The sequence below is a fragment of the Paenibacillus sp. GCM10027627 genome (assembly GCF_042675505.1).
In the GTDB taxonomy this organism is placed as follows: domain Bacteria; phylum Bacillota; class Bacilli; order Paenibacillales; family Paenibacillaceae; genus Pristimantibacillus.
In genome coordinates, this window is the sequence record NZ_JBHTHB010000011.1 from 6,578 (window position 1) to 64,248 (window position 57,671).

The 57,671-nt window shown below is 44.5% G+C and carries 60 protein-coding genes (1 of these 60 cut by a window edge); 7 read left to right on the forward strand and 53 right to left on the reverse strand.

Annotated features, from left to right (window positions below):
* The first annotated feature begins 628 nt into the window (after positions 1–628).
* From ACFQZE_RS23535 to ACFQZE_RS23550, 4 genes are all read left to right on the forward strand, one after another.
* The gene (locus ACFQZE_RS23535; protein ID WP_379361740.1) at positions 629–1,582 is read left to right on the forward strand and encodes an S-layer homology domain-containing protein; all 954 of its coding nucleotides are present in this window, start codon (positions 629–631) and stop codon (positions 1,580–1,582) included.
* A gap of 189 nt (positions 1,583–1,771) precedes the next feature.
* The gene (locus tag ACFQZE_RS23540) at positions 1,772–2,014 is read left to right on the forward strand and encodes a hypothetical protein (RefSeq protein WP_379361742.1); all 243 of its coding nucleotides are present in this window, start codon (positions 1,772–1,774) and stop codon (positions 2,012–2,014) included.
* A 339-nt stretch (positions 2,015–2,353) separates the two neighbouring features.
* Entirely contained in the window at positions 2,354–3,616 is a 1,263-nt protein-coding gene (locus ACFQZE_RS23545) for an S-layer homology domain-containing protein (RefSeq protein ID WP_379361744.1), read from the forward strand.
* 21 nt (positions 3,617–3,637) lie between these two features.
* Positions 3,638–9,031: an Athe_2463 domain-containing protein gene (locus ACFQZE_RS23550; RefSeq protein WP_379361746.1), complete on the forward strand. Its 5,394-nt coding sequence runs from the start codon at positions 3,638–3,640 to the stop codon at positions 9,029–9,031.
* Positions 9,032–10,631: 1,600 nt separating this feature from the next.
* Here the strand turns inward: ACFQZE_RS23550 and ACFQZE_RS23555 are convergent.
* Positions 10,632–10,871 (reverse strand): hypothetical protein, encoded by a 240-nt coding sequence (locus ACFQZE_RS23555; protein WP_379361748.1) that lies wholly within the window; start codon positions 10,869–10,871, stop codon positions 10,632–10,634.
* Positions 10,872–12,185: 1,314 nt separating this feature from the next.
* On the opposite strand from ACFQZE_RS23555, the gene ACFQZE_RS23560 reads away from it, so the two are divergent.
* Entirely contained in the window at positions 12,186–12,413 is a 228-nt protein-coding gene (locus ACFQZE_RS23560) for a helix-turn-helix transcriptional regulator (protein ID WP_379361750.1), read from the forward strand.
* A gap of 15 nt (positions 12,414–12,428) precedes the next feature.
* Here the strand turns inward: ACFQZE_RS23560 and ACFQZE_RS23565 are convergent, their stop codons facing one another.
* The 25 genes from ACFQZE_RS23565 to ACFQZE_RS23685 all read right to left on the reverse strand — a co-directional run bounded on the left by ACFQZE_RS23565 (position 12,429) and on the right by ACFQZE_RS23685 (position 32,219).
* Positions 12,429–12,914, reverse strand: a complete 486-nt coding sequence (locus ACFQZE_RS23565) for a hypothetical protein (RefSeq protein ID WP_379361752.1) — start codon at positions 12,912–12,914, stop codon at positions 12,429–12,431.
* On the reverse strand, positions 12,838–13,548 hold the full coding sequence (locus ACFQZE_RS23570; RefSeq protein WP_379361754.1) for a hypothetical protein: 711 nt from the start codon (positions 13,546–13,548) through the stop codon (positions 12,838–12,840). Before ACFQZE_RS23570 ends, ACFQZE_RS23565 begins: the two co-directional genes overlap by 77 nt.
* An 8-nt stretch (positions 13,549–13,556) precedes the next feature.
* The gene (locus ACFQZE_RS23575; protein WP_379361756.1) at positions 13,557–14,189 is read right to left on the reverse strand and encodes a hypothetical protein; all 633 of its coding nucleotides are present in this window, start codon (positions 14,187–14,189) and stop codon (positions 13,557–13,559) included.
* A 70-nt stretch (positions 14,190–14,259) separates the two neighbouring features.
* On the reverse strand, positions 14,260–15,900 hold the full coding sequence (locus ACFQZE_RS23580; protein ID WP_379361758.1) for an amidoligase family protein: 1,641 nt from the start codon (positions 15,898–15,900) through the stop codon (positions 14,260–14,262).
* 211 nt (positions 15,901–16,111) lie between these two features.
* Entirely contained in the window at positions 16,112–16,267 is a 156-nt protein-coding gene (locus ACFQZE_RS23585; RefSeq protein WP_379361760.1) for a hypothetical protein, read from the reverse strand.
* 15 nt (positions 16,268–16,282) lie between these two features.
* Positions 16,283–17,149, reverse strand: a complete 867-nt coding sequence (locus ACFQZE_RS23590; protein WP_379361762.1) for an ATP-dependent DNA ligase — start codon at positions 17,147–17,149, stop codon at positions 16,283–16,285.
* Between the two features lie 1,205 nt (positions 17,150–18,354).
* Positions 18,355–18,498 carry a hypothetical protein gene (locus tag ACFQZE_RS23595; protein WP_379361764.1) on the reverse strand — a complete coding sequence of 48 codons (144 nt, stop codon included), beginning with the start codon at positions 18,496–18,498 and terminating at the stop codon, positions 18,355–18,357.
* 80 nt (positions 18,499–18,578) lie between these two features.
* Positions 18,579–19,589, reverse strand: a complete 1,011-nt coding sequence (locus ACFQZE_RS23600; RefSeq protein WP_379361766.1) for a type II toxin-antitoxin system antitoxin SocA domain-containing protein — start codon at positions 19,587–19,589, stop codon at positions 18,579–18,581.
* Positions 19,590–19,689: 100 nt separating this feature from the next.
* Entirely contained in the window at positions 19,690–20,046 is a 357-nt protein-coding gene (locus tag ACFQZE_RS23605) for a hypothetical protein (RefSeq protein WP_379361768.1), read from the reverse strand.
* A 127-nt stretch (positions 20,047–20,173) separates the two neighbouring features.
* The gene (locus ACFQZE_RS23610; protein ID WP_379361770.1) at positions 20,174–20,605 is read right to left on the reverse strand and encodes a hypothetical protein; all 432 of its coding nucleotides are present in this window, start codon (positions 20,603–20,605) and stop codon (positions 20,174–20,176) included.
* A 25-nt stretch (positions 20,606–20,630) separates the two neighbouring features.
* On the reverse strand, positions 20,631–21,014 hold the full coding sequence (locus ACFQZE_RS23615; protein ID WP_379361772.1) for a hypothetical protein: 384 nt from the start codon (positions 21,012–21,014) through the stop codon (positions 20,631–20,633).
* A gap of 397 nt (positions 21,015–21,411) precedes the next feature.
* Positions 21,412–21,576 (reverse strand): hypothetical protein, encoded by a 165-nt coding sequence (locus ACFQZE_RS23620; RefSeq protein ID WP_379361774.1) that lies wholly within the window; start codon positions 21,574–21,576, stop codon positions 21,412–21,414.
* Between the two features lie 100 nt (positions 21,577–21,676).
* On the reverse strand, positions 21,677–22,000 hold the full coding sequence (locus ACFQZE_RS23625) for a hypothetical protein (RefSeq protein WP_379361776.1): 324 nt from the start codon (positions 21,998–22,000) through the stop codon (positions 21,677–21,679).
* Positions 22,001–22,038: 38 nt separating this feature from the next.
* Positions 22,039–22,464 carry a DUF6618 family protein gene (locus tag ACFQZE_RS23630; protein ID WP_379361778.1) on the reverse strand — a complete coding sequence of 142 codons (426 nt, stop codon included), beginning with the start codon at positions 22,462–22,464 and terminating at the stop codon, positions 22,039–22,041.
* Between the two features lie 23 nt (positions 22,465–22,487).
* Positions 22,488–22,970: a DUF2538 family protein gene (locus ACFQZE_RS23635; protein WP_379361780.1), complete on the reverse strand. Its 483-nt coding sequence runs from the start codon at positions 22,968–22,970 to the stop codon at positions 22,488–22,490.
* Between the two features lie 87 nt (positions 22,971–23,057).
* Positions 23,058–23,237, reverse strand: coding sequence for a hypothetical protein (locus tag ACFQZE_RS23640; RefSeq protein WP_379361782.1), 180 nt, complete (start codon positions 23,235–23,237; stop codon positions 23,058–23,060).
* The gene (locus ACFQZE_RS23645; protein WP_379361784.1) at positions 23,218–23,544 is read right to left on the reverse strand and encodes a hypothetical protein; all 327 of its coding nucleotides are present in this window, start codon (positions 23,542–23,544) and stop codon (positions 23,218–23,220) included. The genes ACFQZE_RS23640 and ACFQZE_RS23645 overlap by 20 nt, the downstream gene beginning before the upstream one ends.
* A gap of 86 nt (positions 23,545–23,630) precedes the next feature.
* On the reverse strand, positions 23,631–24,743 hold the full coding sequence (locus ACFQZE_RS23650; protein WP_379361786.1) for a tyrosine-type recombinase/integrase: 1,113 nt from the start codon (positions 24,741–24,743) through the stop codon (positions 23,631–23,633).
* Positions 24,744–26,608: 1,865 nt separating this feature from the next.
* Positions 26,609–26,803 carry a hypothetical protein gene (locus ACFQZE_RS23655; protein WP_379361788.1) on the reverse strand — a complete coding sequence of 65 codons (195 nt, stop codon included), beginning with the start codon at positions 26,801–26,803 and terminating at the stop codon, positions 26,609–26,611.
* A 230-nt stretch (positions 26,804–27,033) separates the two neighbouring features.
* Positions 27,034–27,507, reverse strand: coding sequence for a hypothetical protein (locus ACFQZE_RS23660; RefSeq protein WP_379361790.1), 474 nt, complete (start codon positions 27,505–27,507; stop codon positions 27,034–27,036).
* A gap of 155 nt (positions 27,508–27,662) precedes the next feature.
* Positions 27,663–28,073, reverse strand: a complete 411-nt coding sequence (locus ACFQZE_RS23665; RefSeq protein WP_379361792.1) for a sigma-70 family RNA polymerase sigma factor — start codon at positions 28,071–28,073, stop codon at positions 27,663–27,665.
* A 115-nt stretch (positions 28,074–28,188) separates the two neighbouring features.
* Positions 28,189–28,512 carry a hypothetical protein gene (locus ACFQZE_RS23670; RefSeq protein WP_379361794.1) on the reverse strand — a complete coding sequence of 108 codons (324 nt, stop codon included), beginning with the start codon at positions 28,510–28,512 and terminating at the stop codon, positions 28,189–28,191.
* Positions 28,513–29,063: 551 nt separating this feature from the next.
* On the reverse strand, positions 29,064–29,816 hold the full coding sequence (locus ACFQZE_RS23675; protein ID WP_379361796.1) for a stalk domain-containing protein: 753 nt from the start codon (positions 29,814–29,816) through the stop codon (positions 29,064–29,066).
* A gap of 939 nt (positions 29,817–30,755) precedes the next feature.
* Positions 30,756–31,415: a PBECR4 domain-containing protein gene (locus ACFQZE_RS23680; protein WP_379361798.1), complete on the reverse strand. Its 660-nt coding sequence runs from the start codon at positions 31,413–31,415 to the stop codon at positions 30,756–30,758.
* 663 nt (positions 31,416–32,078) lie between these two features.
* Positions 32,079–32,219 carry a hypothetical protein gene (locus ACFQZE_RS23685; RefSeq protein ID WP_379361800.1) on the reverse strand — a complete coding sequence of 47 codons (141 nt, stop codon included), beginning with the start codon at positions 32,217–32,219 and terminating at the stop codon, positions 32,079–32,081.
* 264 nt (positions 32,220–32,483) lie between these two features.
* On the opposite strand from ACFQZE_RS23685, the gene ACFQZE_RS23690 reads away from it, so the two are divergent.
* Positions 32,484–33,479 (forward strand): HNH endonuclease signature motif containing protein, encoded by a 996-nt coding sequence (locus tag ACFQZE_RS23690; protein WP_379361802.1) that lies wholly within the window; start codon positions 32,484–32,486, stop codon positions 33,477–33,479.
* Positions 33,480–33,500: 21 nt separating this feature from the next.
* Positions 33,501–34,025, forward strand: coding sequence for an SMI1/KNR4 family protein (locus ACFQZE_RS23695; RefSeq protein WP_379361804.1), 525 nt, complete (start codon positions 33,501–33,503; stop codon positions 34,023–34,025).
* A gap of 1,413 nt (positions 34,026–35,438) precedes the next feature.
* Here the strand turns inward: ACFQZE_RS23695 and ACFQZE_RS23700 are convergent.
* The 27 genes from ACFQZE_RS23700 to ACFQZE_RS23830 all read right to left on the reverse strand — a co-directional run.
* Positions 35,439–36,227 (reverse strand): MORN repeat-containing protein, encoded by a 789-nt coding sequence (locus ACFQZE_RS23700; protein ID WP_379361806.1) that lies wholly within the window; start codon positions 36,225–36,227, stop codon positions 35,439–35,441.
* 97 nt (positions 36,228–36,324) lie between these two features.
* Entirely contained in the window at positions 36,325–37,224 is a 900-nt protein-coding gene (locus ACFQZE_RS23705; protein ID WP_379361808.1) for a hypothetical protein, read from the reverse strand.
* 42 nt (positions 37,225–37,266) lie between these two features.
* The gene (locus ACFQZE_RS23710) at positions 37,267–37,482 is read right to left on the reverse strand and encodes a hypothetical protein (protein WP_379361810.1); all 216 of its coding nucleotides are present in this window, start codon (positions 37,480–37,482) and stop codon (positions 37,267–37,269) included.
* Positions 37,475–37,660: a hypothetical protein gene (locus ACFQZE_RS23715; protein WP_379361812.1), complete on the reverse strand. Its 186-nt coding sequence runs from the start codon at positions 37,658–37,660 to the stop codon at positions 37,475–37,477. Before ACFQZE_RS23715 ends, ACFQZE_RS23710 begins: the two co-directional genes overlap by 8 nt.
* A 212-nt stretch (positions 37,661–37,872) precedes the next feature.
* On the reverse strand, positions 37,873–38,355 hold the full coding sequence (locus ACFQZE_RS23720) for a gamma-glutamylcyclotransferase family protein (protein ID WP_379361814.1): 483 nt from the start codon (positions 38,353–38,355) through the stop codon (positions 37,873–37,875).
* Entirely contained in the window at positions 38,352–39,098 is a 747-nt protein-coding gene (locus ACFQZE_RS23725; RefSeq protein ID WP_379361816.1) for a hypothetical protein, read from the reverse strand. Before ACFQZE_RS23725 ends, ACFQZE_RS23720 begins: the two co-directional genes overlap by 4 nt.
* A gap of 283 nt (positions 39,099–39,381) precedes the next feature.
* Positions 39,382–40,458: a hypothetical protein gene (locus tag ACFQZE_RS23730; RefSeq protein WP_379361818.1), complete on the reverse strand. Its 1,077-nt coding sequence runs from the start codon at positions 40,456–40,458 to the stop codon at positions 39,382–39,384.
* 62 nt (positions 40,459–40,520) lie between these two features.
* Positions 40,521–40,961, reverse strand: coding sequence for a hypothetical protein (locus ACFQZE_RS23735; protein WP_379361820.1), 441 nt, complete (start codon positions 40,959–40,961; stop codon positions 40,521–40,523).
* Between the two features lie 58 nt (positions 40,962–41,019).
* Entirely contained in the window at positions 41,020–41,379 is a 360-nt protein-coding gene (locus ACFQZE_RS23740) for a hypothetical protein (RefSeq protein ID WP_379361822.1), read from the reverse strand.
* 53 nt (positions 41,380–41,432) lie between these two features.
* Entirely contained in the window at positions 41,433–41,759 is a 327-nt protein-coding gene (locus tag ACFQZE_RS23745; protein ID WP_379361824.1) for a hypothetical protein, read from the reverse strand.
* 248 nt (positions 41,760–42,007) lie between these two features.
* On the reverse strand, positions 42,008–42,361 hold the full coding sequence (locus tag ACFQZE_RS23750; protein WP_379361826.1) for a hypothetical protein: 354 nt from the start codon (positions 42,359–42,361) through the stop codon (positions 42,008–42,010).
* 840 nt (positions 42,362–43,201) lie between these two features.
* On the reverse strand, positions 43,202–44,008 hold the full coding sequence (locus tag ACFQZE_RS23755) for a replication-relaxation family protein (protein WP_379361828.1): 807 nt from the start codon (positions 44,006–44,008) through the stop codon (positions 43,202–43,204).
* A 21-nt stretch (positions 44,009–44,029) separates the two neighbouring features.
* Positions 44,030–46,780, reverse strand: a complete 2,751-nt coding sequence (locus ACFQZE_RS23760; RefSeq protein ID WP_379361830.1) for a type IV secretory system conjugative DNA transfer family protein — start codon at positions 46,778–46,780, stop codon at positions 44,030–44,032.
* The gene (locus tag ACFQZE_RS23765) at positions 46,777–47,433 is read right to left on the reverse strand and encodes a hypothetical protein (RefSeq protein ID WP_379361832.1); all 657 of its coding nucleotides are present in this window, start codon (positions 47,431–47,433) and stop codon (positions 46,777–46,779) included. The genes ACFQZE_RS23760 and ACFQZE_RS23765 overlap by 4 nt, the downstream gene beginning before the upstream one ends.
* 2 nt (positions 47,434–47,435) lie before the next feature.
* Complete coding sequence (locus tag ACFQZE_RS23770) at positions 47,436–48,773, reverse strand: M23 family metallopeptidase (protein WP_379361834.1); 1,338 nt, start codon at positions 48,771–48,773, stop codon at positions 47,436–47,438.
* Positions 48,773–49,774, reverse strand: coding sequence for a hypothetical protein (locus ACFQZE_RS23775; protein WP_379361836.1), 1,002 nt, complete (start codon positions 49,772–49,774; stop codon positions 48,773–48,775). The genes ACFQZE_RS23770 and ACFQZE_RS23775 overlap by 1 nt, the downstream gene beginning before the upstream one ends.
* Positions 49,771–50,157 (reverse strand): hypothetical protein, encoded by a 387-nt coding sequence (locus tag ACFQZE_RS23780; RefSeq protein WP_379361838.1) that lies wholly within the window; start codon positions 50,155–50,157, stop codon positions 49,771–49,773. The genes ACFQZE_RS23775 and ACFQZE_RS23780 overlap by 4 nt, the downstream gene beginning before the upstream one ends.
* Before the next feature lies 1 nt (position 50,158).
* Positions 50,159–50,617 carry a hypothetical protein gene (locus ACFQZE_RS23785; RefSeq protein WP_379361840.1) on the reverse strand — a complete coding sequence of 153 codons (459 nt, stop codon included), beginning with the start codon at positions 50,615–50,617 and terminating at the stop codon, positions 50,159–50,161.
* A 19-nt stretch (positions 50,618–50,636) separates the two neighbouring features.
* Positions 50,637–50,849, reverse strand: a complete 213-nt coding sequence (locus ACFQZE_RS23790; protein ID WP_379361842.1) for a hypothetical protein — start codon at positions 50,847–50,849, stop codon at positions 50,637–50,639.
* A 128-nt stretch (positions 50,850–50,977) separates the two neighbouring features.
* Positions 50,978–51,223, reverse strand: a complete 246-nt coding sequence (locus tag ACFQZE_RS23795) for a hypothetical protein (RefSeq protein WP_379361844.1) — start codon at positions 51,221–51,223, stop codon at positions 50,978–50,980.
* 48 nt (positions 51,224–51,271) lie between these two features.
* A complete protein-coding gene (locus ACFQZE_RS23800) occupies positions 51,272–51,490 on the reverse strand; it encodes a hypothetical protein (protein WP_379361846.1) in 219 nt (72 codons plus the stop codon).
* A gap of 90 nt (positions 51,491–51,580) precedes the next feature.
* On the reverse strand, positions 51,581–52,474 hold the full coding sequence (locus ACFQZE_RS23805) for a hypothetical protein (protein ID WP_379361848.1): 894 nt from the start codon (positions 52,472–52,474) through the stop codon (positions 51,581–51,583).
* A gap of 11 nt (positions 52,475–52,485) precedes the next feature.
* Positions 52,486–53,349: a type II secretion system F family protein gene (locus ACFQZE_RS23810; RefSeq protein WP_379361850.1), complete on the reverse strand. Its 864-nt coding sequence runs from the start codon at positions 53,347–53,349 to the stop codon at positions 52,486–52,488.
* Positions 53,346–54,830 carry an ATPase, T2SS/T4P/T4SS family gene (locus ACFQZE_RS23815; RefSeq protein WP_379361852.1) on the reverse strand — a complete coding sequence of 495 codons (1,485 nt, stop codon included), beginning with the start codon at positions 54,828–54,830 and terminating at the stop codon, positions 53,346–53,348. Before ACFQZE_RS23815 ends, ACFQZE_RS23810 begins: the two co-directional genes overlap by 4 nt.
* A gap of 21 nt (positions 54,831–54,851) precedes the next feature.
* The gene (locus tag ACFQZE_RS23820) at positions 54,852–55,556 is read right to left on the reverse strand and encodes an SAF domain-containing protein (RefSeq protein WP_379361854.1); all 705 of its coding nucleotides are present in this window, start codon (positions 55,554–55,556) and stop codon (positions 54,852–54,854) included.
* A gap of 5 nt (positions 55,557–55,561) precedes the next feature.
* Complete coding sequence (locus ACFQZE_RS23825) at positions 55,562–56,803, reverse strand: CpaE/TadZ family protein (RefSeq protein WP_379361856.1); 1,242 nt, start codon at positions 56,801–56,803, stop codon at positions 55,562–55,564.
* Positions 56,800–57,671, reverse strand: the 3' portion of a protein-coding gene (locus tag ACFQZE_RS23830; protein WP_379361858.1) for a CpaE/TadZ family protein. 358 nt of this gene lie beyond the right edge of the window; 872 of the gene's 1,230 nt are visible here — the last part of the coding sequence; its start codon lies beyond the right edge, outside the window; the stop codon is at positions 56,800–56,802. Before ACFQZE_RS23830 ends, ACFQZE_RS23825 begins: the two co-directional genes overlap by 4 nt.

A 57,671-nucleotide genomic window follows, 5' to 3' on the forward strand; every position in this document is an offset into this window, starting at 1 on the left:
GGGCGACAGAGCCGGCGCAGCTGCCCAGGGCGATCAGGCGGGGCGACAGAGCCGGCGCAGCTGCCCAGGGCGATCAGGCGGGGCGACAGAGCCGGCGCAGCTGCCCAGGGCGATCAGGCGGGGCGACAGAGCCGGCGCAAAATGAGCGAAGCGAATGCATTGGGTGCCGTCGATGGAATACGTGCGAAAATGCTGGTACTTATTCCGAGTGGGGTATCTCGGATAAGGACCGGCTATTTGAGCCGTATGGAGTCGAGAAAGATGAGTATTGAAAATACGAGTACTTTCTAAGGCACCAAGTCGATCTCTCTTTTAGCTATACTATTGGTTTTATTAGTATAGTGATGTTGGTTTTTAAGGTGGTTATATACGCAGTTTTTTGTATCTTATTTACCATGTTATTTATTGCAATATAGAATAGGATTTTCGGCCCAAAAAATAAACTATTTTATGTATATTATAGTATTCAAATCATGGACAATAGTACCTATTTTGGTATATAATATATGTGTGATTTACCATGTTATTTGTTGCTTATTTACAGTCATCAAAGAGGGGAGCATAGCGCTTTTACTAGTCTAAAAAAAAGAGGAACCTACTCTAATTTCAACTTGAAAGGATGTTCTATATGAACCGTAGAATTTTCTCCTTGCTGTTGGTGATCAGCATGATTACGAGCTTAATCCCTATTACTACAGCAGCAGCCAAAGAAAAGGTCAAAATCAAAAAAACCTTTGAACTAACGAAAGCCACCGATTACATCTCCTTTACGATTGAAGGCTTCGACGGGGATTTCACGTCAGTCATGATTATGCCAGGAGGTAATAAAATTCCGAGCTCGAAGAGCAATAAAATCGTCAACGGAAAAAAGACCTATTGGTCAAACAACTATGTAGTCAAACCAGCACCAAAAGGGAAATACGTGTTTGAGATTACAGCTCCTAAGTCTTCTTATTACAACCTCGTAGTAGACATCCCACTATTCAGCGATATTGCTACTCATTGGGCTAAAGACGTCATAACTGATTATGTTCAAAAAGGAATTATTAACGGATATGGAAACGGCCGTTTCGGACCCAATGACAATGTTACGGGCCAGGCCCTGATTAAGATGGCTGTGCTTTCCCTAACAGAGGAACTTCCGAATGGAATGAGCCAGTGGAAAAAAGAATTTCGTTGGAAAGTAAAAGACGAGGAGATTAGTACTGAGATGGGTTGGCATGAATATAAGTTTGTAGCCAAATCCGGAGAGCATTGGTCCAAACCTTATACAGCTGCCGCAATGGATATTGGAATAAGCAAGAACTGGAATGATAGTCAACTTGGAAAATCATTTAAACGCAAAGATGTAGCACTCCTAGTGTCGAACGTAATGGAGCTCGTCACTTCAGCGGAGACACCAAATCCTACTACATTTAACGATCTGTCCAAATTAGATACCCAGTACAAGACAGCAATTGGACTCGTTAGCAAACACGCCATTTTTAACGGCTATCCGGATGGATCCTTCAAACCTGAAGCTACTGTGACCCGTGCCGAAACTGTGAAAATATTATCAAGACTTGACGGCTACCTAAAATGATCCGATACCCTGCATCTTTATCTCATTACATTGAACCATTTCTGGAGCCCGACCAGCACGATCGAGCAGCCTACAGCTGATGCTCACTGGCAATGACTCCTGGAGCGCAGCTGGCGCGATCGAGCAGCTGCTGCGCAGCGCCGGGCGCGATCCGGAAGAGCTGATGGCCGATATCGCCACCTTCAGCTGGTGCTCACCGACAATGACTCCTGGAGCGCAGCCGTCACGATCGAGCAGCTGGTGCTCACCGACAATGACTCCTGGAGCGCAGCCGTCACGATCGAGCAGCTGCTGCGCAGCGTCGGGCGCGATCCGGAAGAGCTGATGGCCGACAGCGCCACCTTCAGCTGGTGCTCACCGACAATGACTCCTGGAGCGCAGGTCACGATCGAGCAGCTGCTGCGCAGCACCGGGCGGATCCGGAAGAGCTGATGGCCGACAGCACCACCTTCAGCTGGTGCTCACCGACAATGACTCCTGGAGCGCAACCGGCACGATCGAGCAGCTGCTGCGCTGCGTCGGGCGCGATCCGGAAGGGCAGATGGCCGACAACGCCACCTTCAACTGCAGCTCGCTAACCGGCAATGACTCTTGGAGCGCAGCCGGCACGATCGAGCAGCTGCTGCGCTGCATCGGGCGGATCCGGAAGAGCTGATGGCCGACAGCGCCACCTTCAGCTGCAGCTCGATTGCCGGCAATGACTCCTGGAGCGCAGCCGGCGCGATCGAGCAGCTTGATAAATAATTAACTACAAATCAAGGAGGAAGAGAAATGAAAAAACAATTTTACCGCTTTATTATCGCAACGATCATAGTTAGCCTAACAATCCAATTAGGAACATTCAGTGCCTCCGCTGCCAATACAGAGTTACCGTTTAACGATATTTCGAATCATTGGGCTAAGGATAACATCCTCAAAGCCTACAAAAATGGATTGGTAGATGGTTTCCCAGACGGTACGTTCCGCCCGGACGACATCGTTAAAGCAGATCAGTTCATTGTTATGATGCTAAGAGCACACAGCATCACCAAGAACGGAAAAACGGAATTTGACCCAGCTTGGTATAAAGAGCTGAAAGATCAACAACCTGCATTCCTGAACAAAATTATGGTCGCTGTTTACCAGCACAATTTTAATTTTGAGCCAGCTGCAACCGGCTACTGGGCAAAGCCTTATATTGATTTTATCTATGATACTCCGTTTATCCAGAGCTTTGATTCAGTTTTTCCAAAGAAATACGATTTGTATAAAAAGCAAATTAAACGCGAGCAAGCGGCTTACTTACTGGGTCTTTGGTTTGACACGTTTGATACATCCTATCAAAGTCTCTACAAAAACTTTGTATTGAGCAAAGCAGGCATTAAAGACATTAACACGTTTGGCTCAAACGAGGGAGGTTACCTGGGTCCTATTCTTATTTCTGGGCTGATGAATGGCTATCCGAATAAATATTTCTACCCTAAACGGTATGTAACTAGAGCGGAAGCTTTAACAATGGTACTCCGTTTAAGAGATGACAGCTTACGAAAACCTTTCAAACCGAGTCTCGCTGGCCAGCACTATATTGAGCAAGGTGGGCAAATTTACTTGTTTAGTGACAAGTTCAAGCATGACACCTATAAAAAATACCTTGAACTAGCTAAATTGCATGTGAAATCAGGGTATGTCGCTCAAGATTCAGCTCATTTGGTGGCTGTTTATAAGAGCAAAGACGATTATGAAAAATATATTTTCATGACCAAAATGGGAAGATTCGACGATAGGCCCGATGATGAAGTCACAGCGTTCGTTGGAGTCGGTACCGATAAAACGATCGGCATTAACTTCCCCGAATTGTCGAAATTTACGAATAGCAAGCCTTACTTAAACTCCCTGTATGAAGTCCTGGCCGGTAAGGGAAAGGGACCAGAGCTAAAAATCAAAATCGATGAGCTTATCAGTAAGAACTCTCCAGAAACTGAATTCAGAGTAAACAACAAGAAATTTAGATTTTTCACATCCGGAAATCGAGTTTTTGTCTCGCTCTCCTACTAAAATTAAAGAAGGTGAACTTGAATGCGTAAGCGCAATAAGAAATTGGCTTTGCTTTTACTGATTACTTATCTCCTTTCCTTTACAGAGTTTATACCATTTGAGTGGTTCAAAATGGAGTCTGTAGATGCAGCTCCATCAGCCGTGAATGGTTTTCCGAATACTTGTAAATACGACCCTAACATAGATGGTCCAATTCCTTCGCATGTTAAGCCGTGTTCTACCAATGGATTTAAATTCAATTCGAATTACTACTACAAAACGTGGGTACTAAGCAGCGAACCGTATAAAACCAGTCCTCAACGCAAACTCGTTGTATATGGTAACGTAGATTCAGTTGGGGACATTCAAGATTTTAAGAAGGGATGGCAGCCGGGGGGACCAGGATCTGAAATTTTTACTGAAGGCCATTTCTATGCGTTTAGCCCAAATGATGGTGGCATGACCTTTGGAGAATATCGCTACTTAGGGTTCACTCAAGACGGAAACCTGTTCTCCAATATTCATTTCATTAACGACGCCAATTCAGGCAATAAGCTATCGTCCAAGCATTGGGTCTACACGCCATGGTCAGATCTACCATCCTGGTATAAAAGAAAACCTACTACACCGGGAGCAATTTATAAGAACGACTCAAACGTAACTAGCGATAAATTTCGAAATATTCGTGATTATTTGAACGAGGCTCTAGGTTTTAAGATTACTCAAGGCGTCAAATATGCTGATCGTTATAAGGTGTTATCTGGCACTGAGAATCAGGATCCTCGCCTATACATGTCCATTGAACAAGCTCCTACGACAAGGGAAAAGGGCTCCGGAACCATGTACCATTACAGCTGGGAGACACATTCCCTTTGGTATCATACTTACACATTACCGAAAATGGATGATACGCCAAAAATACCTGTTCCCGTCGCTTGTGTTGCCCAACCGGTTGACAATAAACCCATCAAGATCGGGAAAAGCAATACAGTGAGTGTCCAGGTTAAAGTAGTTGGTACCTTGCAGGATGAACTTTTCTATGGCGATCCATATGATATGTTCTCCATGTATTCGCGCGATGATGTTAAAAGCTGGCGTTTGGATATGCAAGATAAAGCAACCGGCACATACAAGCAGCTCTCGTCACAAAATGCGAAAGATGGCGTCATCGTTAAAGATAACAAGGCTTCTGCGATCTTCACAGTGAATGTTGATCTCAACAAGCTTGATAAATCTAACGACAAAATGTGGAAGTTCAAAACGAATGCTGGTGCATTTGCGACTTATTATAATCACACGTCTAGTAAACCAGCCATTTCGTCTCAATATTGCAACTTGGAAATTAACGTGGAACCTACCAAAAAGTCCCCGATGCTAAGCGACTTTGGCGTAGTGGAAACCATCCAATTTGAAAAAAAATCTTCTTTCGTTAAAGAGATGGTTGGCTATCAGGATTTTTCCTATGGTAAGGAAGTCGATTACTACGAGTTCGAGATTATTTCCGAGTCTGATGGAACAAAGCAGACCAAGAAATATAACCCGGCTATACCCGAAGTAAAGGCTCCTAAAACCGGATATCTCGATCAGGCATCAGTTAACAACTTTCTGTATGGTTTCATGGCATCCAAATTCATTGGGGAAGAAGTAACCAGCACAACAGCCATACAAAAGACATTTATTATTAAGCAAACAATCGTCGATAAGGATTCAACCGTCAATAACAAGTCGGAACGGGTGCGCAACGTAACCATCCTCCATACTCCGGTAGCAGGCTGCAAACCCGATGATCCGTCTCTAATGACGCCAAAACAATTTATTTCACCTAAAGCGGATTGGCCTCTTGATTGGTATGATGTCGTGCCGTTCCCAGTCAGCGATGCGCCGCCGGACTTAGTTCCAGCAAAGAGCTGCGAGACCCCAGCAGATTATAGTGAATTCAAAAAAGAAGTGTATATCGATGGTAAGCGTATCAGTGCAGATGCCTTCTATGGTGGGCAATACGTGTTTGGAGAAGAGCTAGCTGGCCTCCGTGAAGTAACTGCCACTTTCACTGCTCCGGACGGCTCTGTGTCGCACAAGACCATGTACGTGGTCGTACACCCAACAAAACCGAATGTGGCCATCAAGCTAGAAGGTCTTTACAAGCAGAATCGCACAATGTCGGCCATTGACCGTTCGGCCGAAACTAACGATCCTTGGGTTGAAGAACGTGCTCCGCTAGAAATTACGTCTTTCAGCTTTGTTAAAGCCAATGATCCCAACTTAAAATGCAGAACGGGATACTGCGAAAACAATCTCTCCGAAAAGATGTTTCTATACAAGAAACCGGGGAATTATCAGTTTAGCATATCGGCAAAACGGGTCATTAATTACCCTGGTGGCTCAATAACGCGGTATTCGGATCCCTATGTTGTTGATTATCAGATCCTTCCCGATCACAAGCCGGCTATCTCCGCTCATGTATACACCCCGCAAGGCAGCAGGCTGGACGAGCTGCAGCTGAGCTACGATGTGGAAAGTACCGATGGAGATTTCATTTCAGAGAAGCAGCTGAAAGTCTATTATAATTCCAATAACGATGGAACTTTTGACAAGCTCGTGTATGAAACGAAGGACGATATTACAGCTCTTCCTAAATTCACACAGCTCGGACAATACGAGATTGTAATAGATGCCAAAGAAGGTACGGACCAAGACCGGCTAATGGAGTTTATAACCCCGGCAGACGATCAAAAGCATCAAAAAAAATCGTACTTTTTTATCGATAACTATGCGCCGACAAGCGATTTATACATCGATGTTCCGAATGAAAAAGCCGATATGGACGTTTATTTTATGCTGGACCAACATCTAAAACAGGGATCAACAGATTACGTCCGTAACAACAAAGTTACCCTGACCAATAACTTTAATACAGCGAATATGTTGGCCAACATTGGAATATGGGATATGCGGACCTATATGGATCCTCAATCTGCAAGCACCAGTCGAGGCACTGGCACATCATATCCGCCTAGCAGTATTTCATATAGTTCGAATGGCTATTCTGGCACTCTATCAAGAACAAATGTATCAAATACCCCATATCAGCAGGACGATGGTAGGTATGTAAAAGTCACTGACTCTATGACCGCTACGGACAGCTGTAGCCATACGAAAAGCTATTCATATGATAAAAAGGGCAATTACTCCATAACCTATGATAGTGGAGCCTGTCCTTCATCAAAGGGTTATAGTAGTGGGGGCTATTCTGGCACTCTTTCTCGTACTGGGGAAACAGGTAGTGGCTGTCCGAGTAGTGGCACACCTGGAAGCTCCTGTACTGGCAGCTGGACTGCATATTACGCTGGTACCGTAACAAGAACCAGAGACGTGTGGGAGTCTGACTGGAACACGTATGACAGCTACACAGGCTATTATGCAGGTACGATTCACAAGCCAATACGGCAGCCATACGATACATCCTACATGAGAGCTGTCCCAACGAAATACGTGGTCTACATCTCAGATTCCACTATTTCTGAGCTGCCTGATCTACAAAATGTAATGCAAAAGCATAATGCACATCTAATTCTCGTTGGAACCAACGAAATGAAGGCGCAGATAAAACACGATAAATTTATTATAAATGATGGAGATATTGGGCAAGTGGTCGATCAGGTCATTTCCTATATCTCAGAAAGCAACCCAGCTAATCCTAAGTTACTGCGGCTAGTGGGCGAAAGTATTGAAACGGTAACGGCCACATTCGACGCAGAAGGGGATCCTATTCCAGATAGCAACAACCAGCTCCAAATCACCCAGGATCCGAATTATTACGATAATTCGATGGGGTTTGATTCCTGGGGTGGTAAATCGTTAATCTCGGAAATGTCAGCTGCAAACTGGCGCCCTTATGAGTCGATCGTTACGCTTAATAAGCCCGGAAAGTATCAGTTTATCCGCCGTACCAAAGACTTACCAACGACGGATCCGAATTTTGACATGTATGGCTACTACTCCAATGAGTCCGCCATCGATGTTTTTGTCCACCGGCGACCGATAGCAGATGTCACACTGGATTTTGACTATATTCCTGCCTCTAACACGTACAAATCGACATGGGTGGACTTGAGTTATGACCTGGATCATAACATTACGCGCGCGGCAACGGATCGCGGAATCCAGCAGAGAAGTATTAAACTCACAAACAAGGGTACAAGCGAAGTGTTTACGCGGATACCAGCTGAGTTGCCTCCTGGAACATACGTGCTCGATTATATGGCGCAAGATATCGAAGGGGCTTGGTCTTTACCAATACAAAAAACGTATGTATTGCCGGATACTGTCCCTGTTCAATTCAAATCCAATTTACAGACGCAGTACAATGGGTTTTCTTTGAATAGCGTACCTGCAAGCGAAAATCTTGTGGCAAATCAGCTTTGGACGCGTTACCCATATTCAGTATCCTTACAAATGACAATGGGTAGCGTCCTATCCAGATCCATCCCATACTACACGGGGACCAAGACTGGAAACGACATCAACTGGAAAAATGAGACCTTTACGATTCCGAACACGACACCTGACGGCTTGTATACCTTCCGGATTCGCGCAAATGGATCCGTAGCAGGTTCCTATGCAGAAAATACTTACAGTGTCCGTGTTGAGACGCCAATTAATTTATATGGCCAAATCAACACACTATCGGCTTCGAAGAACGTCACGTCATTAGTGAGAGGAGACACCTACGAGCTCTATGCCGGCACAACCAAGTATCCGGATGCGAGCGTGAATAACAACGCCACACAGGTTACCATGTTTAAGGGAACGCCTTATCAGCAGATCGTAACTCTAGCTTCCACAACTAACAATACAAATGGTTACGGATCTAAAACATGGAACAAAACGTTTACAGTTGGGAATATTCCTGAAGGAACGTACACATTTGAGTGGCAATCCAGGACACCGAATGGTAATATTGAAACCGTTAGAAAGACAATCGAAGTTGTTAACCAGAACTTTCAGGTCATCGACGTCGTGCCGGATATTGAGTATTATGTGCCAGACATCGATAAACCGGATCAAAAGTATTTCATTGTTGGTAAGGAAGGCGTCGCCTCGTATGATGTCAATGTACGCGTCAGTAAGCCTATAGGTGGCGGAAGCAATAACGTCACTGTACGGCTTAAAGTAGAAGGGTACAATAAAACAGTCGTCTTGGAGAAAGTCGTCAATGTAGGATTCAACGTGACGACAGTTACCTTTGAAGATATCCCTAACATTACAGAAGACGAACTACGAGCCTACCAAACCGATAAGGGGAAAATGCGATATTCCACCCTACGCTTTACAGCTGAACTTATTTCCGGGGTCTCGGAAACCACTTTAACGGATAACATCAAGAAAAATACAACTTTCACCGGCGAAAAAATTAACTCTCAATTAATTGATTAAACCCTAAAATCCCTGGTCAACGTGATCAGGGATTTTTCATTGTGATTTAAACTCGAAGATGACCCTCGCCAACGATTAAGCTGGCAACCGGCGCAATCGATCAGCAGCTGCGCAGCGCCGGGCGCGATCCGGAAGAGCTGATGGCCAACCGCGCGACCTTCAGCTGCAGCTCGATCGCCGGCAATGGCTCCTGGAGCGCAGACGTCGCGATCGATCAGCTGCTGCGCAGCGCCGGGCGGATCCGGAAGAGCAACTGGCCGACAGCGCCACCTTCAGCTGCAGCTCGCTAACCGGCAATGACTCCTGGAGCGCAGACGTCGCGATTGAGCAGCTGCTGCACACCGCCGGACGGATCTGGAATAGCTGTTGCCGATGTCACCGCTGGCTGCCGTCAGCTGCAGCTCGCTAACCGGCAATGACTCCTGGAGCGCAGACGTCGCGATCGATCAGCTGCTGCGCAGCGCCGGGCGCAGTCCGGAAGAGCTGATGGCCAACAGCACCATCTTCAGCTGAAACACGATCGCCGGATCTCATTCCTGGAGCGTAGCCGGCACGATCGATCAGCTGCAGCACGCTAACCAGCAATGATTCCTGTGGCACAACCAGTGTGATCGGGAGAAACTACTTTGCACCAATCAAAAGATTTCAAAAGAAAAAAATCCCCCCCAGACCCCCCCTGTGAATAGTGCTTTCTACTTCTTTCGATCTTCGATCCCCCTTAACCCCTGCCGCGCCTTCGGCTTGCCACAACGTGCTCGGATGGATCGGATACACCCCAATCCGACCATCCTCCGCCGTTTCTCTTTTATCTCTACTTTGGCTATTTGAGTTACCCGTTTCACTCCTTTGGGGGCGGAGTCCCCTCAGAACCACTCTTTCATTCTTACTCTTATCTCTTTTCCACTTGTGGATAACTCCTTCCTCCTGCCACTATCCCCAGCCTCTTAAAGCGGTTGCCTTGCTACGCAAGCCTTCGGGATTATAGCATCCTCCCCACTCCCGCCCCTTCATTTGTGGCTGCTTAACGATTTTTGAAGGATTATCTGCGAAATATCTTGACACGACCCACAGGACCCCTATCATGGAGCGTTCGGCAGCCACAGCCCCCATAAAAGAGATGCGAAATAATAGAAATAATCGCTGTCTCAATTATGGAAGCTATGGTCATGGATCGGCCGTCACTCATAGGGGAACGGCTCCCTCAGGCGCCAATTAAGGCGCGACCATCGGTATCTCTACCGAAACTGCTATTCGACGTGTCCAGGTCGTGCTTTACCACGTATAGTCAAACTAACTCTAGCAGTCAGCCTACGTCTCTCGACGTACACGGACGGTTGTTCGGTCGTTGGAGTCACAACGCCGAAGTCTGGAAAGGGGCGGATTACAGATAGACTTTTACCCAGCAACGGAGGACACCTGCAGCCATCTTGTCACTGGACACCTGTACCGTCTTGCGAACGGCTCGGCCAGTGGGACACTACGCAGGGGGTGGGACGACTTACCATCACCATCAAGGCCAGGATTGGCCAGTTTGTTTTACGTCGTTTTGGGTGCCATTGCCTCCCTGATCGGGGCGGCGGCCGATATGAAGTTAACGTCCTCATTTGCCAGCTGGAGCAAAGACTCCAGCATTACACTTCGTACAAAGAATTTTTCTCTCGCCTAGCTTTTCTGCTAAACGAACCCTATTTGAACAAGATGTACATCGATAGATGTACATGCCCAAAATCGTACCTACCGCTTTCTTTGCTTCTTGCGCTTTCTCCCTAATCCGTTTCTTCCGGTCTTTCTTTTGCTTGCGTGTCTGTCGTTCGATGTTCATGGAAACGCCTGTTTTCATAGCATCCCTCCTGTTTTTGGCCACAAAAACGAGACCCGCAAAGAATCAAATTAATGATCTTCGGAGCCAATACGATCTGAGCCTATGTTTAAAAATCGATTTACTTGTACAAGATAGATAATGTAAGGCATTTCGGCATTCTTTATCTATCAAATACATAGAAGTGTTTTGTGCTTCATATATATAGTCAAACCGATCTTTTTGAAGAGCCGGTTGGAGTATAAGCTGCTGGTCTTTTCTATGTCTCAGTGCTAGTTCCATTCTTCAAATCTCCCTTGTCATGAGATGAATCTGTTTTTAGACAATAAGAAACTAGAGCCCATTCCCTCAAATTTTTTCGAAATTTAAAAGGGGCTTTTCATATGTTTCATTCAATTCATAAGCCATTTATGATTTAACGGCTGCCTGTTGGGCAGGCCCAAAAACCCATGAGATACGTCGAAAGATGTAGATAGTTTTGCCCGAAATACCCAAGATTGTATACAATTTTTTGCGAGAATCCAAGTTTTAATGTCGATACGTGTCGAATTACAACTAGTTTTGTCGAATAAAACTTCTAATCTCTTGAAAATCTCGTTAATGCCTGCTATACTGTATACAATCGAAAGACAAAATTAAAGACGACCTCCATCGTCCATTTTCGAAAAAATGGATGAGGAAGTTTGGATTCTTTTATTGCCGAGTCGGATTACCAGTCCAGATCGTCGGCGTCCCATTCACGGGTTACCAGCCCGCGGTATGGTGGATTACAATGTTACAACTCCAAATTTTTAAACTATCCTCAGACACCACTCTGAGGTTTTTTTCTATGTAAAACGCGTAATCGGTTACCAAGCCGCTCACACGATATTACCTCAACTAAAAAGGGCAGCTACAGTAGCTAGACATGCGATTAATATCGCACATCCTGCCTGCACCTGCCCATTGTATACAGATTCCGCAGGGGAAGCCGTAGTTACCCAAATTTACCTAGGTTTTTACTACGAATCCCAGCTTCCCCCTCTTGATAACCCGTTGGCCATCAAGTATACTAAAAGCAGGTGCAGGACAAGTACTAATGGAATCCACTTTATCTCCAAGGGCCCGAATCCGAGGATGAAGTGGATTTCGCATTTCTTGTGACTATTATAGCAAGGGTTGCTAGAGACTAGCAATCCTTTTTTTGTTTTTATCCACATCTGGATAAGTAAAAGGTGTTTTAAATTTACATTATGTTGCCTATTGTATACATACTATGGATTGCAATAGATTGTTAGCTAGATAAAATCTCTCTACTTTTGATACGCTATTTCCTATAAAGAGAGGTTGATAGCGTTGAGAAAATTACTTGAACCACAACCATTGCGGGTGCTTAGAAAGATTAAAGGATCAAGCCAGGAACAATTAGCCCATGCAGCCGGCATCACGTTGCTGTATTATCGCAAGGTTGAAAAAGGACCCGCTAACGGCGGAAGTATGCCAACCATTATAATTGCAAAGAAAATTGCCAAAGCGCTTGGCGTCACTGTTTACGACATCCTGGAATGGGAAGATGAGATGTGAGACGTACTTCTTCGCTTACAAATCAAATTTAGGAGCTCCATACTTCTCTCTCAAAGCCTCCTTATGAATTAGCCACTGGCGCCCTTTCTGCTTAATAAGCCCTCGTTCCATTTCAGTATCAAACTTCCGATCACGTTTGATCATAACTAAGAGCGTATTTGTTTTAAGGTCATATGCCTCTTCAGCTTCCTGAAGGGTTATATATTCCTCTAGTGACTTGCTTAATACTCTGATTTGAAGACGGCCTAATTTCTCCAACTCTCCTAAAATGTTCTGCAGCTGCTGCAATGCCAGGCTGGCCATTTCAATATCATTTAATTCTTTGGTTAAGTCCGCCAGTTCTTTTACTTCGCTCCGGAAATGAAATTCCACTTCAGCTAACACTGTGCCAGTGGGTTTCACCGGGGTAAGGAACGCTCGTTTCTCATGAATAAACTTCTTCAGTTTCTCGAGAGCTTTGGTTACTGTAGACTCTCTCCCCTTTATCTGAACCGTGATCACCCGTAGCTTCTCCTTTCGATCGCGGCCGAATCACACATACCCTCCACACAATTCGTTCAGGCACACTATAAACCCGACCAAAGTATTCTTCTTGCTTCCGAATAAACTTCGTTTTGGACACAAGAAATAGATAGGCTGGAGTCATTACCCCTTCATACTCTACAAAATCGGCTATTGATTGAATCTTGGCTCGCTGCTTGGCGCCTATGTCCGCATAGGTGTTACCGATAAAAACCGGATTCTCTCCCCACACATCACTATTAAGCATGGCCACATCATCATTCATGAGCCGGATGCTCGCCTTCAGGGACTTACGTTCCTTCAGCTTCTTGGTGTTCACATGCAGCTTGTAAACATTGTGACTACTAATCGGTTCCTTCCGTACTAACAACCGCGCTAAATTCACATGGATCGGCATGACAAAATAATGATTTAGTCCAAGCTCTTCCGACTTTTTGCGATAATACTCCATAGTTGCCATTGCAGATGCGAGGTAAACCAGGGAGGTTAAAGCTAATACTAATGAAAGCACTGCCTTCCCACACACTAATAAAATAAAAGCAACGAAGACGATTGAGACTCCCAGACCCGAAATTTCATCAGAACTGAACCAAGACCACCATTTATTCTTCATAGGCATACCTACCTGCGAGTCGGACTTGTTCGGTAATATTTGTATTCTTCCGTCCTATCCTCGATTTTCACATAATGAGGCTTCCAAATTGGTTCCTGCAGCTTCTCCGGGTCTACTTTAATGTAATCTGCGAGCTCGCCGGCACTTGGACTTACCGGGAAGGGTCCTCGCAGATCCGTTTCAGCTGTGATGTCATCCGCTTGTACACTGAAAGTCGGGATCCGCTCATAAAGGTTCAGATAACCACATTTTACAAGCGAGGCCATTGTGGTCCACTCATCCCAAAAATCCAATAGGACCGGTTCATTCTCGTTATAGAACTCTATCGATCCTTCCTCCTCAATTTCATCCGGATGGCGCGAGATCCGATTATCGAAAAAAGGACCGGATCCGGAATAGACTCGTGCATGAACACTTTCCGCAGCCAAAGTCTGCCCTGCGACGTCTCTTAACAAGCGGCCAAGCATAATAATTTGTGTTGTGCGATCGTCACAATCACTATAAGCTGGATCACAGAGGAGATCGAATAAACCGATTGGCGTGTCCGATTCTCCTATTTGGCCAGAATAGAGTTGAAAGTAATAGGGTCGCTGCGCTGTACCGTTTTTTTCAATCCAGTTTCTTGTATCAATAAATTTCATGGCTGCTTCCTTTCTTTTAAAATGACATTTTCCACATAATAACATTGACTTTTTAAAAAGTCAATGTTATTTAGCTTCTTCCTCGCTCGAATAACCAGGCGGCCGCTAAGCGGTCTCTATCGTTCCCAAGCACGTCCGCGAACTTACGGAAGTGATCAACTTCCATGTCAGGAGAACATTCGTCAGAGTGTCTGAGGTGATCATCGGTTCGCAGTAGACCAGGAGTCAATTCGTTCTGCGGGCTTTCATTTCGAATAACAGCAGCCTGGTGTACAACTGCATTCGCCACTTGTATCTGAGCTTGCCATTGACGGTGATCAAGCGTCGAGTTCGGGTATCTCATTTCTAATGCTGGACGGCTACGGATACTATCGATATTTGTAGCATTGAACATGATATAACGGTTGCGATCCGATAATTTCCTTCTAGCATTTGCTGCGGAATCAGTACCTTTTATATATGCACTTGTATTGGGTAGTGGACGAGCAAAATAGATTCCACGATGTTTTCCAGGTTGCCCCGTTTGACGGTATAAATCTGCATTCGCGCCCCCTAAGCGATAGAGGGTCTTTTCATATGCTGTTCCGATACGAGACAAACGTTGCCATGAATAGGTGCGATGGTCTAATGGAGCGATACCTACATGTATGTGACCGCCGCAGGACTCATTCACTTTACAACCCAGATCTTTCAATCGTGTACACGCTCGTTCGATTTGCTGCCATGTTTCAGGGCGATCATAGAGCACAGGAGAGACTAATTCTAAGCCACTTGGTTGAATCGAGGAGTCATTCTCAAGTCTCCAATATCCCGGACCTGTTCGAGACCCACCTGCATGATATCCATAATATGTGGGTTGATCAAGCAATCCTTCTTCGTAAAGAGCTCTTGCAACCGTCTCCTTAGATACTCCCCTGGGAATCGAGAACTCTACTTCCATACCAAAGCTATTTCCTGTATTTCCGAGTACATTTTCATATTGATAATCCCATTCTTGTTTAGAACGTCTGGACAAGTCTTCCCAAGCTTCGTCATCTTCATGGACCATTACACCATCAAAACCTCTTGTGCGGCGCCATTGATCCAGGACAGACTCTCTTTCCTCTTCGATCAACCAGTCTGAATTTGCAAACGATCGTAATACTTCCTCATGTCTGGACTGATCTACAATGGACTGAATTACCGGGTTAATCTGCGGTTCCTGTGGTAACGCCACTTCTATATCTCTGCGAGCTGCAGTAAACGCGTCCATATGTCTGCAATTTCCGCCGGACTGTCTCAACCGGTGCGTAAAATGAGGACATGTACAAGATCCTGATGTTACTTCATATGTATGACCAGAAGCTGAAGTGACCCGAGCATGATGCTCATCACTGAATTCAACCTGGCACTCCTCTGCCTGACCGCGTGCCTGCGACCAAACATTCGATACGGTTTGATCCGCAGGTGCTTGCGCATCACTCCCTTGCCCTTGTCCATTTTGAGCTCCACGGCGCGAAACTCGTTGTCGGTATGCCTCCTGAGCAGCCAAGGTAGCATGTATTTGTAATCGATTGGCATCTAACTGAGCGCCAATTGAGGCTGCATAAGCCAATGCTTGTTCAAAGATAACGCCAAACCGCTTTGCACACACTGGCCCCATAGATACTGCAACTGAGTTAGGATTCGTGAGTTTTCTATTACACACACGACACGATGTAAATGTCGGCATTTTTGCACTCCTTTCGAACTACTTCATAGTTCAATTCTACCATCTAAGAGAATAGTTTCATATTGATTCCACAACATTCTTGTTAAATATCCGTTCAGTGTATAGTTTTCGGCAGGCACCGTCTCGACGTCGTTTAACCGTTATTCCAGATCCTCCCGACGTGCGCATCAGCTCCACTATGTTTGGCCACGGCGGCTACGATCCAGGACTCTCAGTGCTTGCAATTGAGCAGCAGCTGAAGGCAGCGAGCGACCACGACGTCGGACAGCTGTGCTTTCAGTTCGCCAGGCGTTGCGCAACTGCTCATCTCCCGTGACCACACATGGCCATTTTTAATAGCGGAATAAAAAAAGGCTGGAAGCAACATGCTTCCGGCCTCTTACTACATATGCACGCTCTCCAGAACAGGAAGGCGCATCAACCCTGATTTATAATAACCTCTGTGTTTAATGCTGCAGCTGATTATCGGTTCAACATTAACTACTTGCTTGTTTTCGTTAATAATCAATCGATGTAACATCGGCCAAACCAATTTTCGATGCTGGGCAGTAACGCCGAGCTCAAGCGAGCCAAGAGGCGTTAATTTCCCACCATCTACCTTGCCGATAAGCCATTGATTAGTCAGCTTTGAATAACCTGTAATCCTTATATCATGAGCAATATCGTAATTAATGACCTTCTGAACGTCCCATGAGCGAATACCTTTTACACCTGGCTCACAAGGGAGCTTACGACTCAAATATTTGCCCTTTCGGTTTTTTAGTACTAAGCCCTCAAGTCCAGCAGATTTAATTATATCGAATAGTTGAATAGCACTTCCCTCAAAACAGCGAGCGCGAGAATACACATCGTTCTCTTGCAGTTCTGTCTCAAGCAATTCTAGCCGCTGCTCCAACGGCAGACCCATTACATTCTCACCGCGGTAATAGAGAATATCAAATGCACAGACCTGCAAACGGTGCTTTACTCTTTTGGAATTAAAGCGAGCAAGGCAAGCCTCGAAATCAGGATGGCCTTTCTCGTCCGTTACAATCAACTCAGAATCTATTATGGTCCCTTTACTAATCGGCGGATCGTGGAGCTCTGGAAATCGACCAGTAACGTCAAGATTTTTCGTATATAAGTGTAGTTTGTTCATATTAGAAACAAGTAAACGAATTCCGTCCAACTTTAGCTGCACAACATAATTCGGATCATCAAAGGGAGCGTTATTTTTTGCATACTGCAATAGCATCGGAGGAAAAAACATAAGCATCACCCGAGCATATCGTAACATAGTAGGGGTTCAATTTGATAATGGGACTTGATGGGTGAATCTCCATCCGTGAGCTGGTCGTAAATGCGAAGCAACTCCTCAATCGATTGGTCATGCCGACTTCGAACCAGGACCGGTGCTGATGATTGAGCAGCAGCTATTCGATTGATTGGCCGACCCGGCTGCGCTTCAGGAACGTCTCGTTCCGGCGATCGAGCTGCAGCTGAAGGCTGCTACCGCGATGACGTCGGTTGCAACTCTTCCGGATCCGGACGCCGGTGCGCAACAACTGCCGATTGATTGGCCGACCCGGCTGCGCTCTAGGAACGTCTCGTGCTGGCGATCGAGCTGCAGCTGAAGGCTGCTACCGCGATGACGTCGGTTGCAGCTCTTCCGAATCCGGACGCCGGTGCGCAACAACTGCCGATTGATTGGCCGACCCGGCTGCGCTCCAGGAACGTCTCGTCGATCGTGCTGCAGCTGAAGGCTGCTACCGCGATAATGTGCATCCACTCTTCCGGATCCGCTCACCGGTGCGCAGCAGCTGCCGATTGATTGGCCGGCCCGGCTGCGCTCCAGGAACGTCTCGTGCCGGCGATCGAGCTGCAGCTGAAGGCTGCTACCGCGATGATGTGCATCCACTCTTCCGGATCCGCTCACCGGTGCGCAGCAGCTGCTCGATTGATTGGCCGACCCGGCTGCGCCTCAGGAACGTCTCGTGCCGGCGATCGAGCTGCAGCTGAAGGCTGCTCCCGCGATGACGTCGGCCATCAGCTCTTCCGGATCCGGACGCCGGTACGCAACAACTGCCGATTGATTGGCCGACCTGGTTGAACGTCACATGCCGGCGATCGTGCTGCAGCTGAAGGCAGCTCCCGCGATGACGCTGGCTGCAGCTCTTCCGGATCCGCTCGCCGGTGCGCAGCAGCTGCTCGATTGATTGGCCGACCGACTGCGCTCCAGGAGCGTCACGTGCCGGCAATCGTGCTGCAGCTCTTCCGGATCCGCACGCGCCGATGAGCAGCTGCTGCTCGATTGATTGGCCGACCCGGCTGCGCTTCAGGAACGTCACATGCCAGCGATCGTGCTGCAGCTGACGGCAGCTCCCGCGATGATGTCGGCTGCAGCTCTTCCGGATCCGCTCGCCGGTGCACAGCAGCTGCTCGATTGATTGGCCAACCGGCTGCGCTCCAGGAGCGTCACGTGCCGGCAATCGTGCTGCAGCTGACAGCAGCTCTCGCGATGATGTCGGCTGCAGCTCTTCCGGATCCGTCCACCAGTGAGCAGCGCAGCTGTACATTTGACTGTCCGCGCTGGTTGTTACATAGTAGCTCTGCGATCATATGGCCATGCTCAGAACGCATATTAATTCCAAAAACACAAAAGACCCACCGTATTTACGATGGGTCTCTTTCTGTTGAAATCAGATTTCTCTCATACTCATTGCATAGTTGTAATCGATCGGAAACTCATTTGCCGTCTCGATCCATGCACGTTCTTCATGTGAGTAATCGCTTATTTTTCGAGATCCATAAGACTCGAATACACGATCAATCTTCTCCAATGTCGCAAGTTCATCTTGATCCAAAACGGTTGGATCAAATTCTTGTGTTGACCTTACTTCCATTCGAACCCAACCTTCCTCATGCTGCTCATCAATTTTAATTGTATCCATATGTTGAAGATGAGCCAACAGAATTCCGTGGTCCTTGGGAACTGGTCCAAATTGCAAACGTTGATACACCGCCCCGCTAATCGAAACTGTTTGTTTTCTGTAATGATAAAAATCAGAAAACCACAGCAATTTCATCAGCTTCGTTTTATTTACCCCATCCCTTGCGAAATACAAAATCATATTAACAAATTTCTCAAAATCAAATTCCCGAAAGCCAGACAATGAAGTATGTGAAAAAGGTTTGTACAACTTTTCTATAATATCCTCATCGGGAATAATGGATTCCTTATCAATGAAAGAATTCATTATCAACTCAGTTTTTTTCAATTCACGTGGCGATAAATTATGTTTGTTTTGGTTATAATAATCAACGATCTTTCTGGGATTATTTTTAAGCTCTCGGTAAATAGCCAGATTTTCCGAGCTCATTGGAGCTCCAGATTCTGACTCATATCGACCTACACTTGCGTATCCAATATTTAATAATTTTGCAAACGGTCTTTTACCAAGTCCCGGATACTGAGATCTTATTTCTCGGATTTCTTCAACAGTCAATCCACCATAAAGCTCTTGGTAAGTCGTATGGATTTTACTCATATTCCCGTCAATTACTTGCTCATCAAAAACTTCAGCCCCACAAATCTCACAGGTTGCACTTAGTATCTCCACATCGAAAGTTTTACCATGAAGGGTGTAACTTTCAACTTTGTGTTGGAGAATAGTTCCTTGTTCTCGATTGCATTCATCACAGTATTTCATTTATATCACTTCCTTAAAGGAGTTTGTATGTAGAGTGCATAAGAGGAGCAGGGAGCTGATCGCTCCTCCTATGTACAAAATATTCATAGTAGAATATGTACTAATTTATAGCTGATGTATTTGTAGGATGAAACGATAGGCACACACATACGTCGCCATTGTCAGACTGTTTAAGCTTCATTTTAATGTAGGCCGTAGTTCCATTTGGCATAGCTTTTAGAAAAAAGAAGACCTTTTCACCAGAGCCGTCTTCGTCGTATTCAGGTGGTTTATTGGAATGAATTATCTGTAGGCTCATGATCGTATTCCATACATCTCTCGTACTTGATAACCCGAGATCAATTAAATCCTGTTCAAGATTTCGAGTTTTCCTTCGAACCAAGTGCCGCTGATTAGCTTGGATGCGCATTTTTGCTTTAATTAAAAACGATTCAATTTCTTTGGTATCATCGTCCACCTTTGCACCTCCTTCCCCTGTATTTAGTATACCACAAACACCCCGTATGTGATACCACTTATTTTAAAAGTGGTATCACATACGGGGTGTTTGATTAATTTATTCATAATTCATACACCATTGGGCTTTACCGCCACCTGTTCTTGTCTAAAGGCCGCCAAGTCGGTGAATGATAAGCGTGCTTATTTTCATCCCATTTCATTTCAACTTCCAGGATTTCATCGTCCATACTGGTTGTATGCGTCGAAAATAGGTGTCGCTCCACCCAGCGGATCTGGCTCTCCAGCACTTCTGCCTTGCCCCAGTGCTTTTCATAAAATATTGTATCGAAGAACGAAATTCGTATCTTCGTTGCAATATGCTCAATGAAATTCTGTACGCCCGGTGTATCTTCTTTTGCGGTGACGATAACAGTGACAAGTTTATTTTCAACCATATCCACTGGCTGGCCAGCTCTGATCTCTACGTCACAATAGTAAATCCTAACTTCATCTTTTTCATTCTTGCTTATATGTGCGCCCACATATGGGAATTGAAAACGATAAATACCCGATTTCATAGGTTATTTTCTCCTGTCTCTATAATTATAAGTTTTTATACTGATCGATAGCTAACATCATATCATGTAATGATGGAGAAATCTTACGGTATTTCGGTCCCTCATAAGTCATCATCCTGTCTTCCTTCCATGGTGGTGGTAGTGATTTTACGACTTCTAGGAGCTCGTGAAAATCTCCAGAAGCAATAATTCTTTCTCCATCCTCCAGCGTAGCCAACAGAGTACTAGGATTTAGCTGATATAAGCCTCCGATATATACCCCTCTAACCACAAATAGAGAGTACTCTCCTTCATGCGCAGCATCTAATCCGTATTTAAGCGGATAAAGAATATACCTTCTATCCGGACCTGGAAGGTTCAGCTTAATCATGTCGCTATATGGATGACTAAGGACTACATCTATTGTCATACCGGAACCTTCCTTTCCGATTATATATCATAATAATGATCGTTTCAGCCAGCGTTGATAGCTGAAATCCACGCCTATGAAAAGATACCCATTGCCTTGTAACAGCATCTTTATAGAAATAAACACCTGCAGGATGATGGTACATGTACATTAAACCAATTACAGTGTCATCAAAATTTTTATTCTTCCTCGAACAATACTTATCAATAGGAACAAATCTCAAATCCCTTTCATCTTCGCCGTGGACACAAAAACCAGCCTTCTCTAATTCGCTTTTCAATTACAGCACCTCACTTTTGTTCGATCGCGTTTTGCAATAATGCAGCTCTCTTTCTAGCATTAATAACATATTTATTATTATGTAACTTCTTTTGTGGCAGTCAAATGAACAAACTAGCTATTCATCCCTTTCGTCCGATAACTCAAGATATTCTTTGAAGTACTTTTCAAATACTCCGTCTCCATAGGCTGCATTCATTCGATGCCGCAGGAATATGATTAAACCTCTCTTATCAAGATCGTTAAAACCTTCGAATAAATCCAACATTTTTTTCAATTCCATTTGCAGCGATCACTCCCTGATTATGTTATTTACCTTTAGAGCCATCTCGCGGCTTTCCAGGAACGACCGGCGCTGTCGAGACGCATCTATCCGCAGCTTCTTAAACAATTAATAAGGGCTTTTCATCAGCGTTAGGATACAAATAATCTACAATAGAGACTCCATCACACCCAACACAAACTTCATCCTTATAAAACTCACCAGCTACCCATGCTACAAATTCTTCGCGACTGCTGCCACAATCATCGCAACTCTCACTGGTCGATAAGGACAAAACCGTATACTTTCCACATGTCCACTCCAATGCACCACGTTCCCGCATGGCCTGTATAGCCTTTTCGATACAGCCATCACATATAGTTCGACTGTCATCAAACTCAGCATCCGTGTCATCCCAGTAGCCGCACGTCTTACACGTTGGCATACGCTCACCCCCCATTTAATGTTGTTTCGGGTTTAGACTTATTCATGCTTAATGACATTATCTTCGTCATCCAGCAAATCATTTTGAAAATCCTCGACCGAGCTAGTAAATCCAGCGGCCTTCAGCGTAGCGAAAATTTCTTCGTTATTATCAACCTCTTGTATTTCATTGGCTTCCGCGAATACCCGTAAAGCTTCAGCAACTGAATGCCCATCAATTTCGTTTTCCATGGCAGCTCCAATCTTCTCTGCATTGTAGAGTCGGTTGCGCAAATCCCCAATAATCACGCCCGCATTCCAATCCGGCAAACATACAAACCACTGTCCAAATACAGCAGCACCAAAGTAAATTGAAATGCCTGAACCCTTCGCACTAATATTCAAATAGTAATGACTTCCGTATTTCTTAGAATTGCGAATCTCGCCTTGCCATTGCTGTTTGCCGTTCCCACAATTAAATATCATCCTGATTCTCCCCTTTTAAGAAATTAAACTTCGATAACGAACCGATCACGACGAATTTCTAATGACTGCACGAATATCTTGTAGACCTCATCACCAGCGTTTCCAATCAATTGCATTAAACCAAAATGATGATTACTGCCAGTAAAGAGTTCTACAGCAGCTCGCGCAAGCGATCTATACGCGCTGGAAAGCTCTGACACAATTTCAGATTCTTCGTGATAACCATTTGGATCGTTATCATCCTCCCCTACCCATTCCCCCCAATACCATTCCACAGGACCGGTCGTCTTGTTCCAATCAATTCGTCCGAAAATTTCTGGATGAGAAACAATATAGCACGCTGCAGCGTATTCCTGATTCCGCGTCGCCTTAAACTTCCCCAGCAGCTTAACAAAATTTTCTCCATGTTCTTGAGATGAAAACCACACATTTCCTAAAGTCATGCCGTACTCTTTAGGCTGATTTGCTCTATCCTTGTTTGTCCGATTGGTATTTGTAAAATCCATCTTTCAACCATCTCCTTTGTAATATAGCTTGTTACGGGCTTCAGATTATGTTCCAACAGGTTTTGATAATCTATTTGCAAATGATATTCAACTAATCTCATCCCATGCTTTTATTAGATTTTCTATACCTGCAAGCTTTTCAGATTCTGTCAAATGCTTCGCTTTTACAAGACTTTCTGTTAAGCCAATAAAAATAGCCATCCGATACCGGCGCTCATCTTCCAAAAGAATTTCAGATTTAAAATACTCAACCGTTCCAACCTTCATCTTTTCGCACCTCACTTTGCTTTTCCCTCTCTAAATCTCTTTGTTGAAGTGCAGCTTTTAATTTACCTCGGTATGCAGGTTTAACCCTTAGTTTTTCATTGTTCGTAAAAACAAGCACCCCATTATTAAAGCTAAAGAATTTTATATTATTTACATTAACTGTCCGTTCATCATCAATCTTCACAAAATGCCCGGTGCTTTCGACAAATGCAGCTATGTCTTCAGGACCTTTAAATAAAACTAAATCACCGTTTTCATTTTTGTAGCCTATTACTTCCCCGCCCAAGCTAACAAGCTCCTTGTCCATCTTTTGCGCACGCTCCCTTTATATGATGTCATTGATGTACAGAATCATCTTTTCAATCACTCGCATTTGTTAATTGATAAATGTAATTAACCCCTGAACTCATCATCTTCCCCTCGATGGTTACGGGGCAGAAAATCTTCCCTGAGCTCATCCGGTAAATTTGTGTAGGTTGACAAGTACCGGTCATTGGAATGCGAGAGCTCCTGTTGTAAGAGCAGCACGTTACCTCCACTTCGAAGAGAAAGGTAAACCCCATACGTATGTCTAAATCGATGTGGCGTCAACGGGCCAATCTTTCTCGACGGATCTGTTTGCTCAGCATCATGCATCCTACCAATCTTTTGAACAACCTTGTTAATTCGACTCACGTTCATACGATCATCACCGTCATCACCCAGGCCGTTAAGAAACAAGGCACGAGATTCTGATGTCGCATCGAGCGGACGTTCAAACTCTAGGTAATCAGCTAGAGCTTCGCGAGCATCCTTATCAATGATAATTTTATTTGTTTCAGTAAGCCCTTTTCCTGTAATTCGATTAATCCGAAATCTTCTGGCAGCTCGCAGGGCATCGGGATCATTGGGCTCTACTTGGTCAATATCAATGTTGACCATCATCTCTCTCCGAATGCCACTGGCCAAAAACAGATAAACAATCGCACGGTTTCTCTTCGGCCTAGCGTTTTTGCGTAAAGGTGGACATGGTTCGTTAGCCCATTTTCGCCCCTTCATCATATAGAACCGTTCGAGCCTGTCCAAAAGGTTAATTAACGAACGCAATTGCGGATCGGTTAAAGCTCGAATGTCTGGTGCCGGCAGCTGTATATCCTTTAGCCCTTTCCCTTTGGCCGGATCTTCTGGCAGCAAATGAGGTACACGCTTTCGGATCCATCCCAAATATAAGGAGAGATGTGCTTTATGGTTATTGACTGTAGATGCCGCGAAACCTTTCCCATTTTTATATAAGTGATCCCTCCATTCGCGGACAATTCGTTTCGTCACTCCACTAATACGGTCATGGCCAAGTTCTTTTTCCATATAAGCAATGAATCGTCTAATTTGTGTTTCAATTTTCTTCTCTACATTTTTGGTTCTGAAGCCTCTGATCTCGTCCTCAAAAAATTGCTCAATCCAATGTGTGAGTGAATCGGACCCGGCCTCATAAGCAACCAAAACCTTCTGTTCCCCTTTTTTAGCCACTTAGCGACCCTCCTAACCTGCTGTTTATATATCTATTTTATCATAAAAGGGTAACAGAAGGTATCTTCTGTTCCCTTTTTTCACTCAAAAAAAATTTGGGTTTGGGTATGAGATGTGTAGCCATAAGAACATACACCATTACCGGACAAGAACATACTACAATAACTCGATTTATTAAATACTTCTGTTTCTATAGAAGCATGTTCTTGTCGCTGCACATGAGAGTCTATCCATATGGAGCGACAAGAACATACTACAATATCTTACACGTCTTACACGTTAGCAGGCTTTTATCGGTCATTGTTTTTCGTTCCTTCGCAATATGTATCAACTACGAACACTTGATATTCAGTGTGTTGTACTGTCGTACTGCGACACTAATTATTTCGCATCGCCGCAATCTCCACACCAATCTTTACCGTTAATCGGCACAGGATTCCAGTGCTTTTTCCTACACCAATAGCACGTTGCTTTAGCATCTTCGCTGTTCGGCCCAAAACCTTCATCCGACAACTTACTAGCACAACTGTCACAAACCTCATAAGTTTCTGTCTCATGCTCATTGGTCACACTTGTATCAGCTTCACGTTCCTTGCAAATCTCACAAAGCATTTTCACCCTCCGTTCTATTTCACTCAGATGCTTCAACATCTTCTGATGCGTCAAAACGACCATGTTCCCGATATGCTTCTTCTGCCTCGATTTCTGCTTCTACTTCCGCTAAATATCCCCATGGATTAAAAATTCTCATGCACGCTCCCTATTCATTTTGATACTTCGATCTGATTCTTCCAATTGTAACTTTCATTATTGTTTTCATTCCAAAGCTCAATGAGCCTAAGAATATTCTCTCGCCCTTCCTCATTAAATCCGACGTATAACGACGGAACCCATCCACCCCGATCATGTGGGTCATCCTTTTCTTCCGGACGTAACTTCTCTCGACAATCAGTACAATAACTGCAATTATCAATTCCAAGATAATGTACAGTTTCAAATGGTTTGAACAATCTGTAGCAGTTCCCACAATCTTTGCGACCAGCAATTCTCCTAAGCATTACAAGGACTCTCCTTTACAATTTAAAGTTACTATGCACGTTCATTATTCATTATGTATGTTTGTTGCATCAGGTTTTAATACTTTATTGATGTATGTTCTTGTCGCTACACGGAGTGGCGCCCGCTGCATACCTCCATGCTGTAGATACCCTGGTAGTCCACACTGTAAACGATATCGTTAATATTATTTTGCTTCGGCTAGTATGCTCAACCAGGCCCACTGCCAATATATACTCCATTGCGTTATCCAGCTTATCCAATATCCATTTAATCATATCAAGTCCCCCTCTCTGTCCGTTCTTGCTGGCCACCAGTGATGCTGCCGCTTTTCCTCCGAAGTTGCTTATGACCTTTTATCACGCTCGTCAAAGACTCGGCTACGGATATCGGAGCAAATATCAGGACCGGAATTAAGAAGTACTTATTTTCTGTCACTAAGGCGACGACCACGAATATTAACACTATCATCCTTGAGATAAAACCAGCAATTCGGAATGCTTTCATAGTGAAACTCCCCCACTTTTTTTGGAATTCTTTCTTTTAAGGGACCAATCGTTAATATAGAAAAGAGCAGTCACTAATATCCATATTATCAAAAACCGGGTCCAGAAATTGAATGTGAACACTTCGGGGATTACTTCTTCAAAACTGGATCTTACTGTCGATAGCATACCAGTCATAACAGTCTCAGAAAGTGGATGAGTTGAGAGTATCCAAGAAATCACAGTCATTATCAGAATAAGTATAGCCAAATGTAGCAACAGGAATATTTTCTTCATGTAATGTTAGTTCCTCCTTTAAACAAATCATTCCACTGGATCAATACTTTTTTTATCTCCTAACCCAAATGCTTTGAGTTTATACAGGACAAACCAAATTAAAAGGTAAGTTACATAAAACGAAACCATTAGCCAGCGAAACCAACCATCTTCTGTAAACCAAGCCCAAATCGCGCCAAACAGAACGATTAAATGACCGAATTGAAAAAATAAACGTTCCACAACCATCATCCCCTTTGATGTATCCTTTATTTCTCTGTTCATTTTAGTTCATTAACTCAGCTTTATGTTTACCTATAATTTCCGTAATTCTGCGTTCAGGCCCATGCAACGACACGCGCTGCAGATCCGGATTCGATTGACGCAGCTGCAGCTCCCGACAACCAAGACAACGGCGCGCAGTAGCTACATCAATAAGCAAGAGGATCATTCTTCAAGCAACCCTTTGCCTATCAGTTCCCTTCCGTAATACTTGAAAGTGGTGTGTTCCACTTCTTACAGTCATAAATGAACTCTTTGCCGTTCCACTCGATAGTTCCCTGGTCAAAGGCATATCCAAACTCCTCTGACTGATCAATGAGTAAGTACCATACGACTTTTGATTCTAATTCTTTCTTTAGATAAGCTTTCGCCACTCTACTTTCCAGACCATCAAATACCTTAACTTTTTTGCCTATTTGGTATACTTCCTCGTCTCCCAAAGCAATTCTCGCATCCCCAATAGTTCTGTAAAGTTCAATCAACTCCGAAAACAAGGAATTAAATTTCTTGTTATTCGCATAAGGAATACCAAACGACTCTTCCATTTGCGTCATAATCGCTGCCAGCTGCAGGTCGTGTTCCTCGTCTGTAAGTTTTGGATCCTTGAGCACCCTTTCGAATTCAACTATAAAAGGGAGCAGTCTTGTGTCTCTTTTCTTATCCATTATACTCTCTCCTCATGTTTTTCCTGGGTAGCTCGCTTTTGAAGAGCTCCCACGTGATTGTTCAAGTCCTCCCAGCATCCCTTACAAACATCGAATAGATATCTGGAGGAAACAAATCTCACAATTCATGATTATTTTATTCAACTCAAGTCCCTCTACTTAGTTTTAATCTCATTGATAGCTCTCCATAAATTCTTAATCGCGGGGACATTCATCAAATGTATGGCTTTATGCAAATCAGCTTCGCTGGAGCTTATTATTTCATAAACCATTTCCTCTCGAGTCGGAACGCTCCTTTTATTCCTTTTGGGCTGAGTAACATGATAACGAATAGTGGATAAAACCGATTTAGTTGGCCCTGTTAATATTTGTTGAACACGACTACCGGTTAAACCAACAACTTCTCCGATTTCACGGTAATTCATCCCCTCTTTAAATAGCTGAACACATTGCAAATTTTGGCCTGTTAAAACTTTTTGGAGATCCACCCCTAGACGATCTGCATCATTTAGAAGCTTTATTAAGTTGTTTTTTTGTAACGATCTTAGTGAGTCCCTCTGTTCCAATCTAACTTCCCTCCAATCAAAAAAACTACCCCATAGATATCCGATTGAAAAGAAAGCAATTGCAATTAACCCTCAACGCTTCCAATTAAATCTACTTCTCTTCCTCGCCATATGTTTAGCTATAATTTCTGTTTGAACAGTTTTCATTGGTACAAATTAATGCAACATCAAACTTATTTTTAATGTCGTTTTCAAGATATTCTGCCTTTTCTAACTCACTTCCACAATCGAGACATCGATTTGCTGCAAATAGTTTCTCTTTATACAAATCAATTTTTGATTCGTACCATAAGGGTTTACCATTTAATTCTGCATCAGGTTCTGGCAATGGATGTGGGCTTTGTCCTTTTTCTCGTTGACGTTTCAATTTTCCACTTATAGCAGCTCGACTGACACCGAGCATTCTAGCAACCTGGGACTGGTTAACAAGTCTATCCATATTCACCCTTCTCTCCTCTATATAGCATATTATAGGGTAGGGGGTTAACACTTGTAAACCCCCTACCCGCGCGCGCAGCAGCTGTCGATCGAGCCAGCTTCTTTCCAGGAATCAGAGCCGGCGATCGTCCTGCGGCTACAGGTGGCGCACCGTTAGCTGTGGAGCGACAAGAACATGCTTCTATAGAAGCATGTTCTTGTCGCTACACATTGGGCCATCAGCTCTCCCGGATTCGCCCGGTGTTACGCAGCAGCTGCTACGCGCCCGCTGTGTTCCAGGATTCAGTGCCGGCGAGCAGGTGGCGCCGTTAGCCATCAGCTCTTCCGTCCAGATTCACCAGGCGTTCGCAGCAGCTCTATCGCTTCTGCTGCACCAACCTAGAATTCTTAGTCATGGCAAGGACAGTCATACAAAAAGAAAAGACCCCCGACGATGAGCCGAAGGTCTAAAGCAATAGATTATCATCCTTATGACGCTTACCGGCGTGCATTAGGACAAGGAACTCCAGGTATTGCATTACTGGAGGCTCCTCAACAACCTAACAACTAAATTTATGTCAATTTCATTTCGAGTAAGCTTATATTAGGGTTTTCACTGGTGTCACCAGCAGGTCTTACAAATTCGATCTTTAATTGCAAACCTTTGTCGAGATTCACGCTTACTAATTTAGGAAGCTCGCCTTTCTTAATGGTTATTTCCTGGCTTAGCTTGTCGTCTACATAGAACTTCACTTCATATCCTTTGTCTATATCATCCAGACGATAATTTTCGTCGAATGCTACAAAGCCTTCAAGCTTGGAATACTGCCCGTCTAGATTGTAAAACAGCTTTCCGATACCATCCGAATCAGGAGTTACCGTTATTCCTTTGCTGTACTGCTTGCCTCCAGATTTCATTACAAAGTTTTTTTCATAATAATAGGCTCCCGATTTACTCATACCCTCATCATTACTATTATTGATTTTGAAAGCGTGTATCTCATCGGTCATATATGGTATAGAATCAGTCAAATAGTTACCCTTTACGTTTTTCCCTATTATTACAGTTCCTGTGGCGCTATCGTAATCTACTTTTTTCCCCAGAGTCTCTCCAATATAACGCAGCGGTACATATGTACTTCCTTCGAATACAAATGGCATCTTGTCGGAGGACGGCGTCTTATCAATTCCATCAACTAGTATCCTTTTTACGACTCCGTAAGTTACTCCTATATTTTTCTTGATGCTTTCAGCAAATATGGAACTACCTTGAGCCAATAAAACTCCAGCAACAATGCCTACTACAATTCCCTTCTTCATTCTCATACGCCCAGCCCCTTATATGCATTATCTTCCATGTATTTTATTTCAGTCTATTAGATGAGTCAATAATGCGGCCCGCCATGAACAAGCCGGTGAGCTCCCTTTAGATTATCCGCCGCGCAGTGTGGATCCCTGACGTCGCGAATAACACGATTTACAACGCGTCCGCCAGCTTTGCTCTCTTACAGCGACTAGATGCCCTTTACCACACGTCACACATGGAATCCTGATGCGATCAAGAATCCAATCCAGCATATTACGATCAAATTTGTATTTGTTGTCTTTATCCGACGGATCCGGATTTTCCAACTTCACAGTGTCTATAAGGCACGACTCGCACAGCTGCCTGCCTCCATACTCTCGAAGTTGCACACGCCCAGAAAATCCCCAATCAATTCCCTCAACCTTACTACAACAGGCACAAATTTTATTAGAACGAATAAGATCGATGCGCTCTTTCTCTTTCTGACAAAACCGCTCATGCACTGACGTATAGTATCCGACTGCCTTCATATGATTAGCACAGCTGTAACAATTCAAATCCCGAATTGGTCCTGAAGGAACCTCAAAAATGAAGCCGCCTCCCCCAGTCTTCCTATCTTCCTCCCAGTGCGCAATACGATCTATGCTTACTTTATTCGGAAACTGACAGCTCGGACAAACATGAGTCTGGATAATCTCACAACAATCACTACAATCACACGGCATATTCCAATCATGCTTAGCCATAATAACCCCCCTCTAGTACTTAATCATCCGATCGTCAGCCGGCACTTTGGCCACACACTAGGAACGGCCGCTGCGGCCTCGACCTGCAGATCCGGTTCCCGACAGCGCAGCAGCTCCTCCATCAGATCCACTAGCGGCCAATAGCGCTCCACTTACAAGAAAAAAGCCAAGACCAAAAGGATATCCCTACTGGACTTGGTTTTTTAGAATTGATTATGTAGATATATGTGCATGTGTTTGCGGTGTAGGCTTTCGGCGGTCAATTACTTCGGTGTTAACGACATTCAACGGTTTCTGACCTTTGAGAAACTTGGTGCCGTCACTACTTTGGTTCACACGCTCTGTGAAGAAAGTACGGGGAAAGTGCCGTCCTGCAACCTTGTCTTCATCAATTCCAAGGTGAACATACACATCAGCGGTTGAGTTATATGCAAGCAATTTACATTGAATTTTACTGCCCTGCGGTGCTGCTACAAAATCTAGCATGATTTTAGGTGAATTTACGATGCTTGGTATTAAGTAGAAAAAGACGAGCTTGTCCTTAATGAGTGAAAAATGTTTTTTTGTCTTGGAGTTTCGAAGACCCTTTAAAGTTATTGTGCCATTTTGAATATTTTTGTATCCTTCTGCGCCAAAATACTTATAACGGTCTTTTACCGCTACAAAGTTAACAGCGAGCTTTTGTATGCCGACCAGATGGCAAAATTCCTCTTTCTTGAAGTCGAGGCTGATTTTCTGACCATCCTCTAATTCAAATACAAAGGTAAATGGCTCAAGGTGTATCTCGTAAAACTGCCGAAGGAGCTCCAACGATATCTGGTCGATGTTGGGCTTATCAGTTAGTGCTGCGAGTGCCTTTACGGTAAGTACCACGTCTCCTACTCTCCTCGACCCGACAAATAAAACGCCTCTGAGCATGAAACTCAGAGGCGGTGTTTGAATGATAAAGCGACAAAATCGGTTTCCGTTTCTTAATGGTGATAATTCACCACTCTCCAGATTAACTGGAGTTTAACGTCCACACGGCATGGAACTGAGGGTCGCTATCCCCAGTGACTTTTAGGGTCCTCGTTTATTCTTACCCAATTATACCGCGAAATATGCACTCTTTCAAGCAATTTATTGCAATTTATTGCTGTCAGCTCTCCAAAACGATCCCTTAATTATATTCGGATCATTACTTCCAAGTACTCATCTTTGAAGCTTCACCCTCAACCTGCAGATACCGATCCGCCCGGCGCAGCAGCTCTATGATCGCCAGAAAAGCTGGGACATGCCATGAACGCCTATGGGGGTTTCAACTATAGATTCGAATTCAGCCGGCACAGCTACATCTCCTCGATCGCCGGCACGATGGCCACGTTCCTGATTCCGACATAGTCATCATCTGTGGTTCCTCCAGAATCACCAATTGTTCCGGACGCCGATGATCAGTTCCCGGTGCTGGCACAGACGTCAACTTCCGATCTTCCGGATGGCCAGCAGACCGGGCGCCCGCGTTCACACTCCTGGTCCCTGCACGGCAGCCGATCAGCCTCATCTCTTCCAGATGGCCGGCGCCTGCTGCTCTGAATGTCCATCCAGATAAATCCGGACGCCCGCGATCGCAATTCCCGGTTCCCGCGCGGCAGCCAGTGCCTCCAGCCTCCAGCAATGGCATTCCTTGCTGCTCGACACACCTCAATTTAGGCTCTTCCAAATTGGCCAGTACGCAGCAGCCTTCATCGCATGCCGTATAGCAGGATTACTGTTTCTGGCTTGCCGATCGCAAAACTGGTGTCTAGGGCTATAAGAACTAGGTATTTTTATAAGATTCCAAATAGTCCACCCACCCTATTCTAATCATCTGAATAATGAATTAAGCTATATCAGAATTAGAAATTTATGGTATTGAAAATGAATATCTCATTGTTTCAAACCAAAAAGATCGGAGTGAAAAAAATGTTGAAGTTACGTAATTTAATGATTGTTTTATCTATTGTAGTAGCATTGAGTTTATTGCAAGGAATAGCAATTGCTCAGCCAATCACAAACCCGGGTCAACAAGAATTAGAATTTAAGCTAGACAGCTTAGTTAAGCAAAATATCATCACTGAACAAGCAGCAAAAGAACTATCGCAACCATCCACGGTCATTAATGCAAAATTACAAAAGTATAACGATTACCAAGTATTAGGATCAGAAGTAGGCATTTATGCGATTGATCGACAATCAAATGAAGCAAAACAAATCGCTTCAACAGAGAACAACCTGAGTGTTACGCCAGCATCGGTTAATTATAATCTCACTTATCGCGTGGATATTTTTCACTTGATTGCTGATGTTGCAATTAATCTGCCGAAATTTGTAACACTAAGCACTGTAACAAAAGTGAGTGGAAATGGCTCTAAGCCAACCAGTTATACCATCTCCACTAACCATGGAACAAACTACCTTCGGCAAGGTCTTTTTGTTACTGGAAGTAGCACTACTAAAAATGTAAAATTGAATGAAACCGTAGTGTTGGAAAGCCCCATCTCTCAAACTAAATACTGGCGGTCTGAATCAAATATCAAGGCAAATTTCTCCGTTGGGCATGTAATTGCAGCATCAAAGACAAGCGAAGTATGGCTCGCTAATAAAAAAGGTGTCCGTTATCCAACTGGCTATACAGACCAACAATCAAAAATTGTACTATGGGAGCCACCAACCAACCTAACTGCCAACCCTCGGACGCCAGGCAATTATCGTAGTGCATTTATTGCACACTACGAGTCTACTTGGGGTGCTCCTCTTAACTTTACGTGGGACGATGTACAAATCCATCACATGAAGCCAGTAAAATACAATGGCCCAGATTCTGTCTCAAACTTAATTCCTCTTTGGAGACCGGGTTCACAACCTCAGAATGGAATTAAAAATCATTCTGAACTGACGACATGGTGGGCAAATTATTAAAATTTGTTGGAGTTGATTATAATGGAAAATCGTATTTCTCAACTCGTCGGCTTCTTACAACAAAATGCTTCAGAGACTAATCCCCACAGGAGCCTAATTCCAGATATGCCCTCCCCTACTTTGATATGTGTGTGGAATGATCCAGTTTCCGAGCAATTACTTGATGATTTTTTTAAGGATAACAATTGGCTCATGCCCGAAGACTACAAAGAGTTTCTTCTCAAATGCAATGGGGGTATTTTGTTCAAACAGCCTAAGTTTGGCGGAGGAACAGAATTATTAAGCCTGGAGAAAATTAAAGCAATCTCCAAAACTTATTGTGAGCAAATTCCATCTCATTGTTTTCCTATCGCTTGGACAGACCATCGGATCGGTGCCATTCTTATAGACTCAAATAAAATAAGAAGTAATGAAGCTCCATATCTATACTTTCTTGATGCAATGGATCATATTGAAGATGCCATTCCCATCCCGTTAACATTTACAGAGTTTATAGAGCGAATTATTATTTGCCAGGGCGCTGAGTTTTGGCACTGGAAAAGTTAATATGGTATTAAACATTGAGGCTGCCTTGGGTAGTCTCTTTCCAATTTTCCACTCCTGCTACAAAAAACAGCCATTTCGAAGTAATTGAATTGAGCAGCTGCTACGCATAGCCGGACGGATCCGGAAGAGCAACTGGTCATCACCGCAGGCGCTGCCTGCAGCTGCAGCTCGATCGCCGGCACAAGACGTTCCTGGAATGCAGCCGGGTCGGCCAATCATTGACCAGCTGCTGCGCACTACCGGACGGATCCGGAAGAGCTGCTGGCCGGTCGTCATCGCGGGCGTTGCCTTCAGCTGCAGCTCAATCACCGGCACGTGACGTTCCTGGAGTGCAGCCGGACCGACCATCGATCGAGCAGCTGCAGACACTGCCGGACGGATCCGGAAGAGCTGCTGGTCGTCACCGCGGGCGCCGCCTTCAGCTGCAGCTCGATCGCCGGCACGTGACGTTCCTGGAGTGCAGCCGGACCGGCCATGATCGAGCAGCTGCTGCACTCTGCCGGACGATCCGGAAGAACTGCTGCTCGTCACCGCAGGCGCCGCCTTCTCGATCGCCGGCACGCGACGTTCCTGGAGCGTAGCCGGGTCGGCCAATCATTGACCAACTGCTGCGCACTGCCGGACGGATCGAGAAGAGCTGCTGGTCGTCACCGCGGGCGCTGCCTTCAGCTGCAGCTCAATCAACTGCACGTGACGTTCCTGGAGTGCAGCCGGATCGGCCATCGATCGAGCAGCTGCTGCACACTGCCGGACGGATCCGGAAGAGCTCCTGCTCGTCACCGCGGGCGCCGCCTTTAGCTGCAGCTCGATCGCTGACACAAGACGTTCCTGGAGCGTAGCCGGGTCGGCCAATCATTGACCAACTGCTGCACACTGCCGGATGGATCGAGAAGAGCTGCTGGTCGTCACCGCGGGCGCTGCCTTCAGCTGCAGCTCAATCAACTGCACGTGACGTTCCTGGAGTGCAGCCGGATCGGCCATCGATCGAGCAGCTGCTGCACACTGCCGGACGGATCCGGAAGAGCTCCTGCTCGTCACCGCGGGCGCCGCCTTCAGCTGCAGCTCGATCGCTGACACAAGACGTTCCTGGAGCGTAGCCGGGTCGGCCAATCATTGACCAACTGCTGCACACTGCCGGATGGATCCGGAAGAGCTGCTGCTCGTCACCGCGGGCGCCGCCTTCAGCTGCAGCTCAATCACCGGCACGTGACGTTCCTGGAGCGCATCCGGCATGACCACGTTCAAGGAGCTGCTGGACGAAGTCGCCGCTGGCACCGCCTTTAACTGCCAGTGCGAGAGTTTCCCCCCCACCGGCTGATGATTTTTAACTCACGAATGCCGCTGAAACACACATATAAAAAAGACTGCAGCGCTTTAAGCACCACAGTCTCTTCTCGTTATATATAATTGTTATCACTTTGACGGTTGGCCATTTACAAACAAACCTTCAAAGATTACCGCTCCGTTTTTTGAAATATGACTCCCAACTCCATTGGCTAGGCCATTTCTAAAATCTCCAATGAGCTGACTGCCATCAGTAAACCACATTGTTCCTCTACCTGATGGCTGCCCGTTTACGAATAAACCTTCGTAAATCACTTGTCCTCTGTCTATTTGTTGTCCAACTCCATTGGCCAGACCGTTTCTAAACTCTCCAATGATCTTACTACCATCAGCAAACGACATTGTTCCTTTACCCGATGGCTGTCCATTTACAAAACTACCTTCATATATCGGTTTGCCGCCATTTTCAGTCTTCAGTATCCCTATACCATTAGCAAGGCCATAACTAAAACTACCTTTAAGTATACTACCGTCGGAAAGGCGCATCATACCTTCTCCTGATGGTTGACCATTTACGAACGATCCCTCATAAATCAACTCTTCACTTTTAGAAATTAACTTCCCATCACCGTTTGCCAGTCCATCTCTAAAAAATCCGATAATAAAACTGCCATCAGCAAACCACATAACGCCCTCACCAGCTGGTTGCCCATTCACAAATGTTCCCTGATAGATTTTCTTTCCATCTTTAGATTTCAATTCACCGTTTCCGTTAGCGACACCATTGATAAAATCCCCTGTTATAAAGCTACCATCCGGGAATGTTTTTTTGGCTACCCCAGTGTATCCTTCAGCACTAACCAAAAATGGCATAACTACAAGTAAAGATACTATTAATAGAATGGCTTTTTTAAACATCCGATCTCTCTCCTCTGTTAGTTTGAATAGCTAGACTGGATCTATTGTATCATTTTTCTAAAAGAAACATTTCTATAACGAGTGACCATTCACAATATTAAGCTTTTACACGAACCAAGTGACCTTCCCTTATATAAATAGTGGAGTCACGGTTAGAACAAACCGAAATAGGCTCACCTTTTCCGAATGACCATTCATAACGACCTGAGATCCAACCGTCACCAAACTTCACTTCGATATATGACCCAGCGTGTATCGGCTTGTTTGAAACGTAATGCCGAAGACTTCCATCCCGCTCAACCAGGTGGATGTAATCTTCAATCATTCCGCCCTTTTTAGGTTCCGGGGTCATAGGATCCTTTTCTCCTACCCACTTTCTTACCTCCATTGTATAACCCGGTATAGGCTCCAACCAGTCGGCATCTGAGTAATATCTACCAGTCTGTGCGCCGAATTCTTCAGGGGTAAATAAAATTCTCAAATTATTAAAATAAGGTACTCGAACAATTTCTTCACCCACTTCAGGGTAACGTCGATCTATCAGATCCCCCCAAATTTCAGAAATAAATTCGTCGTTGTTTTTTAGCTCGAATCGAGGCAGTGCCGCCAGGTATTCAGATCTTCTAGCACCAATGGATTCGATATCTTCTATTAATCGTCTCGATGACGGATCATGATATAAAACATACAATCCAAAATGGTACAAATAAGCGTCAATATCTCCAGACATGAGCTTGTCTATGATATATTTCAACGCCTTGAGACGTTCGGCTTTTGTATTATCCGGCAAATAGACTTTATATTTCATTTTCAAATTTTGAAAGAATGTACTAGGGTAATAATGCACTGCTCGGGTTCCATCTAAATGGCTTCCCCAATTCCGTACAATTAATGGCCAAACAGCGCCAGCTTTCCCCTGCATACCATCGTCCATAATAGTGCTGAAAAAGATACCTAGACTCGCTAATTGCTCATCAATACTGATTGTTTTCGTCATATCCTCATTCTCCTTTATGAATAGTAATAGGGGAGCAAACCTTTACTCTACTTTCATTGCACTAAACGATTTTAGCAAATCTGCTAGCTGTTCCTCCGTTATGCTTGTGTACTGCGTAATCTCTTTAACGGTGAGTTTCCCTTCCTGTACAGCTAGCAATATATCCTTTAACTTAGTTGCTAGAATCGTTTTCCGATTCATGCGATTTAAACGTTCAATTTCAGCAGCATGATCTTCTGGAGTAATGATTTTACTCACCTACTCCCAATGAAGATGACGCCTGCTTAGCCCCATATTTACACACGTCTTCTAGTATAAGCTGGATCATCATCATCATCGCCAAGTCATCATTTATTAAAGTTGGTATGGCCGTTTTTAGGCGAAAAGCCTGATTCTCAATATAACCTTTCTCGACAATTCCTAATTCCATAGCCATCCTCTACTCCCTTCTATTCTCTATACTCTTTTCCAAATCCTTTACTTGATCACTTAACACCGTCAATTGCGCCGATACATGCCTCAGTATGCTGCTATTTCCTGAACGTCCATTAATGATCATCTTACGATATAGACTATCGGCGCTCCCGGATAAAGCCTGAATACGCCTTTCCAGCGATCGTAATTGTTCCATTTCTTGCTTACTTAGATTCACCAAAAGTCCTCCTCTGAAATTGATTCATATGCTTGAATCAGCTTGTATGTCGGTATATTCAATTCAGCGTACCCCTTTTGGATCTTGGCCAAATAATGTTCCGCAGGCAGCTCCGGCGGAAAAGATGGTTTTAAAATATATGTCAATGCCTTAATCTGTTCATGGTCATAAGTAAAAACCTTGATTTCATGGCGTTTGTATATGAATGGATGCCCCTCATAACGGTCTAACTGGGCCAAATCATGTGGTGTTATTCGATAAATCGCGCCCTCGACAAACTCTCCTTGACTCGGGACGATAGTAGCCACTCCAGATCGCCCATTACTTTTAAAACTCAAGACGTAGTGTGGTAGATAGGCTCTATTTAAAATGGAAGATCCGGGGCATCTGCTTTTCATTTGTGCTTGGTCTAAGTTCGAACCATATGCAAAATAATAAAGGGGATCTGCATTTAATTTCTTATTGTTAGCTTTAATCACTCCTCAGTGGTTTCCATTACCTCACGAAGCTCCTGGATCACACGATTAGATCCCAAGCTTCTGAACGCTTGAATAGGAACAGCAACGGCTTTATCAAAGTCGCTTAGGTCATAGCGGACAAGTCCCTGAAAAAAAATTTTGTTGGCGCCAATCCTGTTTAACCAGCGGTACGTATCTACGTTATATTTGTGTCCTTGCATTAATTTAAGGTCTTTCAACGAATATAGTTTATCCGGTACTTTGCCAAGTCGCCCTACTTCAGGCTCTGACTCGCCATACAACGCAGCTGCAGCCAGATTTAAGCTAGCTCGTTTCTCCTTCCTATCGGTCGGCACCTTGGACAATATATCCTCCCAATCCAGGAAACCAAATTTTATTTCGACTTGGAGATTTTGAATAAAGCTCTCCACATCACTACGCAAGAATAAAATACGCTTATTAATTAACCGTAGCTGCTCTTCTTCTATAATGATCAAACCCTCGTTAATGGCCCGGCGTATAAATTTGCGTCCAGTTGTGGAAACGATGATAAATTTGCAATAGTTTCTGATATACGTTTCGATGGTGAGACTATGGCAGCTGAAGAATACCGCGAGCTCTTCAACGCTAACATCAAATCCGCCTTCCATGTATGCCTGGTATGTCTCAGCGATTTGAATCCAGTTCTTATCTTGACCCTCGACCATAACCAAGTTCTCGAACTTTTGCTGGAGAACTTCTTTCTTCACTTTTTTGTCAGACACAGCACTGATCCCCTTCAAAATTATATTAAATATATTATAAATAAATATAACATATAATTCGGGGAACGGGCGCCTTTACTTTTTCACATCCCCGTGTTCTATCCTCCTCCGTTCTACCTCATACATTAAGATGTGCTGTAGATGGATTCGTTGCAGCCTCAGGGCTGGAATATCATCAGGGCTATCCACACAAACAGCCCTGACAAATCGTCTGAGGATGTCCAATCCCTTCAGGAAACAAGTGGGCATCGCTTCATCCCTCCTTTATTTCGAAGCCCTAAGACTAGGCTATATTCAGCTTTGGCTTCAATATGCGGGAACCGCCAGACAAGTACAAATATTTACGCCCGATTCGGTTTATGCTGTACGATTTACCGCCCCATAAAACAGCATCCCCATAATAGTAATCTTCTGCCGATCGATTGAAAGGCACTTCTACAATGGGTAGCTGACCTCCATCTTGGATATATTCTTTGCCGATCCGCAACAACTCGTTAATTTCATAATCCTTTAATTGGTATGGGGAAAGCCTTTCCGTCAACTGGCCTGCACGATCCCGATAGTCGTTTTGATTTTTGGCATATCCAAAAAGTTGATAGGCCGTTTCTCGGAATAGACTCCAGTGATCGTACCCTCTATATTTATGAATTGCAGCAGCATGTACATGAGCCACAAGATGGCGTAGACTAACATCAACCTCCAACCGTTGCCTTAGCCAAAGACTCCGGTCTCGTTTCGCCTGCTGCTCACGTTTAGACATTTCTTCACGGACCGCATTACATAGTCGGACCATAAAAGGCCGGACATCCTCCAGGTAAGATGATCCATTTTGAATCTTATATAACTCGTGCAATTCCAGCCTTTCTTCTGCTGTCACATATTCTTCGAGAAGCCTTTTCATCTTGTCACTCGCATGTGATTTCATGCTTTGCCCTAGTCCGTAACGCGCCATAGCAAGCTCAAAGATTTCTTCAACTCGTTTACTCGCAGCTGCCTTGTCCTGCGCTGCGTAGTACTGATCTTCTTCCTCGTAGGCTGCCTTTAGGAGCTCTAGGTAATCAATCATGGCCGATAAAGTATCATTTGATGGTATATATCCAATGGCCGCCTTCACCCTTCTCTTCCAGTAGCGTGATTCATCATAATAGGCGTATCCGTATTTGGATTCCCTACATTTAATTCTAGTGTCAGGTCCTGGATTGAAGGTTACACGTGCTTCATATTCTGGCCTTCCGTGGCGCAATGTACGATATAGTCCAGAAATGCACCACCCCCCCTTTGTATCCGTCCATTCACCATTTTTGTTAACCAGCTCATACGCATTTCGTCTAGGTTGATTTTTCGGTTGTATGGTCAACATAACCAGCTCCAATCAAGTTTTATGATTTGTTTCTAAATAAACTCTTTAACATTTCCAATCTCTTAGTTTGCTTTCCGCTTCGCCCCTTGGGCGATTCGACTGGGAGCAACCTCTGCCTCATCAGGCGGACAAATGTCTTGATTTGACCTATGCATCGCATACATCATGCCCCAAAAATCAGGTAGGATTTCAATAGGAGAAGCTTTTAATAAATTCGCTTCATTCAGTGCAATTATCGTTAAATTGCCGCCATATAGAATAGTGATCGATAAATCCGTGTGGTAACAAATCCAGGTACAGGTAGTTTCGCTTCCCGTATAATTTAGCTGCTTTAATACCTCCCCTAAGAAAACATCGTTGTACAGCGATCCACGTAGATTTACGGTTTTATGAATAGGCGCCATGTCCAAAAGATGAATCACATTTCCGATTCGCTGAGCGGCTACAGCAATGCTGCAAGCCTCGATCAATTTTATATTCATGATTGATTGCTCTTCTATCACGGTTTCATCCCCCTTAGTTCTGGAGCTCCTAGTCACTAAACCAGGAGCCCATTTCTAATTAAATGAAGAAAACTTTTTTACATTTAGAATTCGTACACTCAAAACGCTTTACGTCATATTCGCCTTCATATTGACGCCCATCCCATTCCCCATGCTCCACAAAAGCACTTCCTATTTGTTCGGCTGGGAATACACAGGCTGGACAAGCCGGATCACTCTTTTCGTCTGTAATGCTCCAACTCTCTTCCATCGAATAGGCTTTAATAAAATTAGCCATAATCTCATGTTGCTCCGGGCTTAACTCGACCCAGATTTCTACTTTATTATCAGGCAGAATGTTTGTCCGGAACGGGATGTTCTCTATCACCAGCTTTGAAGCAATATTCCCTAAGTTGAATCTCGGTCCCGTTATTCTCATGATAGTCGCTCCTGTTCGCCTATAATTCTATGTTATAATTATTTGTAACATAGTTATTCCTCGTTTTGTTCCCCCGACCTAACAACTTCAATTAAGCACGAATAGCCAGGTAGCAGCCGTTCGATTGCCTTTATGACTTCATTTTTTACAATGGACATGGACGACGGGTTTAGTTCTCCAGCTTGATAAAGCTGCATCATGCGGAGCAATCTTTCTTCATCGGAAAAAAGAAGTGCATTTACCTTCACCCAGCCCATCATTTCACTGAAGGAGAGCTGATCCTCCTTAATTGCTTCTAACCTTTTTTCACAACTCTCCATATGTTGAGACAAGCTGCATGCAAGGTCCTTCATGCTAGAAGGTACGCTTTGCATTCCCATGATTACCAATCTCCTTTCATACATAGATAATTAAGTACTTTCGACTTACCCGTAGGATTTATTGCTTCCTCTCCCTTTTATTTTGATTTAGTAATTACTATTTCAATATTGCCATTATATTCGATCACATTTGAATTAGCAATGCCTATTTCAAAAATAGGAGAGAGTCATCTGCAAACCATTATTTTATGATCAAATAAAAAAAGGCCCTAAACAGGGGCCCTTCGACATTAAACCATTTACGCTTATCACTCTGCATTGCCGTCCTTCTCGACCTTAATCGCAAGTGTATTTTGAAGATTTTTTATAAGCTGCGCTTGTTCAATAGCAGTGTAACCACTATCTCTCATAATCGCTGTTATTGCTGTAAGTACATCTCTGATGACATCAACCCGATGACGCTCTGGGTGTTTCTTTGGCTCTTCGCCGTCCCGGTATTTTGCACACATATCAATCCAATCTACAACCTCTTGGGGCAATGACATACGAGATTGTAGGATAACGAGGTCACGCTCTGCAAGATTCTTTCTTCCTGCTCCCTGGCGTGCTCCTCCTTGGATAGATTTCTGGGATTGCCCTGGTGGATGGTTTATCTTCTTCACCCTCTAACAATAAGTATTTATTTGAATTAGTCACGACTATGATTTACTAATTAATAAATCAATACTACATACTTCACCTCATCTTTGCAATCCTGTCTCGCGGGCTCAAACCAGGACTCAGTGCCAGTGATCAAGCTGCTGCTCTTCCGGATCGCCCGATGCTGCGCAACAGCTGCTCGATCGAATTGGCCTGCGCTCCAGGGACCGTCAAGTGCTGGCGATCGAACAGCTGATCTGCAGCGAGGTCTCCAGCAGCTTCCTAATCTGTCCAGCGTTGCGCAGCAGCTGCTCGATCGATTGACCGCGCCGACTGCGCTCCAGGAACGTCTCGTGCCAGCGACCAAGCTCCAGAAAAAGGCGCTGTCCGCGGCGACGTTGGCCAGCTGCTTCTAAATTGCATGCTGGCTTAACCAGGAATGTCTTTGTGCCAGCGATCGAGCTGCAGCTCAGCGATTACAACGTCCGTCCAGCTGCTCTTCCGGAGTCCGCCCGGTGATGCGTAACTGCTCCGATGCCGGCTAAACCAGCTGCAGCTCTTCCGGATTAGCTGATGCTGCACAACAGCTGATCTGCAGCGAAGTCTTCAGTAGCTTCCGAATCTGTCCGGCTTTGCGCAGCAGCTGCTTGATCGATTGGTCGCGCTGGCTGCGCTTCAGGAATTTCTCATTGCCGCTATCAAACTGCAGCTGAAGGCAGCGACAGCAGCGACGTTAGTCAGCTGCTAACCCTAGAGTCCGCACGGCGTTGCGTAGCAGAACCGCGATCGTTTGGCTATGCCTACACTGCAGATCTGGCTTCCCCCTGAATAAAAAAAGAGAACGGAAAATCCGTTCTCCTTTTTCATATCTCAGGTTTATTCTTAATCAGTTTCTTCTTAATCCAGTCAATTTCGTCTCCTTCAACAAAGAACACCATTTCCGGCAACTGAACATGATTTTTATAAGATACTGACTTGAGCGCATCCCAGTTTCTTTCTAAATACTGCTTCCTTTTATCCGAAATAGTGACCCATACGATGGGGCGAGTTAGCCTCAGATTTTTATACAAGTCCACGTATCGCTTAAATTTCGTTTCTATTTGTTTTGGCCCTTCGGTGTCATTGTCGAATTCGACGTATAGGTCAACATAATTCGATTCTGTTCCTACACGCATACCACCATCAGGACGAATCACATTTCGTCTATCCAGCCCTTCTCCTATTGTTTCACTCCAGCGCATAATCATGAGATCCGCAATTTCATAGGATGATTGCCAGCTCACTACACCGAACTCTTCAATCGATCGACACAATATATTATTAATGCCAGAATAGTGAACCAACTGTCCGGCAGGAGCTTCTTTGACCTTGCCGCCCTGCAATTCCATTATCGTCTGAACATACCTTATACCGTCAGCAGTCAGTGAGTAAATTGCAGTTTTAATTTTAGTTGGTAGTCTAGGGAGATACCTTGCTCGAATGAGAATGGTCTCCCCTCCTATCTCTTTTTCCAATTTACGTACCATAACAAATGCGTAGTCGAGACTCCGGAAGCCCCATTTTGTAATCTTCAGAAGCTGTTCTTTTGTTGCCATACCTAGATCAAATAACAGGCATAGCAATTGATCTTCTCGACGCAGGTTTGGGTGGTCCACCCATTGGAATATCATACTTTTCAGCCCTCTCTCTATCTAAAACTCCCAGCGCATTGTATCCTCTTCTTTTTGCGTGGCAGCTCTCTCTTCGGGCTGCTCAGCACTCGATTTCTCTGTTGATTCGGCGGTGGAAGGTGCTGGCATGTCCCTTTTTCGTTGAATCTTAGGAGGAGATAAAACCGGTCTTTCCAGAACGTTCTCGACCTGTTTATTTTCCGATGACTCATTATCAGAAGTAATTTCTATTTGTTCCTGAGCCATCTTTTTTTGACGCTGTAGTACGGTGCCAGTAGTCAAATACTCGTCTATCATCTCATCTACCTCGTCCGCACGCAAGCAATCTCGGGCCATTAGCTCCAGCCCTTTTTCTTCTCCCCATGCAAGCGCAGCTTGCATCTCTTTTTCATTTTCATGATCTGCCCATTCGCCACTGCCATCCGGTTTATAAAGGTAAGGCGGATCGCACTCTACTGTAAAAGTCTTTGGCTGGCTCTTTCCCTCCACTTTCGCCTTCGTATAGACAGCCAGCGTGCGCTCTGGCAGCTTTTGCAGGAAATCCCTATCAAATGCACCAGCAGTCATCTGCTGCACAATAGCAGCCGATTTATATCCTTGAGCTGATGTAAAGACGTTATTCACAATTTCCGTAACGGAGTCCACGATCTCCTTATCCATCTGGTTAATAGATTGTGTACTTAATCCCAAAGATAACCCAAATTTCCTATCCTCTGCAAATATTTTGTTCATGATAGGATGCTGGCCTCGGTGGGCTTCGTCATAAATTTTGATATGTACCTTGGAACCTGTTTGTCTGGTCTGTGCTGTCTTATGAAACTGATTCGCGATATACCCACCAGATAGCTTCGTAGCTGCCTGATTGACATTTTTCATATTAAAAAGAATAATATGTCCCTCATCCATCCACTTCCGGAGCTCAAGCCCCATTTTAGGCTGACCGAACATTCTGCGCATCGCTTCATTCGTCTGAAATGGAGATAACCGATTGAGCAGTGGCCCTACTGCCTGACCAATGTTTTTTTCTAAATTCGGAAATTCGCGCTCCCAAAACTGTAATATGATCTTGTCTTTTATATGTGGCAGAACGCGATCCCTAAACCGCTTCTCCATTAACAACGGAATGATGCCTAAAATGTTATGATCCTGGCTTGTGTCAGAAATGAGCGTGGTAAGCGCGTTCCGTAGAATACGGTCCATTTGGGGTGTATCCCCACCATACGCGGCTTTAATCAGGTCAAACGCTTCATCGCTAAGAGAATGAACCGATTCATTATTCGTTCGCTTTAGGAAATTGAGTGGCAATACATATTCCGGACTTCCCAAATCGAAATAATGCACCTTACTCCAATCGACCGGGATCCCTATCTTTTCGTAATGCCTCAATCTGTTCAGTATAATAACGGCTGTCTCCTGTGCCGGATCAGACAGTGAAAACCCTGGAGCGTCGTTGGGGTTAGCTAACCAGGCTTGTACGATGGATTCTATCATTTCTAGAAGGAAAGACGATTTACCTGCACCGGTCATCCCTGAGAGAAACCAATGCCGCGTAAATTGACTGATCGGCATTCGAACTTCTCTGCCTTTCTGTACGGGATGACGTGCCTTACCAATACTAACCCCTTCATTGAATTCATCGTCTTTCAGAGTCTCTTGACCCTTCTGGAGATGAGGAACGTATTGATAAATCCGATGCTCCCCGCGCGGCAGCCGAAAGATGTTACTTAACTCCTCGCCGGTCATGTATACGCTGTTAATCTTACTTGGCATTGGAGCACTATCAAAAATAGATTTAGGTAGATTGCGATCTCGAACAAACCGTAAAGCGTTATCAAAATGAAAAGAAGATCGGATCGCCGTTGCTGCCGTTTGTGCAATTGAATGTGCATGTTTACCATGAGCGAGCAACCTGATGCTAACTGCAAAAGCTGTCTCTCGGCCGGTAAATCTCTTCTGCATCATTCGAATCCTTTCCTTGTCATCCGGATCCAGATCTGTAGGACTCACTTTTGTTTTTAATGGCTTGGCTGACGTCTTTGTAGATTTTTTCGCTCCAGGACCCTTTAGGGCTTCCCCAAGACTTTTGAGATTCATATCAAACATGTGCGGATCTGTGATGCCATGTTTGCGATAAATGGATTTAATCCCCTGCTGCACGCGCCTCCTGATCTCGTTATTGGATACAGGGGAAATGAGAATATCTAGCCAGCACTCTGTCTCCTTTGCGCTGGCGTCAAGGCTATACAGGATGTCTTCGATATCATCTTCCCCACTATACGATTTAAACGCATATCCTTCTCGTGGTCCTTTATCTGCCGCTAAAAAATGGCCACCATAGACTGCAGTTTTCTTCGATTTCTTTTCGGAATCAATCGGTAGATCGGTCATAGCCAATGGTAACTCATCGTGCTGAACGTCATGCAATTCGATTTCAGGATAGATGTTTCGGTATGCACGCTTAATTCCTGTTTGTCTATCCTCCGGGAAACCAATATATAGCGCGATTTCCCCCGTTACATCTTTGTGAATCAAATACCGGAACCATTCTTTTCCCTTCCGAATTTGATCCATCCGTGTTCGCTTGTATTCATGCAAATTCTGAATGAGTCGCATGATTTTGTCCGGGCTTGCCCCGGTTTCTTTATGCGGGATAATCCGCACATAACGATACTTGGATCGATTTTCTTGTTGCCTTTTTTGTTGCTGAATGCGATCGACAGCTAGTATCGAAATAAAAGCAGCTCCGCCTAAAGTTAACCACCATGGATTCATTGGATCGCCCCCAACGAGGATTGTTGGATAAAAGCTGGCATAGCATTACGCAAATGAATGACATAAGGCGACCATGTCCGTTGTGGAATAGGTTCTGGATCAGGGGTTATCTCAATATGTTCTTCTACTGATGCAGCCGCAACTTCTTGCAGCAAACCAGGATCCTCTATTTCGGAATACGTTACCGGAGCCTCTACATTCGCCACCGGCCTGCTTTGATACTGGTTAATAAAATACGTCGGAGCATGATGCTCAATCGCAAATCGCATTCTGACGGCATCCAGCATCCATGATTGTTTTTGTTCTTCATTCATCTGTGATAAATGCCGAACAACTTGTTCATCTAAAGCATGAGTGGGATCCAATCCTTGTAGTGGATCTAGAGGCTCCTTCATTTCAGCCGGTTCAGCGAGATGCAGCAGCCATGACTTCAGATCCTCATATTGCTTCGGGTGGAGCTCACTTCCCGTCTCCTTTAGCATAAAAAGTTGCATTTCTACGCGCAAAAGTACGGCCTCCCGAATCCAGTGCGTTGTTCTAAACCCTACTGTTCCGTTTTCTTCTTGATCCAACGAATCGAGTATATCCATTGCCTTCTTGTCCAAATCTTCCTCGAAAATTAATCTCGTGCTATAGACTTTGGTTTTTGACATGACTACTCTTCGCCACCTTTAAAATATGAAATGGGGTTACTTGAATTAGCTGCTCCGGGTTCAAACACTTCAAAATGCAAATGCGGCCCTGTACTTCTGCCAGTGGAACCGACGGTGCCAATGACTTCGCCGCGCTTCACAGAATCCTCTTCCTGTACATAAATCTTAGTTAAGTGCATGTACCAGGTAATGTAACCGCTTGGGTGCTTGATCTTGACATTGTTGCCTGCTATTGATGTGAAACTGGACTGAATGATTACGCCTTCGTCTGCAGCAATCACATCCGTCCCTTTCGGTGCCGGTATGTCCATGCCCGTATGCATACGCCGTTCCCCCGTAATAGGATGAACCCGCATACCGAACGATGACGATACCTTTTTTACGGATGGCACTGGCCACGCTAAGAGCGTATCGCCCGGCACATCAATTATTTGGCCGCTACGATCTACTTCAGACTGCCCTTTTTCAAATAACCCATCGTCATAGAAATTGGGATCGTATGCAAGTGCCTGATTCAAGACGAATCTGAACTCATTTTCGTCTGTTTCATCCATTCGAACCTCTTTCATCGCCTCATAAAGCACAGCATAGTCCTCTTCCCGTTCTACCGATGAGAGCACTGGTGTCGTGGTTACGGTAGTTGTCACGACTTCTTTTTGCACTGTCTCCGTTTGTGAATTGCTCGTTGATGTTGAGGAGTTTTTCTTCGACATATATTTGAAAGAATGAAGACCATTATACGTAACAAGACTGGTGATGAATGCTTTCTTTGTTTTTGTCGTACTGCTTTCGCTTGTTACACCAGGTTTGGCACTAGAATTGTTGACAGGTCCCGATTCTTTTTCATTCGTAGGGCTAGTTGATGAACTTGGCGTATTTATTTTGGTGATGGTTGTGACTGTCGTCGTTTCTGTGACTACATCGAAAAATTCAATCTTTACTTCTTTGGGCTCTAAGATCTCAGCAAGCTTCCCGACACATTCTAATTCACATCGCTCTTTAACCTGGCTTAAAACCCATAGAAGCCCTTTATAATCACCGATTTCTGCTTCCTTCAGTTGCTGTCTCATTTCGTTATTAAGACCAACCTGCCGCTGACCACTGGCCGGATCAATCCAAGTCACTTTATCCATCCAGTTTTCAGCGATAAGATCATACTGGATGTCTTCTTCCTGGTCACCCTTGTCTATAAACTGACTGACAGCTGCCTTCCCTGATATAATCGAGAACGCTGAACTGACCAGCACGATTATTAGAAGTGCAATTCCCATAATGAGGACAACTTTTAGGCCCAATATAACGGTTATTCTGGAAACCCATTGATTAAAAATTTCCTTCATCAATCCACCACCGGGATTTGAGCCAGATAAGTCACCTTAAACAGACCTCGAAGGATCGCAAATTCCGGATTGGCCACTGGTCTCGCCAGTGGAAATTTCTCCTTCAGCTCATTCATAATGTGATGAACATCTTCTCCAGCAAGCAATTGATCAGTCACGTTATACTTTGTGATCAGCTGATGCATCTGCCCGCTAAGTTGTTCAACCAAATTAGCTTTAGCCTCACTAATAACCTCCCCTAAATCGATAGTCTTGCCGTCAAACATTGCATATCCATCCTCAATTGCTTGCATCTCCGAGTATGGACGTAAAGCAGATTTTGTCTTGTCCATGTAATAACGTTTGATTTTAAATAGTAGCGTGTTGAGACTTTGAGAAAAACGTCCTGCCTCAACCATTTCTAGCGTTTTTTCGCGAATGATTACCCATTCGGTTTGCTGCATCGTTACACAGAGCAGCATAAAAACGCGGCTTTCCTCCCCCATTGTGGAGAATTTCTTAACGGATTCATCATCCCCTTCAAAAAAGTCATCCTCTGACACTCTGTCCCTAAGAAGCGCGTCAAAGGACAAACATACGGTAGTAGGGATGATGTCAACCTGGTCGAATTGGATTCTAATAACCTTGCCTGTCTTTAAGTCCTCGACCGTATAGGCCATCTCCTGAAGGGAATTTCGAATCAGTGTAGCGTTACGATATTCTGACAATGGAACAGATACCGTAAGCCGTTGTCTGTCCGGCTCAGGAACTCCTAACAGAGCTGCAGCCAATATCGGATGAAAGAAAGGATCTGCGACATCAGAAGGAATCACAACGGATTTATCCGGAGCAGGCCCAGCCAGAAGGGAATAGTAGTAAGGAGAGTTTTGATCATCCGTCAATTTTAAAACGTAGGCCGCGTCGTCATCCCGTCCAGGCACGACATATGAAGGAATTGTAGTAAAAGTCAAAGCATCTGTGGTCATATGTAAGTGTTTCGAGAAATGAATACAAACGGTCATAGCCACTTTCCTCCTGTTACCAAATAGATGAGCAATGCCACACACATGTAAAACAGCATGGGGGCATGCGTTTGAAACCATTTAACGTGAGCATACGCGAAGACGTATGTCATCAAAACGAGAAGCCATGCAGTTACTGGTAATGCCAATGCCAATATCGGAAAAACCCACTTATCTGCAGCTCCTACTCTCTTATTTAAAACTAGCATGAACAAGGCAAGAAGGGCCGCGCTCAGTAAGGAGAGCAACATATGAGAGTACGCTATCACGATACCGATTAAGCCAAGTACCAGCACCGTCCATACCGGCACTTGCCTAAATCGTAGATCCAAGTACCCGAGCACGCCAAGAACCAGAATAAGACTCCCTTGCAAAACACTCATATCAGTACTCCCTAAAATAAGAGAACATGACCGGTGCTGGCACAATTAAGTCCTCAGCGTCTCCCCCTAACCATTCATAGAGATCTGCACCTGGAAGCATGACATTGTACACTGCCCTCACAGTTATATAATCACCATCAAACGGTTGGATTTGGATGTTGCTACGCTCGATAAGATTAATTCCCTCACGAGAATCAGGAAGCACATCGCGAACGACTTCAAAAATCCTGTCTTCTACGGCAGCTGCGTTTGGATCGATGGCCCCTTCTCGAGCACCTGCCATTATCGTAATGGCAAAAAACAAATAAACGAGTGCGTAGTAGATTAGCATGATGAAGCAAAGCATTAAAATAATGGCGAATAAAATGGTCACTGGGGAGATGGCCAGTTCAACTGACAACATACCATCCATTTTTTTATTCAGCAGCTTCTGGATCCTTTGTCTGTAATATCTCATCATACTGGTCTCTCCCCTTCCTTTATACAAATGAACCGATGTCGGTGATTAAGTTGGTAATCGCGTCACGCAACGCATTGAGAATGGTTAGTCCAGCGGTCCGGGCTGCCGTCGAGTTCCCTACAATGACCCAAAGTACCAAGGCAACGACCCCGAAACCAACTAATTGCTCCCAGTTAAGGCGATCTTCTTTTGTTCCAGTTTGTCTTTTTAGCATCGACATTACTAATTTCATGAATTTTATCTCTCCTTTAAATGTTCAAACATTTTGGTTAAATCCAAACTAATAATCTCTTGTTGCGCTGATACCCCGGCGTTGCCAACGATAGTCCAAACTCCATCTGATTTAGACTGCGTACTTCCCTATTCGTGGTAAACTGAGTCGACATCGGTCCAAAACTCTTCGCCATTTTCATATTTGCTCGATGTTAGTTCAACTAAGTCGCCTTCTTCAAACCGAGCCTTTTTCATGGTCTTAATTGCTTCTAACATTTCGCCACGGTAGATCCGAATAGCATTTTTCACGGCATCGGGAACATCAGGGTTAGCCCCTTGCCAAGTCATGAGCTCTGCGATGGTACTCTGCATTCCAGTTACCAATTGTTCCAATCCTTCATACACTCCACTTACTGGCTTTGTAATAAGGGAATGCATTTGTTATAGCTCAAAATCTTCTTGGCGATCTTGCTTTGCCTTAGGAGAACTAAACGTTTTGAACACGGTATATCCGGAGAACGCTACACACAGAATGCCGACAACCAGAAACGGGATGTTAAATTCAACAGCAACAGCGGCGAAAGAAAAGGCGCCAATCAATAGGAAAATAATTGCCGAAAGAATTCGACCTGTCTTGAGAGCCTTCTTACTTTGATTCATGGAAAAACACTCCTTTTATAATTTTTTAAATAAAGCCCCTTGCTAATCGATTTGTGCCTAATCCCCACCTCCAGAACAAGTAACTGCTTTTTATCTCAAGAACATAAATCCGCCGGCGCCAGTGAAGTAATCGAAGAAAGCAACGACAGAGAACCACACCGTTAAAGCCAAAGTCCAGACGGAAGCCACCGCCACCACACCAATCATTTTTCCCTTGGTGACATGAAGCTTTTTCTCGACGAACTCCTCCAATGACGCATTTTCTTTCAGCGTCTGTCGGTAGATTTGGTCTGCCAGCGCTCCGGGTGATTTAAGCTCACTAAGCTCAATGGCCATACAAAACGAATTGAGTGTGCTGACTTCATATTCCATGCGGAAATCCGCCATGACATCTCGAAGCGACCGTTTATTCTCGTTTGTTGTGACCTGATCCATGTATCTGCGAAACACTTCTCCAAACTCGCCAGGAGCTAAGTTGGCGACATTATCTAATGCTTGTATGATGCCGACTTCATTTTTTAACAGATAAATGAATCTTCGCTTTAGGAATCGTATTGACTCCGTAGCGTATAATTGCCTCTCATTCTTCTTTTTCCGAAGAATGACAATATGCCATGCTGGAACCAAAAATGAGAGAATAAGTACCGGCATTCTTGTTGTCTCCACGACCTGCGTAGAAGCATATATTCCGGCACCTGCAATCACAACATAAATGAAGATGAGTTCTCGAGCACTCAGTCCCATCGGATACCCGGCTAATCGGATCAACCTTTCAAATCGACGAATTACTCCTTGCGAAACCACAACGTCCGTCTTTCTGGAAATAAACTTTAGTGTACGCCGGTTTTGTCCTTTCATCGATTTGTATTCTTCGGCCCAATCGTAGAAGAAATGAAAAACTTCTGGACTAAAACGCCGGACAAACGGGAATGTCAGCAAAAAAACCAATGCTACATACATGACATATAAAAAAATCGTGTTCATCGTCTTCCTCCCTATAACACATTGCTTTTCGTCGCATGTAGTCCATACCAGATAAACGCAACATAACCTAAAGCGCCGACCAGCATAGCAATGTTCATAGTAGGATGCAGCTCTAGCGTCCGCTTGATGGCAGGTTGAAAGAGCAAGTACATGAAAATTGGGAATCCTCCGACAAAGAGCAACATACTTTGCCCTGACTGCCGCTGCACCTTCATCAGGCGCTCGAATCTCTCTTGGTTAATAATGTCGGCCATGACCTCCTCTGTATACTTGACCATATCCCCGGAATTCCGATATTCGTGCAGGATTCCTGTATAGACAAGCTTTAGATAGGAGTCAGGGCTTTTTTGAATCAGCTCTTCAACAAGGCGTGGTGTCGTGTACGCTGTTCCCCAGTTTTTATTGGCCTTGTCAAAAATAGATCTCAGCGGACCATCGAGCTGCGGAACGACTTCTCGGATCCACTCCTCCACGCTGCCTCCAGCTGTTAAAACGGAATGAAGAAACTCTATGCTAATGCGGCCGTCTTTTTGGAATGAACGTTCATAGTGCTGATATAGAAAAAGCACTATGAGCCATGGAGCCAGTGTACCTACAACAAATCCAATTCCCCAAGCAATTCCAAGAATATAATGAAATCCGAGTGCAGCTAACACACCAAATGGCGTTGATAGCAAAAGAACAAGATTCCGTTCCTTAACAAGAGCTTGGACATTGAAGTTAGCGGCCACCCTATCAATCTTGGAGGATTCCACCTTTTTTGGTGAAATCCATCGTTCATACTCTGCAATTCGATGACGTCTTCGAAGTCGGATGGTTTGGATGGCTGCCAGTAGTAAAACGAACCAAACAGCAAACAAAATTATGCCCGTCATTTTTTCTCCCACTTCCAACTTTTCGGTATTTCAATTCCATTGTTCATCATTTCCTCAACGAAACGATCAGTCGGCCCCATAAACTCAAAATATCCGACTGGCTTCTTTGTAAAACGATCAACGCCCTGTTTGACAAACCTAGAGACCGTATGAAGTTCCCCCGTTTCCGGGATCATCTCACATACCTCGTCCATGAACCGATCTTCAAGCTCTGCATTTAAGTGAATGATTACATGCAGACGCTCATGGAGGATTTTTAAAATTTGATCCCGATCAGGTCGCGATGGATGCGATGCAGCTAAATCCGCGATCCGGTTTTTCACCGCTTTGCAGCTCGATGCGTGAATGGTGGATGATGACCCATCATGGCCTGATGAAATCGTTTGAACATAAACATAGGCAATTTTATCGCGAATTTCAGACAGGAAGACGATATCAGGGTACATACGCAATGCGCTTTTCAATCCGTCCTCTAAACCAAATACTCCAGGTCTTTCGTACAAACGAATGACATGCCCTTCAATCTGCGGCTGCATCTCAGGAGACTCCTCCAGGATCAGCAATAGTGTTCCTGGTGGGATAGCTGCCAGGTTAGCATTGGCGATTGTCGTTTTCCCCGTCCCTGTTCCACCCGAATACATTAAGTTTTTTTCGAGTTTCTGGGAGATTTCCAGATAATCCATCGTAGCTTGATCAGCTACAGCACCCTTTCCAGAAAACGAAGTATAGACTGGCAGTCGTTTTATCTTTTTCAGATCTACACGTGCCATGAGACTAGACTGGTCAACCAGCGGAATCGTATGCTTCCCTTCATTTTCATCGGTCAGCTCATGCCAACTAAAAGGGTGTAAGAACCGGCGTATGGAGATAATTAAACATCGAACAAACGTATAAGTTCGCTGGATTGGATCAAAAGTGGAGTAACCTGACGTTCCAGAAATGATGTGAATCCTTTCAAAATTCGGGAACGTTCCGTCCAAGTAAATTTTCGCCGGGTCATACCGTAAATTGATTCGGCTTAGATGATGGTTAATCCAATCTGTTGCCTGTTCAAAAGAACGAAACCGCTGATCTTTAAAAATTTTCCGTTTTCGATTCTCTACATAAGAGATAATTTGCTCATGTCGATCGTCGTATGGAATGAATATTTGAATATCTGAAACCCGCGGCCTCTCCCACAGCGGCTGTACCGGTCCATATCGAAAGGCATTATCCAGGTATTGCTTAATTAAATCGTTGTAATGTATACTTGGAACTTCCTCAATGGTCTGGATAATTTCATATAAGTAATGCCGATATTCCGTTTCCGTAAAATCGACGGTTCCGCCGCGATTTTCTGATCTCCGTCTATCCTGGTCCTTTAAAACTTCGCTAAGCAGCTGCGTTTGCCATTGCTTCCACTTTTCCGGATTGACCTTCCCTGATTCACCTAGATGTACCCAGTCTGCTTCGTAATCCGCTATTTTTAAACCATTCTCCACTTGGATCTCCTTTCTGCTAGGCTACTTAGCATCTACCTTTTGGCCTTGTGCATCAATGTACTTGGTCTCTGTATCTTTCGCTTTGGCCCCTATAAATGGATTAGGGTCAATGACTACATTGTATTTACCAGCCCAGATATGCTTGGAGATTTCAGGCCCGACTTCTCTAGGGACAAGTACAATAATCTTTGGCCGGCCGGACCGGGAATCATCAATCGCTTGAGCAACACGAATATTTTCAACGACGTATTTGGATACGATCTCTTCGCCGGCTTCCGTATTTCTCTTGGTCACTCCGATCATAGACACGATATCACCGTTCTTAATGACCTCAAGCGGCATGTCCTCGTTATCGATCGGAATGGCCATCGAGATAAAATTAGCTCCGGTATTCTTGACAACATCACGAATGGATCCAGATCCGGAGACCATTCGATCAACCAAAATTTGTCCTTCCAAAATCGATATGCGAGCAAGCTTTCCCTCGATGACCTTCAGATCCTGCTCCGTAATGGCATCAGCTGGGATTTTGTTTGTGGGATATGTCTCACGGGTAAAATCGCTAGATGACATTTTCTGATCGACCGGAATTTCACGCTTGGCAACATATACAGGCGTTAAATCACTCCAAGTTTTTGATGCATTAATATTAATGACGAACAGAATTGCAGCCACCGTAGCAGTTGCTAGCATCCATATCATCCAAAGTGGCACTCTCTTCTTCATCACAGTTACCTCCTATACAATAAACCGCGCAGCCCCAACCATTTTGCCTTTGGTTTTTCTGCCTGGTCATTCTTCGTTGTCTCTTTATCTGATTTTGTGCCTGCACCGTTGTTCAACTTCATTTCTCTAAAAATAGTTCGAATTGCTTTGCTGTACGGCGATTTGCGCGGTTCATTGTACATTGGCAAGCTATCCTGCTTAAATTCTTTCGTTTCTGGCAAAACATGCAAGTTAATGTGTTCCATGCCAAGGCGTCGTAGAGCATATCGAACATGTTCAATTTCTTCTCGATTGCGTGGACGATTGACAATGATGTGGATCTTTTGTTGATCAATGTTACGATTCATAAGCTTCGTAAAAAACTCCGAATTGCGCTCCATATGCCGCCGATCGCTATCAATGATCACTACAACATCAGTGGCATAATCTTTGAGATAATCAAGATGTGGCGTGTATCCAGCATGTAAGTCCACTACAATCTGCGAATAAAACCGTTTGTATGCGCTGAATGCATGCTGCAGTGTCGCAGTTGGTATGGCTGCCATAGCATTCAACGGAGATGATAGAATCTTTAAGCCGCTTGCCTGATGAGTGACCAGCTTTTCATTTAGCTGCTCCCGGTCATATTTCATGGACTGCTCATCGCTAAACTCAGCAATTGAATTAATGCTCTCCAGATCAGCGATACGTGTTATATTTCCGCAGTAGTCAGCGTCAATTAACACCGTCTGCCCGGACAATTTAGCCATGGCTGCGCCGATTTGCAAAGAAAATACGCTCCCACCGGTCCCGCCTTTTGGTTTACACACGACCACAAAGCGCTCCCTGGTTATGGAGTTTCCTCCGAAATTGACATCGATCTTCCGACCTTCCCCGACAAGCGTCGTTGCAGATAATGGCCTATGTAAGTTAATGTCTGAAGGGTTTATGGGGTAACAAATCGAATCCTTAACTCCCAGATTAAATAGGTCACCTAAAGAGTCGGGATTAACATCACCTACTACAAAAACCTGCGTACCATCTTTTATTATCTGCATAATATTAGCGACGTTTTCGCGTAGGTGGGGCATTTTCGATGAGACAAATACCGCATCCACTCTACTTTCCACCTCATAAATCCCGTTCATATCAGCAGGACGCTGCGCATCATATGCTTTCCCGTAATCTTGCAGAGTGGCCAACGACTCCATTAGCCTTGCGGAGTCTGTATCAATGACGACAAACACTTTTATCTCTTCGGATTTCACAGTCTCACCTCTCTCTCAACCATTCGCTTTAGCTCATTCCAGCTCTCACGATTCTCGTTTTCCATAAGCACCCATGCGCGTTTTCCCCAAATAGAATTCATGACTTGCCGCGGCTGCGATGGTACAACCAATTGAAATTTCATATTAAATCGTTTTTCAAATTCGGATACTGGAATGGAAGAGCCCTCTGGATACTGATTAAGGACAACAACATGTGCGTCAACTTCCGGCCGAATCCCAATAAACTGCGGATCTGGTGCTGCGATAAAAATGCGCACCGCCGCACGTTTGTACACTTCCAAGTCCCAGCGATGACCACAGTCAACAACTAATCGTTTCGGCACTTCCCGCATAGCTTTCAGTTCGCGCCTTCCGGTTTCTTTATCAGCTTGTAGCGCAAGCTCCAGTTCATCCAGATCATGACTGTAACGATCCCCTTGATGTGTCTCTAGAAACTGTCCTCTGGTCACAGCCTGTTCACCTAAGCTAAACCAAGCTGCGAGCGTCCCCGTTTTCCGACCTTCCACCAAAACCCTCGAGCCGTCCAAGATCCGCGCCAAATTCCAAGCAATGAACGAGGAGCCTGCTCCATGAAAGCCAGCTACTGCCACCACATTTTCCAACTCATCCGGCAAAGAAGCATGCGCTTCGCTTCGTTTGATTTGCAAAGATTGTTTAGTACGTTGAAAGATGCCTGCGATTTTCTTTTTGGACTCAACATCCAATTCGTATTCATCGTCGATTAAATCAGACGATTCGCCACCAGCTCTTTTGAAAAATAAACTGTCGCGTAATGATGAGGTTTCCTTTTTTTCTGCAGTGGTCGAGTCTACTTTTACCTCCCCTAACGTTTCCTGGCGCTTCACTT

What these genes read in the sequence shown, in the direction of transcription:
- ACFQZE_RS23535 (WP_379361740.1), top strand. Translation starts at nt 629, where the DNA reads ATGAACCGTAGAATTTTCTCCTTGCTGTTGGTGATCAGCATGATTACG.
- ACFQZE_RS23545 (WP_379361744.1), top strand. Translation starts at nt 2,354, where the DNA reads ATGAAAAAACAATTTTACCGCTTTATTATCGCAACGATCATAGTTAGC.
- ACFQZE_RS23550 (WP_379361746.1), top strand. Translation starts at nt 3,638, where the DNA reads ATGCGTAAGCGCAATAAGAAATTGGCTTTGCTTTTACTGATTACTTAT.
- ACFQZE_RS23555 (WP_379361748.1), bottom strand. Translation starts at nt 10,871, where the DNA reads ATGAAAACAGGCGTTTCCATGAACATCGAACGACAGACACGCAAGCAA.
- ACFQZE_RS23570 (WP_379361754.1), bottom strand. Translation starts at nt 13,548, where the DNA reads ATGAAGAATAAATGGTGGTCTTGGTTCAGTTCTGATGAAATTTCGGGT.
- ACFQZE_RS23575 (WP_379361756.1), bottom strand. Translation starts at nt 14,189, where the DNA reads ATGAAATTTATTGATACAAGAAACTGGATTGAAAAAAACGGTACAGCG.
- ACFQZE_RS23580 (WP_379361758.1), bottom strand. Translation starts at nt 15,900, where the DNA reads ATGCCGACATTTACATCGTGTCGTGTGTGTAATAGAAAACTCACGAAT.
- ACFQZE_RS23585 (WP_379361760.1), bottom strand. Translation starts at nt 16,267, where the DNA reads ATGTTGCTTCCAGCCTTTTTTTATTCCGCTATTAAAAATGGCCATGTG.
- ACFQZE_RS23590 (WP_379361762.1), bottom strand. Translation starts at nt 17,149, where the DNA reads ATGTTTTTTCCTCCGATGCTATTGCAGTATGCAAAAAATAACGCTCCC.
- ACFQZE_RS23595 (WP_379361764.1), bottom strand. Translation starts at nt 18,498, where the DNA reads ATGATCGCAGAGCTACTATGTAACAACCAGCGCGGACAGTCAAATGTA.
- ACFQZE_RS23600 (WP_379361766.1), bottom strand. Translation starts at nt 19,589, where the DNA reads ATGAAATACTGTGATGAATGCAATCGAGAACAAGGAACTATTCTCCAA.
- ACFQZE_RS23610 (WP_379361770.1), bottom strand. Translation starts at nt 20,605, where the DNA reads ATGAAATCGGGTATTTATCGTTTTCAATTCCCATATGTGGGCGCACAT.
- ACFQZE_RS23615 (WP_379361772.1), bottom strand. Translation starts at nt 21,014, where the DNA reads ATGACAATAGATGTAGTCCTTAGTCATCCATATAGCGACATGATTAAG.
- ACFQZE_RS23620 (WP_379361774.1), bottom strand. Translation starts at nt 21,576, where the DNA reads ATGGAATTGAAAAAAATGTTGGATTTATTCGAAGGTTTTAACGATCTT.
- ACFQZE_RS23625 (WP_379361776.1), bottom strand. Translation starts at nt 22,000, where the DNA reads ATGCCAACGTGTAAGACGTGCGGCTACTGGGATGACACGGATGCTGAG.
- ACFQZE_RS23630 (WP_379361778.1), bottom strand. Translation starts at nt 22,464, where the DNA reads ATGATATTTAATTGTGGGAACGGCAAACAGCAATGGCAAGGCGAGATT.
- ACFQZE_RS23635 (WP_379361780.1), bottom strand. Translation starts at nt 22,970, where the DNA reads ATGGATTTTACAAATACCAATCGGACAAACAAGGATAGAGCAAATCAG.
- ACFQZE_RS23640 (WP_379361782.1), bottom strand. Translation starts at nt 23,237, where the DNA reads ATGAAGGTTGGAACGGTTGAGTATTTTAAATCTGAAATTCTTTTGGAA.
- ACFQZE_RS23645 (WP_379361784.1), bottom strand. Translation starts at nt 23,544, where the DNA reads ATGGACAAGGAGCTTGTTAGCTTGGGCGGGGAAGTAATAGGCTACAAA.
- ACFQZE_RS23660 (WP_379361790.1), bottom strand. Translation starts at nt 27,507, where the DNA reads ATGGATAAGAAAAGAGACACAAGACTGCTCCCTTTTATAGTTGAATTC.
- ACFQZE_RS23670 (WP_379361794.1), bottom strand. Translation starts at nt 28,512, where the DNA reads ATGGATAGACTTGTTAACCAGTCCCAGGTTGCTAGAATGCTCGGTGTC.
- ACFQZE_RS23675 (WP_379361796.1), bottom strand. Translation starts at nt 29,816, where the DNA reads ATGAGAATGAAGAAGGGAATTGTAGTAGGCATTGTTGCTGGAGTTTTA.
- ACFQZE_RS23690 (WP_379361802.1), top strand. Translation starts at nt 32,484, where the DNA reads ATGTTGAAGTTACGTAATTTAATGATTGTTTTATCTATTGTAGTAGCA.
- ACFQZE_RS23695 (WP_379361804.1), top strand. Translation starts at nt 33,501, where the DNA reads ATGGAAAATCGTATTTCTCAACTCGTCGGCTTCTTACAACAAAATGCT.
- ACFQZE_RS23700 (WP_379361806.1), bottom strand. Translation starts at nt 36,227, where the DNA reads ATGTTTAAAAAAGCCATTCTATTAATAGTATCTTTACTTGTAGTTATG.
- ACFQZE_RS23705 (WP_379361808.1), bottom strand. Translation starts at nt 37,224, where the DNA reads ATGACGAAAACAATCAGTATTGATGAGCAATTAGCGAGTCTAGGTATC.
- ACFQZE_RS23715 (WP_379361812.1), bottom strand. Translation starts at nt 37,660, where the DNA reads ATGGCTATGGAATTAGGAATTGTCGAGAAAGGTTATATTGAGAATCAG.
- ACFQZE_RS23730 (WP_379361818.1), bottom strand. Translation starts at nt 40,458, where the DNA reads ATGTTGACCATACAACCGAAAAATCAACCTAGACGAAATGCGTATGAG.
- ACFQZE_RS23740 (WP_379361822.1), bottom strand. Translation starts at nt 41,379, where the DNA reads ATGAGAATAACGGGACCGAGATTCAACTTAGGGAATATTGCTTCAAAG.
- ACFQZE_RS23745 (WP_379361824.1), bottom strand. Translation starts at nt 41,759, where the DNA reads ATGGGAATGCAAAGCGTACCTTCTAGCATGAAGGACCTTGCATGCAGC.
- ACFQZE_RS23755 (WP_379361828.1), bottom strand. Translation starts at nt 44,008, where the DNA reads ATGATATTCCAATGGGTGGACCACCCAAACCTGCGTCGAGAAGATCAA.
- ACFQZE_RS23760 (WP_379361830.1), bottom strand. Translation starts at nt 46,780, where the DNA reads ATGAATCCATGGTGGTTAACTTTAGGCGGAGCTGCTTTTATTTCGATA.
- ACFQZE_RS23765 (WP_379361832.1), bottom strand. Translation starts at nt 47,433, where the DNA reads ATGTCAAAAACCAAAGTCTATAGCACGAGATTAATTTTCGAGGAAGAT.
- ACFQZE_RS23770 (WP_379361834.1), bottom strand. Translation starts at nt 48,773, where the DNA reads ATGAAGGAAATTTTTAATCAATGGGTTTCCAGAATAACCGTTATATTG.
- ACFQZE_RS23775 (WP_379361836.1), bottom strand. Translation starts at nt 49,774, where the DNA reads ATGACCGTTTGTATTCATTTCTCGAAACACTTACATATGACCACAGAT.
- ACFQZE_RS23780 (WP_379361838.1), bottom strand. Translation starts at nt 50,157, where the DNA reads ATGAGTGTTTTGCAAGGGAGTCTTATTCTGGTTCTTGGCGTGCTCGGG.
- ACFQZE_RS23785 (WP_379361840.1), bottom strand. Translation starts at nt 50,617, where the DNA reads ATGATGAGATATTACAGACAAAGGATCCAGAAGCTGCTGAATAAAAAA.
- ACFQZE_RS23790 (WP_379361842.1), bottom strand. Translation starts at nt 50,849, where the DNA reads ATGAAATTAGTAATGTCGATGCTAAAAAGACAAACTGGAACAAAAGAA.
- ACFQZE_RS23800 (WP_379361846.1), bottom strand. Translation starts at nt 51,490, where the DNA reads ATGAATCAAAGTAAGAAGGCTCTCAAGACAGGTCGAATTCTTTCGGCA.
- ACFQZE_RS23805 (WP_379361848.1), bottom strand. Translation starts at nt 52,474, where the DNA reads ATGAACACGATTTTTTTATATGTCATGTATGTAGCATTGGTTTTTTTG.
- ACFQZE_RS23810 (WP_379361850.1), bottom strand. Translation starts at nt 53,349, where the DNA reads ATGACGGGCATAATTTTGTTTGCTGTTTGGTTCGTTTTACTACTGGCA.
- ACFQZE_RS23820 (WP_379361854.1), bottom strand. Translation starts at nt 55,556, where the DNA reads ATGAAGAAGAGAGTGCCACTTTGGATGATATGGATGCTAGCAACTGCT.